The 55796-nt window shown below is 62.5% G+C and carries 64 protein-coding genes and 3 tRNA genes (1 of these 67 running past the window's edge); 39 read left to right on the top strand and 28 right to left on the bottom strand.

What is annotated here, in order from left to right; all coding sequences use genetic code 11:
* The first annotated feature begins 242 nt into the window (after window positions 1–242).
* The 13 genes from ACFVYI_RS34905 to ACFVYI_RS34965 all read left to right on the top strand — a co-directional run bounded on the left by ACFVYI_RS34905 (window position 243) and on the right by ACFVYI_RS34965 (window position 12025).
* Window positions 243–1172 carry a hypothetical protein gene (locus ACFVYI_RS34905; protein ID WP_387893026.1) on the top strand — a complete coding sequence of 310 codons (930 nt, stop codon included), beginning with the start codon at window positions 243–245 and terminating at the stop codon, window positions 1170–1172.
* Window positions 1173–1204: 32 nt separating this feature from the next.
* The gene (locus tag ACFVYI_RS34910; RefSeq protein WP_387893029.1) at window positions 1205–1906 is read left to right on the top strand and encodes a hypothetical protein; all 702 of its coding nucleotides are present in this window, start codon (window positions 1205–1207) and stop codon (window positions 1904–1906) included.
* A 157-nt stretch (window positions 1907–2063) separates the two neighbouring features.
* The gene (locus ACFVYI_RS34915; RefSeq protein WP_387893032.1) at window positions 2064–2540 is read left to right on the top strand and encodes a hypothetical protein; all 477 of its coding nucleotides are present in this window, start codon (window positions 2064–2066) and stop codon (window positions 2538–2540) included.
* A gap of 2639 nt (window positions 2541–5179) precedes the next feature.
* Window positions 5180–5935 (top strand): hypothetical protein, encoded by a 756-nt coding sequence (locus ACFVYI_RS34920; RefSeq protein ID WP_387893034.1) that lies wholly within the window; start codon window positions 5180–5182, stop codon window positions 5933–5935.
* A 318-nt stretch (window positions 5936–6253) separates the two neighbouring features.
* Entirely contained in the window at window positions 6254–6604 is a 351-nt protein-coding gene (locus ACFVYI_RS34925; protein ID WP_387893037.1) for a hypothetical protein, read from the top strand.
* Between the two features lie 22 nt (window positions 6605–6626).
* Complete coding sequence (locus tag ACFVYI_RS34930; protein WP_387893039.1) at window positions 6627–6884, top strand: hypothetical protein; 258 nt, start codon at window positions 6627–6629, stop codon at window positions 6882–6884.
* A gap of 290 nt (window positions 6885–7174) precedes the next feature.
* Window positions 7175–7969, top strand: coding sequence for a hypothetical protein (locus tag ACFVYI_RS34935; RefSeq protein ID WP_387893041.1), 795 nt, complete (start codon window positions 7175–7177; stop codon window positions 7967–7969).
* Between the two features lie 128 nt (window positions 7970–8097).
* Complete coding sequence (locus ACFVYI_RS34940) at window positions 8098–8622, top strand: histone-like nucleoid-structuring protein Lsr2 (protein ID WP_387893044.1); 525 nt, start codon at window positions 8098–8100, stop codon at window positions 8620–8622.
* Window positions 8619–8867, top strand: coding sequence for a hypothetical protein (locus ACFVYI_RS34945; RefSeq protein WP_387893047.1), 249 nt, complete (start codon window positions 8619–8621; stop codon window positions 8865–8867). The genes ACFVYI_RS34940 and ACFVYI_RS34945 overlap by 4 nt, the downstream gene beginning before the upstream one ends.
* The gene (locus ACFVYI_RS34950) at window positions 8867–9145 is read left to right on the top strand and encodes a hypothetical protein (RefSeq protein ID WP_387893050.1); all 279 of its coding nucleotides are present in this window, start codon (window positions 8867–8869) and stop codon (window positions 9143–9145) included. Before ACFVYI_RS34945 ends, ACFVYI_RS34950 begins: the two co-directional genes overlap by 1 nt.
* Window positions 9146–9227: 82 nt before the next feature.
* Window positions 9228–9419, top strand: coding sequence for a hypothetical protein (locus ACFVYI_RS34955; protein WP_387893052.1), 192 nt, complete (start codon window positions 9228–9230; stop codon window positions 9417–9419).
* 12 nt (window positions 9420–9431) lie between these two features.
* Window positions 9432–10883, top strand: a complete 1452-nt coding sequence (locus ACFVYI_RS34960) for a DUF3987 domain-containing protein (RefSeq protein ID WP_387893054.1) — start codon at window positions 9432–9434, stop codon at window positions 10881–10883.
* Between the two features lie 323 nt (window positions 10884–11206).
* The gene (locus tag ACFVYI_RS34965; protein WP_387893057.1) at window positions 11207–12025 is read left to right on the top strand and encodes a hypothetical protein; all 819 of its coding nucleotides are present in this window, start codon (window positions 11207–11209) and stop codon (window positions 12023–12025) included.
* A gap of 224 nt (window positions 12026–12249) precedes the next feature.
* On the opposite strand, the gene ACFVYI_RS34970 is transcribed toward ACFVYI_RS34965, so the two are convergent.
* A complete protein-coding gene (locus ACFVYI_RS34970) occupies window positions 12250–13284 on the bottom strand; it encodes a Scr1 family TA system antitoxin-like transcriptional regulator (protein WP_387893059.1) in 1035 nt (344 codons plus the stop codon).
* A gap of 400 nt (window positions 13285–13684) precedes the next feature.
* Between ACFVYI_RS34970 and ACFVYI_RS34975 the strand changes: the two genes are divergently transcribed.
* The 7 genes from ACFVYI_RS34975 (at window position 13685) to ACFVYI_RS35005 (ending at window position 18841) form a co-directional block, all read left to right on the top strand.
* On the top strand, window positions 13685–14146 hold the full coding sequence (locus tag ACFVYI_RS34975) for a hypothetical protein (RefSeq protein WP_387893062.1): 462 nt from the start codon (window positions 13685–13687) through the stop codon (window positions 14144–14146).
* Between the two features lie 381 nt (window positions 14147–14527).
* Window positions 14528–15007 carry an NUDIX domain-containing protein gene (locus tag ACFVYI_RS34980; protein WP_387893064.1) on the top strand — a complete coding sequence of 160 codons (480 nt, stop codon included), beginning with the start codon at window positions 14528–14530 and terminating at the stop codon, window positions 15005–15007.
* Window positions 15008–15164: 157 nt separating this feature from the next.
* A complete protein-coding gene (locus ACFVYI_RS34985) occupies window positions 15165–16154 on the top strand; it encodes a radical SAM protein (protein ID WP_387893066.1) in 990 nt (329 codons plus the stop codon).
* Window positions 16147–16923, top strand: coding sequence for a hypothetical protein (locus ACFVYI_RS34990; protein ID WP_387893067.1), 777 nt, complete (start codon window positions 16147–16149; stop codon window positions 16921–16923). Before ACFVYI_RS34985 ends, ACFVYI_RS34990 begins: the two co-directional genes overlap by 8 nt.
* A 119-nt stretch (window positions 16924–17042) precedes the next feature.
* The gene (locus ACFVYI_RS34995; RefSeq protein WP_387893069.1) at window positions 17043–17780 is read left to right on the top strand and encodes a hypothetical protein; all 738 of its coding nucleotides are present in this window, start codon (window positions 17043–17045) and stop codon (window positions 17778–17780) included.
* Window positions 17753–18364, top strand: a complete 612-nt coding sequence (locus ACFVYI_RS35000) for an AAA family ATPase (RefSeq protein ID WP_387893072.1) — start codon at window positions 17753–17755, stop codon at window positions 18362–18364. The genes ACFVYI_RS34995 and ACFVYI_RS35000 overlap by 28 nt, the downstream gene beginning before the upstream one ends.
* 72 nt (window positions 18365–18436) lie before the next feature.
* Window positions 18437–18841: an NUDIX domain-containing protein gene (locus tag ACFVYI_RS35005; RefSeq protein ID WP_387893075.1), complete on the top strand. Its 405-nt coding sequence runs from the start codon at window positions 18437–18439 to the stop codon at window positions 18839–18841.
* A gap of 61 nt (window positions 18842–18902) precedes the next feature.
* Here ACFVYI_RS35005 and ACFVYI_RS35010 read toward each other — a convergent pair whose 3' ends face one another.
* From ACFVYI_RS35010 to ACFVYI_RS35135, 26 genes are all read right to left on the bottom strand, one after another.
* Window positions 18903–19175, bottom strand: coding sequence for a hypothetical protein (locus ACFVYI_RS35010; RefSeq protein ID WP_387893077.1), 273 nt, complete (start codon window positions 19173–19175; stop codon window positions 18903–18905).
* Window positions 19176–19198: 23 nt separating this feature from the next.
* On the bottom strand, window positions 19199–20539 hold the full coding sequence (locus ACFVYI_RS35015; protein ID WP_387893079.1) for a peptidoglycan-binding protein: 1341 nt from the start codon (window positions 20537–20539) through the stop codon (window positions 19199–19201).
* A 66-nt stretch (window positions 20540–20605) separates the two neighbouring features.
* On the bottom strand, window positions 20606–20866 hold the full coding sequence (locus ACFVYI_RS35020; protein ID WP_387893081.1) for a hypothetical protein: 261 nt from the start codon (window positions 20864–20866) through the stop codon (window positions 20606–20608).
* A gap of 7 nt (window positions 20867–20873) precedes the next feature.
* Complete coding sequence (locus tag ACFVYI_RS35025) at window positions 20874–21452, bottom strand: hypothetical protein (RefSeq protein ID WP_387893083.1); 579 nt, start codon at window positions 21450–21452, stop codon at window positions 20874–20876.
* On the bottom strand, window positions 21453–22127 hold the full coding sequence (locus tag ACFVYI_RS35030; RefSeq protein WP_387893085.1) for a hypothetical protein: 675 nt from the start codon (window positions 22125–22127) through the stop codon (window positions 21453–21455).
* A 148-nt stretch (window positions 22128–22275) separates the two neighbouring features.
* Complete coding sequence (locus tag ACFVYI_RS35035; protein WP_387893086.1) at window positions 22276–23040, bottom strand: hypothetical protein; 765 nt, start codon at window positions 23038–23040, stop codon at window positions 22276–22278.
* A 12-nt stretch (window positions 23041–23052) separates the two neighbouring features.
* A complete protein-coding gene (locus ACFVYI_RS35040; RefSeq protein ID WP_387893088.1) occupies window positions 23053–24108 on the bottom strand; it encodes a hypothetical protein in 1056 nt (351 codons plus the stop codon).
* A 3-nt stretch (window positions 24109–24111) separates the two neighbouring features.
* Window positions 24112–25299 carry a siphovirus ReqiPepy6 Gp37-like family protein gene (locus tag ACFVYI_RS35045; RefSeq protein ID WP_387893089.1) on the bottom strand — a complete coding sequence of 396 codons (1188 nt, stop codon included), beginning with the start codon at window positions 25297–25299 and terminating at the stop codon, window positions 24112–24114.
* A gap of 47 nt (window positions 25300–25346) precedes the next feature.
* Entirely contained in the window at window positions 25347–26342 is a 996-nt protein-coding gene (locus tag ACFVYI_RS35050; protein ID WP_387893091.1) for a phage tail domain-containing protein, read from the bottom strand.
* An 18-nt stretch (window positions 26343–26360) separates the two neighbouring features.
* A complete protein-coding gene (locus ACFVYI_RS35055; RefSeq protein ID WP_387893093.1) occupies window positions 26361–31031 on the bottom strand; it encodes a hypothetical protein in 4671 nt (1556 codons plus the stop codon).
* Between the two features lie 15 nt (window positions 31032–31046).
* Window positions 31047–31442, bottom strand: a complete 396-nt coding sequence (locus ACFVYI_RS35060) for a hypothetical protein (protein ID WP_387893095.1) — start codon at window positions 31440–31442, stop codon at window positions 31047–31049.
* Window positions 31443–31456: 14 nt separating this feature from the next.
* The gene (locus tag ACFVYI_RS35065; protein WP_387893097.1) at window positions 31457–31738 is read right to left on the bottom strand and encodes a hypothetical protein; all 282 of its coding nucleotides are present in this window, start codon (window positions 31736–31738) and stop codon (window positions 31457–31459) included.
* Between the two features lie 75 nt (window positions 31739–31813).
* Entirely contained in the window at window positions 31814–32734 is a 921-nt protein-coding gene (locus ACFVYI_RS35070) for a hypothetical protein (RefSeq protein ID WP_387893099.1), read from the bottom strand.
* A 77-nt stretch (window positions 32735–32811) separates the two neighbouring features.
* A complete protein-coding gene (locus ACFVYI_RS35075; RefSeq protein ID WP_387893102.1) occupies window positions 32812–33195 on the bottom strand; it encodes a hypothetical protein in 384 nt (127 codons plus the stop codon).
* The gene (locus ACFVYI_RS35080) at window positions 33192–33539 is read right to left on the bottom strand and encodes a hypothetical protein (protein ID WP_387893104.1); all 348 of its coding nucleotides are present in this window, start codon (window positions 33537–33539) and stop codon (window positions 33192–33194) included. Before ACFVYI_RS35080 ends, ACFVYI_RS35075 begins: the two co-directional genes overlap by 4 nt.
* Window positions 33536–33817: a hypothetical protein gene (locus tag ACFVYI_RS35085; RefSeq protein ID WP_387893107.1), complete on the bottom strand. Its 282-nt coding sequence runs from the start codon at window positions 33815–33817 to the stop codon at window positions 33536–33538. Before ACFVYI_RS35085 ends, ACFVYI_RS35080 begins: the two co-directional genes overlap by 4 nt.
* Before the next feature lie 20 nt (window positions 33818–33837).
* A complete protein-coding gene (locus ACFVYI_RS35090; RefSeq protein ID WP_387893110.1) occupies window positions 33838–34218 on the bottom strand; it encodes a hypothetical protein in 381 nt (126 codons plus the stop codon).
* A complete protein-coding gene (locus ACFVYI_RS35095) occupies window positions 34218–35303 on the bottom strand; it encodes a hypothetical protein (protein ID WP_387893111.1) in 1086 nt (361 codons plus the stop codon). Before ACFVYI_RS35095 ends, ACFVYI_RS35090 begins: the two co-directional genes overlap by 1 nt.
* 73 nt (window positions 35304–35376) lie before the next feature.
* Entirely contained in the window at window positions 35377–35898 is a 522-nt protein-coding gene (locus ACFVYI_RS35100) for a hypothetical protein (protein WP_387893113.1), read from the bottom strand.
* 41 nt (window positions 35899–35939) lie between these two features.
* Window positions 35940–37277, bottom strand: coding sequence for a phage portal protein (locus tag ACFVYI_RS35105; protein ID WP_387893116.1), 1338 nt, complete (start codon window positions 37275–37277; stop codon window positions 35940–35942).
* Between the two features lie 111 nt (window positions 37278–37388).
* Window positions 37389–38966: a hypothetical protein gene (locus tag ACFVYI_RS35110; protein ID WP_387893119.1), complete on the bottom strand. Its 1578-nt coding sequence runs from the start codon at window positions 38964–38966 to the stop codon at window positions 37389–37391.
* Between the two features lie 12 nt (window positions 38967–38978).
* Window positions 38979–39404 (bottom strand): hypothetical protein, encoded by a 426-nt coding sequence (locus ACFVYI_RS35115; protein ID WP_387893122.1) that lies wholly within the window; start codon window positions 39402–39404, stop codon window positions 38979–38981.
* A 240-nt stretch (window positions 39405–39644) separates the two neighbouring features.
* Window positions 39645–39717: transfer RNA gene (locus ACFVYI_RS35120), tRNA-Ala, on the bottom strand.
* Between the two features lie 56 nt (window positions 39718–39773).
* Window positions 39774–39848 (bottom strand) — tRNA-Trp (locus ACFVYI_RS35125).
* A 29-nt stretch (window positions 39849–39877) separates the two neighbouring features.
* A tRNA-Pro gene (locus ACFVYI_RS35130) sits at window positions 39878–39950 on the bottom strand.
* Between the two features lie 31 nt (window positions 39951–39981).
* Window positions 39982–40308, bottom strand: a complete 327-nt coding sequence (locus ACFVYI_RS35135) for an HNH endonuclease (RefSeq protein ID WP_387893125.1) — start codon at window positions 40306–40308, stop codon at window positions 39982–39984.
* Window positions 40309–40699: 391 nt separating this feature from the next.
* Between ACFVYI_RS35135 and ACFVYI_RS35140 the strand changes: the two genes are divergently transcribed.
* The 19 genes from ACFVYI_RS35140 (at window position 40700) to ACFVYI_RS35230 (ending at window position 54700) form a co-directional block, all read left to right on the top strand.
* Window positions 40700–41206 (top strand): hypothetical protein, encoded by a 507-nt coding sequence (locus ACFVYI_RS35140; RefSeq protein WP_387893128.1) that lies wholly within the window; start codon window positions 40700–40702, stop codon window positions 41204–41206.
* 275 nt (window positions 41207–41481) lie between these two features.
* Window positions 41482–41841: a hypothetical protein gene (locus ACFVYI_RS35145; protein WP_387893131.1), complete on the top strand. Its 360-nt coding sequence runs from the start codon at window positions 41482–41484 to the stop codon at window positions 41839–41841.
* Window positions 41838–42617, top strand: a complete 780-nt coding sequence (locus tag ACFVYI_RS35150; RefSeq protein ID WP_387893134.1) for a RecB family exonuclease — start codon at window positions 41838–41840, stop codon at window positions 42615–42617. The genes ACFVYI_RS35145 and ACFVYI_RS35150 overlap by 4 nt, the downstream gene beginning before the upstream one ends.
* A gap of 132 nt (window positions 42618–42749) precedes the next feature.
* Window positions 42750–43571, top strand: coding sequence for an AAA family ATPase (locus ACFVYI_RS35155; protein WP_387893137.1), 822 nt, complete (start codon window positions 42750–42752; stop codon window positions 43569–43571).
* A 76-nt stretch (window positions 43572–43647) separates the two neighbouring features.
* Window positions 43648–43995 (top strand): hypothetical protein, encoded by a 348-nt coding sequence (locus ACFVYI_RS35160; RefSeq protein WP_387893140.1) that lies wholly within the window; start codon window positions 43648–43650, stop codon window positions 43993–43995.
* Window positions 43988–44410, top strand: coding sequence for an endonuclease VII domain-containing protein (locus tag ACFVYI_RS35165; RefSeq protein WP_387893143.1), 423 nt, complete (start codon window positions 43988–43990; stop codon window positions 44408–44410). Before ACFVYI_RS35160 ends, ACFVYI_RS35165 begins: the two co-directional genes overlap by 8 nt.
* A gap of 112 nt (window positions 44411–44522) precedes the next feature.
* Window positions 44523–44912 (top strand): CHC2 zinc finger domain-containing protein, encoded by a 390-nt coding sequence (locus ACFVYI_RS35170; RefSeq protein ID WP_387893147.1) that lies wholly within the window; start codon window positions 44523–44525, stop codon window positions 44910–44912.
* Complete coding sequence (locus ACFVYI_RS35175; RefSeq protein WP_387893150.1) at window positions 44836–45435, top strand: toprim domain-containing protein; 600 nt, start codon at window positions 44836–44838, stop codon at window positions 45433–45435. Before ACFVYI_RS35170 ends, ACFVYI_RS35175 begins: the two co-directional genes overlap by 77 nt.
* A 107-nt stretch (window positions 45436–45542) precedes the next feature.
* Window positions 45543–45899, top strand: coding sequence for a DUF3310 domain-containing protein (locus ACFVYI_RS35180; protein ID WP_387893153.1), 357 nt, complete (start codon window positions 45543–45545; stop codon window positions 45897–45899).
* 199 nt (window positions 45900–46098) lie between these two features.
* Window positions 46099–46908 (top strand): metallophosphoesterase, encoded by an 810-nt coding sequence (locus tag ACFVYI_RS35185; RefSeq protein WP_387893155.1) that lies wholly within the window; start codon window positions 46099–46101, stop codon window positions 46906–46908.
* Window positions 46908–47459, top strand: a complete 552-nt coding sequence (locus ACFVYI_RS35190; protein ID WP_387893158.1) for a hypothetical protein — start codon at window positions 46908–46910, stop codon at window positions 47457–47459. The genes ACFVYI_RS35185 and ACFVYI_RS35190 overlap by 1 nt, the downstream gene beginning before the upstream one ends.
* A gap of 83 nt (window positions 47460–47542) precedes the next feature.
* Window positions 47543–47671 (top strand): hypothetical protein, encoded by a 129-nt coding sequence (locus ACFVYI_RS35195; RefSeq protein ID WP_387893161.1) that lies wholly within the window; start codon window positions 47543–47545, stop codon window positions 47669–47671.
* Window positions 47672–47685: 14 nt separating this feature from the next.
* Entirely contained in the window at window positions 47686–49692 is a 2007-nt protein-coding gene (gene nrdJ, locus ACFVYI_RS35200) for a ribonucleoside-triphosphate reductase, adenosylcobalamin-dependent (RefSeq protein ID WP_387893164.1), read from the top strand.
* A 71-nt stretch (window positions 49693–49763) separates the two neighbouring features.
* Window positions 49764–50303, top strand: coding sequence for a hypothetical protein (locus ACFVYI_RS35205; RefSeq protein WP_387893167.1), 540 nt, complete (start codon window positions 49764–49766; stop codon window positions 50301–50303).
* 75 nt (window positions 50304–50378) lie between these two features.
* Window positions 50379–51080: an FAD-dependent thymidylate synthase gene (thyX, locus tag ACFVYI_RS35210; protein WP_387893170.1), complete on the top strand. Its 702-nt coding sequence runs from the start codon at window positions 50379–50381 to the stop codon at window positions 51078–51080.
* A 400-nt stretch (window positions 51081–51480) separates the two neighbouring features.
* Window positions 51481–51663, top strand: a complete 183-nt coding sequence (locus ACFVYI_RS35215; RefSeq protein ID WP_387893172.1) for a hypothetical protein — start codon at window positions 51481–51483, stop codon at window positions 51661–51663.
* A 94-nt stretch (window positions 51664–51757) separates the two neighbouring features.
* Window positions 51758–53554 (top strand): DNA polymerase, encoded by a 1797-nt coding sequence (locus ACFVYI_RS35220; protein ID WP_387893174.1) that lies wholly within the window; start codon window positions 51758–51760, stop codon window positions 53552–53554.
* A 126-nt stretch (window positions 53555–53680) separates the two neighbouring features.
* Window positions 53681–53926, top strand: a complete 246-nt coding sequence (locus ACFVYI_RS35225) for a hypothetical protein (RefSeq protein ID WP_387893175.1) — start codon at window positions 53681–53683, stop codon at window positions 53924–53926.
* A 327-nt stretch (window positions 53927–54253) separates the two neighbouring features.
* Complete coding sequence (locus tag ACFVYI_RS35230) at window positions 54254–54700, top strand: deoxycytidylate deaminase (protein WP_387893176.1); 447 nt, start codon at window positions 54254–54256, stop codon at window positions 54698–54700.
* Between the two features lie 49 nt (window positions 54701–54749).
* Here ACFVYI_RS35230 and ACFVYI_RS35235 read toward each other — a convergent pair whose 3' ends face one another.
* On the bottom strand, window positions 54750–55796 hold the 3' portion of the coding sequence (locus ACFVYI_RS35235; RefSeq protein WP_387893179.1) for a recombinase family protein. It continues 492 nt past the right edge of the window; only the last 1047 of its 1539 coding nucleotides appear in the window; the start codon falls outside the window, past its right edge — the gene reads right to left on this strand; it ends in the stop codon at window positions 54750–54752.

Raw genomic sequence — 55796 nt, forward strand, 5'->3', positions numbered from 1 at the left:
GGCCGGATGTGAGGCACTTGACAAAGAGTAGTCCTGTCCTGACCTGCAAGAACGGGAAGCCCCCGCCGATCCGGCGGGGGCTTCAGCTGTTTCCTGGGGGCCTAAGTGCCTTGACCGGAGCCCGGAAGATCGTGGTACGGTCCCCGCATTGAAAGATCCCCGCACTGCAAGCGCGGGGCTCGCACAGACGACCCCGGCGAGGTTGCAGCCTCCCGGGGTCCGACACCGAAGAGGTCACTTCGATGCAGATCGAGCGTACCCCGCATGAGCGGGGCTTCGTCATTATCCCCAACGGGATCGCCCAGTCCGATGAGCTGTCGCTGACGGAAATCGGTCTCCTGGTCCGCCTGCTCTCCCAGCCGAACGGCACCTCCGAGACTGTCCGCAGCCTCACGGAGAACGTGGCCGAGGGCCAGGCCCGAGTCACGAAGGCCATGAAGGGCGTCCAGGCCGCCGGCTACGTCGTGTGCACCAAGGTGCAGAACGACCAAGGCCACTGGTCCACTCACGTGGCCGTCTACGACCGTCCGCAGACCGGGGGACCGAAGGACGAGACTCCGCAGCCCGGCAAGCGGCGGTGCCGGATCTTCGGGACTAACCCAGAGGGAAAGAACCAGGAAAAGAACCCCACCCCTACCCCTGTCGCCGAAGAGGCCGTCTTGACGGCCGAGGTCGAGGAGGGGCGGGAGGGCATCCAGCAGAACAACGAGCACCAGGACCAGGCCACGGCTGACGCCGCGGCCGTCCTGGGCCGTGTTGGCCAGATTGAGCGCCGGCTTCGCCTTGGTGTCCCGGAGATGCTTCGCCTAGCCCCGCTTGCTGCGGAGTGGGTGGCCCGTGGCGCCACCGAGGCAGAGATCCGTGACGCCCTTGTTTCCGGCCTGCCTGCCAAGGTGGCCCGGCCGGCGGCAATCGTTGAGTGGCGTCTCACGAACAAGATGCCGGCCGTCCTCGTTCCGGCCGTGCCAGTTGTCCCGCTGGTCGAGTGTGGCCAGTGCAAGGCACCTCTGCCCCGTGGCCAGGAAGCCGGAATTTGTGGCCCGTGCGCCGGGGTGGCCCCGCGCGCCACTGCATCGATCGACAGCCTTGATTGGCGCGATACCCGGAATCGTCCCGGGCTTGTGTCCCCTGCCGCTGGCGTTGCTCGCGCCCGCGCCGCCCTGGGTCTCTGACCCTTCCGAACCTGGCCTGAGAGGGGACACTCATGTCCGCTGTTGTTTCTGTTGACCTGCCCTGGTTCGCCAAGGCGACCCGGAAGGTTGGCGCGCCGGCCGCCTTTGTCGCCGCCCTGGTCATGTCCGTCCCGGGCGAAATCCACCTCGCTGAGGTAGCCGGTTGGTCTCCGGGGTACGCCCGACTGATGCCGGTTTGTGTCTCGGTCTACGCGGCGAGCGCAGCCGTCATGGCTGATGTGGCCCGCCGGTTTGATCTGCCAGGACGGAAGAGTGCCCAAATCGGAGCCATCCTTGCCTTGATCCTGGCCATCTTCGCGCAGGACATATCCCACCTGCTCCAACTTGGCTACATGGGCACGTCGGCCACTCTCGTCAAGTGTGTGAGTGCAATTCCGGGGCTGGTCGTGGCTCACCTGCTGCACATGGGCCGTGGCCCCCGTGAGACCGCCATCGAGGTGGAGGCCCCCGATGCTCCCGAGACCGACGAGGGCCGGGAGGACGGGCAACTGTCCCTGATCGACATGGAGACAGGAGAGGCGAGGCCGCGGCGAGGAAAGCGGGGCAAGCCGAAGGTGGCTCCTGAGGTAGTCGAGGCTGCTGCCGAGAAGATCCGGGCCAAGGGCGAGAAGGTCACCGGGCCGGCCTTGGCTGATGAACTTGAGCTCTCCCGCCGGTCCGGGAGCAGGTACCTCAAGGAGCTGTCCCCGACCCTCGACATAGAAACGGGCTGACAGGCCGGAAATACGAAGAGGCCCCCGCACTCACGGTGCGGGGGCTTCCTGGCGCGACACTCCTGCGGTCACGCGACGGCAAGGGGTCGAAACCGAGCCTGGGTCGAGCTTACCGAACCACGTTCATCCGGTGAGACCAACGGGCTAGGGTGCCGACATGGCCACCCTGCTTGAGACTGTGCGCCGCCTTGAAGGTGACGCCCCCAACGCCCTGCTGACCTTCGCCCTGGCCACCAAAGGGGTAGCTGAGGCGGCCGGAGTCACTGAGGCAACCGCCAGACGGCGCCTGATCGACGCCATCAACCACGGCCTCTTGGTCAAGTTGGTCGAGGACACCCCGCCCCGTCACCTGGTTCGACTGCCCGATCCAGCCGAAGGTTGGACTAATGCCTACCTGACGCCTTCCCCCTTGAGGGTCACCCAGCCGGTTGAAGTTGCAGCCAGCGACCATGAGGCCGGCGCCGCAGCAAATGGCCAGCGCCGACAGTTCGTTGCCACTCCTGAACGGCTGGAAGAGGTTCGTAGGTGGGTAAGCAACCACCGCTTCGGCTCGATCCGGGCCGCGAATGATGCGCAGAGGCCAAGGATGCGGAAGAACAGGCGGGTGCCCGGCGCCGGAGTGATCCAGGCCTGAAAATGCAGCAGGCCCCGGGGATCCATGCCCGGGGCCTGCCTACCTGCATCTACGAGAGCCTGACTCCCGCAAACTGGGTGCACCTGTCCATCCTAGAGGGTGACAGGCGGGTCACTTGCCGGGGCATATAGAACCCCCGGCAATAAAGATGTATGTGTCAAACACTCGGCTGTTCGGATGTTGCCACCGAAAGAGTGGGGCAGGTCACAGGACTTGGCCGGCACTGTCCTGGAAATGACGAAGCCCCGTCTCAAGGACGGGGCCAGTCGACCCCCGCTGACGCGGGGAGAGGCGAGGATTGCTCCTCTTGTGCCTGTCGGAGTGCGACGGGCGACCCCCGCTCGCGCGGGGAAGACGGCACAACAGCCCTCCAACCTGCCGACCAGAGGCGGTTGACCCCCGCTTGCGCGGGGAAGGGCTGCATCTGCCTTGGAGCGCAAACTCCGCATGGCTGACCCCCGCATAAGCGGGGAGTTTTGGAGTGTGCGCGAGCACACCTATGTTGCGATCCTCGGCCGCCCCGAAGGCCGGCCGCCATCATCGTTCCGGGCTTCCCCGGTTCGACGGGAACGACTCTGCCACGGCCCAGTGACAGCGTGCAAGCGCCCTGGCCAAGACCCCTCGAACGGGTGATGCGAGGCCAGTTGAAGGCCTCAGGAGCCTTGGAACGCTGGTCTACCGCCTCCAGCGCGCCGGCGCCCTCCTTCTGCCGGCCGGGAGGGCTTCAGGCACCTCACCGCGGCCTCTAATTCATTCATTCAGCACCCGTTGAGCTCCGCGGGGAGCCTTCAGGGCCCCGAATCGACTTCAGAGAGTCACTGAGAGCCCCTTGAAGGGCTCAGGAAGGCCCCGGAGGGGCCCCAGGAGGCTCTGTGAGGGCTCCGAGCCAGCTTGACAAGTCCAGTGAGGCCGTAGGCCGGTACAGGACGTCTCCAGCCCCGAAAACTTTCATACCCGTACACGGTGGAAGGAAGGCACCCCCGGTGGGTCCTGTGTGAACGTATGCATGGATTACCCCCGGGTACACAGTGGGAGTGATCACGAATGAATCAATGGGTATGACCAGCCAATTCATTCATGCGCACAGATATGTGACGTCATGTCAGCTCACGAGCCACCCAAGAGGACTAGACCACGTGGACTGGACCATCGAGATTCACTGACACGGCATCAGATACACGAGTGACGAGTCATCAGATAAGCGCTTGCTTGCCCGATACGACACCTAATGTCTGATTCACTCTCGCTCGTGTCATGCTCATGAATGTGTGTGTTATGTGTAGCTCACGCAGTGATTGAGTGCATGCAACTGGGATATCTCGTGCAAGTGGTAACGCATACGTCTCGGAATGAGCGCGCTAGCGTAACAGAATATGACTACTCTATGTAGTGTTTCATATGCTGAAGTAATCGCCGGCGATTAAGTGTCCTACTTTGGGCTATTGACATTCACGATATCTGTGATAGCGCGCACATGCGCTCTCCCCTATATGCATAGAGCGGCCTCGCCAGTGACTTACAGTGCGGGAAGTGCTACATAGAGCATTGGGTGCGATCTCGACCCAATGGGCGGACCAGTTGCCTTTCAGTGCGGGGATCTCTAACGTTCTGGGTGTCGGAAAGAGCGCAACGCAGAAAGCCCCTCCGGGAAGTACCGCCCACCGCAACAGCGGGGGACGAGGGAAACCGAGAGAACGGGCAGCGAGGCTCACCGACGGGGCGTGAAGACACCGCCCCCAAATCCACTAAGTGAATAGCGAGAACCCGCACGGAGGGGCCGCATAGGCGCCGTACGAGGGGAAGCAACGGCCCGGCAGCGACCGGATAACCGCTAACACAAGACATGAGGCATGCCCACTGAAGCGAATAGGTGGGATGAACGCTGATCGCCCGACCATATGCCACCTAGCTAGGTGGCCGGTTACGGAGCACGGGAAAGCGAGACTGCCTGATAACCGGACCTGATCACCCGGCATGGATAGATCACCGCATACACAAGCCAACACCATTGCGTCTGGCAGCGCGAAGGATGGGCGACTGATACTCGCTCTCTGGGATGACTGACCTTAAGCGTGTGAGGCATAGCGCGACAGGGAGCGCCAAAACCACCCTGTAGGACCGTGCAGGGTCACACCGGCACGGTTCGCTATGCGCCCCTAGTAGAGGCGCAGAGCTCTCAATTGCCAACCTAGGAGGATTGATGTCGGACGCGGAGACTCATGTTAAGACGCCGTGCGGCTGCATAGTGCGCGGTAACCGTCACACCTGGGACTACCACCAGTACACCGTAGAAATTCGAGGCCACTACGGCCACGTGATTCGTACTGTCGACGTCCCTGCCAATGATGCGGAACACGCTGAATCGGTGGTCCGGAATCGCAGTTACGCGGGTGGAGTGCGCGTTCATCCGGCCAGTTGGACCTATCACAGCATTGGATACGCCGTTATGCGTGGTCAGTGCTGCACAGCTTATCGGCCGTGCACTGGATGCATGAACCGCGTGCTCGATGGGATAGCCATGTCCTAAAACTTACAATGCGGGGATTTGAACGAGCCTAGTCATCCCGGACGCGGTATGTCCGGGGTGGCTAAGTCCGGTCGAGTCGACTGGCAACACACCTGCTACCGAAGGAATCGGCATGAGCACTGCGACCGTTGAGATCACCCTCTCGGAAGCTATTCACAAGTACACCAGTCAGAACTACGTCTATGCCCCGTGGAACTTCGAGCACACCGCCGAAGAGAACGGGTGGGCGTCCATTGGCATGATCTGTGACGCCATGGGGTCGCCGGTCGGTAGCAGCACCAACAGTCGTGATTACCAATACGTCACTCACACGTATGCGCTGCACGCCAGCAATGCGGAGACGATCGAACAGATCCTTGGGGAGGAGTCGGCCGGCCTGGAGTGGGCCCATGGTCCCGGGGACTGCTATGTCTTCAATGCGGATCACGCGGCAACGGTTGAAGCGGTCGAGGGTATCGAATCCAGGCTCGCGAACTACGGGATCCTCAACGAGGATCGCATGTCCGAGCTGGAGTATGAGGAAAACCACTCGGATGAGTTCGAATGCAACTCGGGGGATCCGGATTGCGGCTGTGAGGCCAACACGCATTCCTGCCGAGAGGAGTGGTGGGGCGCCATTGACAGCGGCAGGGATGACGCCACGGCCGATATCTACTGGTGCCGGTACTGCAAGGACTGGGTGGCCGTGACGGACGCCGACCGGATGGACATTGACCGTCGGATCAACGGTCGTCGCATGTGGTGGCAGTTCACCCGGGCCGACTTCTCGCCCGCCGCTGCCAAGCGGCACGAGACCGCCCAGAAGCGCTACCGGGACGAAATGCAGGAGTGGGAATCCCTGGGACAACTGGACCTCTTTGCGGCCTAATCTCCTCCCCAACGTGTGACTGGAGAATCAAATGCGCAACTTCCTTGCCCGCGTCGCCCTCCTAGGGGCGCTGGTGGGCTCATTCTTTGTCGGGTACGCGGTTAACTCCCAGCGTCCCGCTCCCGATTCGTCGGTGATTACATTCAATGACGGATTCGCCGATTCAAAGGCGGACGACTGTCACCAGGGATTCCAACCTGCCTGTGACTGGATTTCCATGAACTGAGTGACCCGCTTTGGTTGGGTCGGGCTCCGCCCGGCCTTTCCATGGTCTGTCACTCGACAGAACTTCTCTTCCACCTCATGAAAGGCACTACCATGCGTACTCTCGTCCGTCGCATTCTCGCTCGATTCGGTTACGTCAAGACAACCCCGCTTACCCAGGATGAGGCCGATCACCTCATCGACGTTGCGCATGGATATTCCGCCGCTAATGCCTTTGTTGAGGCATGGACGACGTCCGGCCTGGCTTATGAGCTGGTCGGCTATTACGACTGCACCCTTACTTGCAGTGAGGCGGAATCCATGGCCGATCTCTTCCGTGCTTTTGGTTACGAGAACACGGCCGACGACATCATTGCCAGTCACTCTGAGTCTGACGAGTGCGGCGACTCGCACCACTCGTGCGATGACTGCACAAGTGACGACGAATACAACACGGCTGCCTGATCTACCTAAAGGGATCTGACCAATGAATCTGCGGGAAAAGGTCGAAGAGATCATTGCGGGCCACAATGAGGCCCAGGCCAATTGGGAGGCCACGCTCCGAAAGGAGTTGAAGACGTATGACCCCAACAACGAAGAGCAGCCTTGCGAGGACGCGGAGATGGGACTTTATGACGAACTGTGCGGACTGAGGCACGTGGATAAGTCGGCTGACCTCGATGTGTACATAGATGAGCTGGAGGATTGGCTCAGGCGAAACAAGGCCCCGGATGTTAATCGGTAATGGCAATCATCTGGCATGAAGGGATGTTCAAATGCCCGAACTGCGGCGACTGGTGCGATGGTGGAGAACCGAACGTCCCGTGCACCTGGTGCTGCGTGCACTCGATCTGTGACGTCCCGCACGAGGAATGCGATTGCTCGGACTGTGAGAGCAACCCGTGCGAGCTAGCCGGGTGCACCTACCCGAATTGTGAATCCGTGTGACCCGCTTTGCTCTAGGCCGTCCCTCGGGACGGCCTTTTGCATGGCCTGTCAGCCGACAGGACTTCCACCTAGCCGAAAGGCAATTCAGTGAGCAACTGGACCGACACCCGGGACGGTTTCGCCCGACTCGGGGCTGAGTACACCCCCGACTACAGCGGATACGTGATTAACGTCCGTGACGAAGGTGAGGACTGGTACGTCTACGCGTGGGATGAGCGGAACGGAGTCACGGCCTACCTGGCTCGTGCTGCTACGGAGAATGCGGCCCGGGAAATTCTGGAGATCCACGCGGGTCTTCGGCACTCCGGATTCCTGTGCGAGGTGTTCGTCAGTGACGAGGTCGGGCACTGCCCGGAGGGCGCCACTGGGGTCCGGTGGACGGACTCCAAGCGGACCAGTGGGCGGGTCCGTGTGCTGCTGTGCCCACATCACGGTGGGGTGTTCGACGACTGGGCGTGGTCGCCGATCTCCCAGTACCGGGCCGAGTGGGGCATTGCTTTGGAGGAGAGCGGCATCCCCGGCGGTCGACGGGGTCCCCTCCGCGACGGCGAGTCCACATGGGTGGTCGAGGTGGACCACACCTGCCAGGCCCCCTATGTGCGGAACACCCTGCGTCGGGCGTTGGCCAAGACCGCGCCCACCTGGTCCAGTTCGGACTACGTGAGCGCGGCCCGTGCGCTTGTGAAGTCCCTCCCGGATGAGGGCCCGTGGTACCTGACGCGGGTTGAGCTCCACACCATTCGGATTGCCCTGGAGCGACGTCGGGCCCGGTACGTGCAGTGCACGGCCCCCGGCAACTGCGACGCGCACACCGTCATCACGGAGCGGATCACCGAGGCGAGCGAGCACGCGATCCGGCGCCGTCAGCAGGACCTCAGCTAGTCGCTTGCGTGACCACCAGGACCCCGGCCTCGCGGCCGGCGCCCCCTTCCCAGGGAGAGGACTGCCCTGCGGCCGGCCTCGGGATTCTGGCGGTTGCGTTGGCCACTAGACAGAGAGGAAAGCGGTCAGTGCTTGAAGAAATGATCCGGCGTGCGCTGGACGAGAACGACGGGGAGATAGCACAGGTCCCCCTCCTCCGGTACATCGGGCCCGCTGTCAGATCGGCCGACATTCGGGCCGTCGTGGATTCCATGCCGGACGTGGTCTCGTACTTCGGAGATCCCCAGGAGGGTGGGAGGTGTCCGCTCATTCACCGGCTCCTGAGAAAGTCCGACGTTTTGGAGTTCATTGCATCCAAGGGATTTCGGTACTCCGAAGACGACGGGGTTCCGAACTCGACTGAGGTTCGGTATTACCTCGCTGAGAAACCGAGGGAAGACGCTCGCCAGGAAAGGGCGGCGGTCGAGCGGAAGCGTTGGGAAGAACAGTCGGCGAAAGCTGAGGAGTCCCGCCAGCGCGCGGAGCATTACGCCCGCCATATGAAGCTGTGCCGCGAGTGGGGTAACGCGAATGGCTTCACAGTGGGAACGCGAGGGGCCATCCCCAAGGCCGTGCGCAAGGCATACAAGGAAGCGACGGGAGTAGAGCTGTGAGCATGATCAAGCGGTATTCGCAGGACGCGGACGCGGTGGAGATTCGAGCGGTCGAGGTTGCTCGAATTCAGGACCCCCGGGCCTGCCTGGTGGAGCTGTCGGAACTCTTCCGGGAATGTGGAAGGCTTGCGGCCGACTACAACGACCCGGAACGGGTGGCGCGAATGCTGGTCGAGGACGTAACAGAGACTTGGCAGGCGGAGCGCTGGAATATCCGTCACCGGGCGGAACTGGTGGCAGCGTGATGAAGATGTTGACCCGGGGAACGCAGGTTACCCAAGCACTCGCGACGCTGAAGATATCCAACACCTACGCGGATGGCGTCGAGATTGAAACCGTCGTTGACACCCTAATACCTCTGCCACTGCCCGAAGAGGGCACCGGTGAGAGGGAGGATTGGGAATACGAATACATCTTCCTTCACACCGGGACGGGAAGGAGCGGAGATGCCTGGTACACGGTCGACGTAGCCACTGCCTCCGTTCCTGAACTGAGGGGGCTTGTGTTCGAGTTCGGCGGATAGGTGCGAACGCTTTTGGTGAGGCCGGATCCCCTTCGAGGGCTCCGGCCTTTGCCATGGACGCTTGCAACTACGGAGGAAAAGCATGGCCAGGAAGGTAATCGAAAAGTTGGACTGCGACGGCTGCCTGAAGAAGGAGGGGAAGGAGGTCGACGCGGTCATGAAACTGATCATTGGCCCCGACGAATATCACTTGTGCGGACCGCACGGGGAGAAGTTCCGGGCCCTTCTCGCCGAAGCCCTCGGCACCACCACTGACACCGCGCTCAGCGCGTAAGGAGAGAACACCATGAGTCCGTTTGAGCAGATGAAGTTTGGCCCCCTCGGTGACGCGGTTGCGGCTGCCATGCCCACCAGCGAGGCCGACCCGGTGGGGGTGTGGGCGGCCTGCCTGTCCCTGTACTCAGCCGCGATCAGCCGGAACGTCCGGCTCGACAACGGCAGGCCGGTGGTCGTGTGGACGGTCCTGGCCGGCCGATCCGCCATCGGTCGCAAGGGGTACGCGCTTGGCACGGCCAAGCACGTCCTGACGCCCGTTATCGGGGGATTCCTCGGGGCCCGCACCCGAGACGGTGTCTCGTCGGGCCCGTCCCTGGTGGACATGCTCAACAAATTCGAGCTGGAGACGACCGGTCACGAGGACGGGATAGACGGTCGGGCAATGTTGGTCGAGGAGGAATGGGCGGCCGTTCTGAAGACACAGAAAAGGTGCTCCAAGTTCTCGACGCTCTTCCGAACAGCGTGGGACGGAAAGACCATTAGCAACCGTACAAAAAAGGAAGGTCTACAGGCGGTCGCTCGTCCCTTGCTGGGCTTTCACGCACATATCACGCCGGGGGAGTGGGCCAAGTACGTGAGCGCCAGCGAGGCCCTGGGCGGCTCATACAACAGGTTGCTGCCGGTCCTGGTCGAGCGGTCCAAGATGCTGCCCTACGACCACAAGGCCGGCCCCGTGGACGTCAAGGGGTTGAGGGCCGCCTTCAACTGGGCAACCCATGACGGCCGGATCATGACCTTCGACCGGGCGGCCGGCCAGAGGTACGACGAGATCCGGGCCCAGGTCGAGGACCGCATGGCCGAGCTGCCCGAGCTGCTGTCCAGCTACATGGAGCGGGCGGCCGAACAAGTCCACCGGATCGCGGCTGTCCTCACCGCGACGACGCGGAAGACGAAGATCAGCCGCAAGGCGGTAGAGGCCGCGTGGGCCTTCGTGAGCTACAGCATGGCGTCCGTCGAAAAGCTGGTACGGGAGGCTGCCGACCAGGCCGTGAAGCCCGTCAAGGGCACCGATGAGTTGGTCCGGGAAGTTCTTCAGCGGTACGAGGGGGAGGCGAACAGCACGCTCCTTCTGCGGGCCCTGGGCACGCGGGTCACTGCCGCCAGCCTCCGGGCCACGGTCGAGAAGATGGACGACGTCACGGTAGAGACGGTCAGAACGGGTGGCCGCGGGGCGCCCAGCATCGTGTACCGGCTGACCCCTCCGGAGACCTCGGCCGAGGTCCAGGAGCCGGAGGCTCCCGCCGCACCGACGGCGGTTGAGGCGGGCCCCATCTCGCGGCCGGCCAGGCGCCCGAAGAAGGCGGTCGGCTCGGTTGAACGGCCGTCCGGTAAGCCGGCGCTCCGCGTGGTCGGGTCGGCGGGCCCGGCCCCGAAGAGGGTCAAGGCCAAGACGAAGGCGGAGAAGCCAGCGGCTTCGGTGACTGCTGAGTCCAGCCCGAACCCGTTCCTCGCCCTGCTGTGAAGCACTCGCTTCGAGGGCGCCCGCAAGGGCACCTGCAATGCACTGAATGCCGGGCCGGATTCCTGAGTAAGGAGTCGGCCCGGCTTTCTTCTACCCGGTGCCTTGGGTTCAGGCTCCCGCACGGGCTGACCCGAGACCACGTCGTCTACCCAACTTGGTACGACCAGGGAAGCGGCTACGGCCCAGACCGTTTGTGCGACGAACCCAATTGCTTCTGCCAGAAGCACGAATGTGACTGCGATGTATGCGAGGGACGCCTCCGCGTCCCCTCGCTGAATGTCCTTCTCGACAGTCGAGAAGGCGAATCCCGAGAGGAATCTGAAATGACCGGCTCCGAAATGCACCTTCCCGCTACCCTCCGGAAGCACATCGTCCGAAAGTTCGAGCCCGAGACGCAGGCCGGATACGACCTGGTGACGGCCTGCAAGGCCCTGGACATGGGTAACTCGATGCACTCGACCACGGTCAAGGTGTCGAACGCCTCGCTCGGTGTCGCGCTCGACATCTGCCGGGAGTGGAAGGCCAACAGCACGAACGGGAACGAGGTTCAGACCGCAAAGACCGTGCTGACCCGTCACGAGCTGGACCACGAGCCGGAAGACCCGCGTGAGCGTCGACACGAGATCAAGTTCCCGGCCTCGCTGGCTCACTACCTGAGCGTGGAGAAGGCGCGAGGCGAGGACCCCGAGATTCTGGCCGACCTTGAGCGGTGCACCTGGGCCAAGACCAACACGCAGGGCCGAGTTCGGTACGCGACGCTGACATGGATGCTGAAGACGGCGGAGGCGTGCAGCATCCACCTGAGCGGGCCCGAGCAGCGGGCGGGGAAGAAGTTCCTCGCGGCCTACCTGCCCGCCTGGGAGGAGACCGGCCGTCTGGTCGCCAAGCACGAGAAGGCGGCTACCGTGACCGACCCGACGCCGGCTGAGGTCGACGTCATCGAGGACCAGGACCAGGACACTGGCCCGGAGTTCCCGGCCGCCGTCGAGCACGAGCACCAGGAGCAGGAGAAGGACCAGGCGGAACCGCCGGCCATTCCGCGGGGACCGGTCCCGGAGAACTTCGTCTTCATGGCCGAGCACGCCGACACCGAGACCGCTCGCGCCTGGTGGGCCCGGAAGGTTGAGCAGTGGAGCCGGTGACCCCTAGCTCGATGCCGCTGAAGCGCCCCCGGTTCATCCGGGGGCGCTTCGCGCCTTTGGTGGCACGGTGGAGAAGCGGCCTGGTATGGCACGAAGAATCGTGGGCGTCGGAGAGCACCAGCCGGCCGGTGGGCAGCCAGCTGGCGGCCGAGGGCGTCACCCTGCCGACTGCCTAACGACAAGAGGCCCCCGCCCTTGATGGGGGCGGGGGCCTCTGCTGGCTGTCAGACCTCGCCGAACTCGCCAGCCTTGACGCTAGCGACGAACGCGGCGAAGGCGTCGGCCGGAAAGACAAGTGCGGGGCCCTCCGGGTCCTTCGAGTCGCGGACGGGCATGATGCCGGCGTACCCGTCGGCCACCTCGATGCACTGGCCTCCGTTGCCGCTGTAGCTGCTCTTGCGCCACGGAGCGCCGGTCAGGTCAACCTTCATGTCGAACAGTCCCCTTCGTGCATTGCGGATCACTGTAAGTGACGCTGCCTGTGACAGCGCCTCAACCTGGAGCAAATCGTATTCCCTTGCCCACCTGGACGCGGTCGCTCGGTCGCTCTCCAGGTAGCCGCGGTGGTGTGTCTCGGTGTACCCGAGCAGAGCACCGTCAGCGAGTTCCAGGAGTGACACGGACCGCATGAAGGGGCGAAGGGCGCCCAGACTGTAAGGCGCGATCTGGACGACGTAGTTGGGGCGGGAAGCCAGCTCCTCTATGCGATCGAGCTGACCGGACAGAACCTTCGCGCCGCCAACCTGAGTGTAGAGGCAACTCTCGTCCAGGATCACGTGGATGAGAGGCGCCGGCTGGCGGTCGATCCTCGCCTGCCTGTCGAGTAGGAGCCTGAGGCGTTCGGCGGCCTGCTCGACAGTCGCGCTGCCACGTGCAACTGAGGCGTCCTCCAGAGCCTTTGCGTACTCGGGAGTCTGAAGCAGGCCAGGCACGATGCCCAGTTCAAACAGCTTGATGACCCGGGCCAGCCTCTCCTTGGCTACGTACTCCTCGTAGCCCGGAATCAGAGCGGTCCCCTTGAGGCTCCAGAACGTGATTTCGAGCGCATCGCCCGAATCTAATGCGCTGTCAGATGCACGCACCCAGTCAAGTGTGGGATGCCGGGTACCTCTTTCGAGGTTGGAGATCTGACTGTCACTCAGGCCCGTGATCTTCCCGAGGTCGATCTGTGTGAGGCCGGCCGCCTTGCGTAGCCTGCGCACTTGGGCACCGAACGCTTTGAGGGGGGAAGCCGAGGGGTCGAGCTCAGTCTCAGGCATCGTCAGACCTCCACTGGGTTGGCCATTCCACTGCGGAAACTGTCAAGTGGAAAACCCTTCCGATGGTAGGGGCCCCGGGCCACCATGGCTACACCAGGTGAGACGCCGAGAGCACAGCGCTACCTACGGAGACCCCCATGCCCAGACGTCCGAGCAAGCCCGTTTACAAGCCCCAGGTGGGTGAGGTCGTTCGCGATCTCGCCCGGCGAGGGCCCGACGGGAAGCCGGCTGAGGGCATCTACATGGACACGCTTGGACGCCTGGTCTTCCTGCGGCCGGAGAGCGGAGGCTGTGAGTGGACGACCAACCCGGACAGGGTTCAGCCGCTCGACGTGCCGCGCTTCTTGGATGTGCAGCACCCGAGTCGGCCGCGTGGGACTGACGCCGTAAGCAGCGTGGCATGAGGCCCCAACTCGGCCTTCTGGGGCCGCTGTTGTACAGCGCTACCGTCATCGGAAGCGGGCTCGCCGCCTTGGCGGTCGGGTACCCGTTGCGGCACGGCCCGCTCCTCCCCTGGCTCCTGGTGGTCGGCCTCGTCTTCGGCGCTGGCTCGATCGGAGTCCTCCCGGCCTCGGCCGGCTGGCTCCGTCGTACGGATCTGGCGGCCAGCGAGAAGGCCGGCCAGGGCGCGGACACTCTTCCTGAGAGCTCCCTCCCGGCGGGGCATCTGTGGAAGCTCGGACGGTGCGTGTCCTGCTTTGGGAAGCTCACCCTGGTTGCACCGGGGTTGTACTACCTGCGTGAGGACGGGGAGTACGTGAACATCCTGTCCTGTGCTGAGCACCATCGGCGCTTCATTCGCACGGTGCACCAGGCTGCCATGAAGGCGACCTTGGCCCCGTATGGGGAGGGCGTTGAGTGATGCGGCCCGACATCAGCCAGGAGCTAGCGGAGCTGTACAACCGCTACGGATCTCCGGACGAAGGCGGATCGCGCGGTCGACGCTTAAAGATTCGGGCCCTGCTTGATCGGCCCACTCAGGGAGAGGCCTGCTGGCTTCTCCTCGACGGCTCGGCGGCCGAGGTAACCAACGATGGCCTTGTTGAGCGCGAGATCCCGCTCAAGCGGCCAGCCTGACACAGACTCCCGCCCTTCTGCCCGTTTTGAACACGGGCGGGCAGAAGGGCGGGTTCCAGCTCCCGCCGTTGGCAATCGGGCGGGAACCCTGCCCGCTCGCTCCCCGTAGAGCGAGCGGGCAGCGGAGACACTTCCAACCCTGAAATGAGGCAGTGTGCTGAATGCCTTGCCCGAGATCCTGACTTCCCCGCCCCCTCGCCGGTTGGGGCATCAGGTCCTCGTTCAGAACTCCGACGGCGCCATTCTGCTGGAAGAGGTCACGTACAAGCCTGACGGGCTGATTCTCCCCGGAGGCAGCGCCGAGGCGAGAGAGCTGCCTCATCTTGCCGCGCGCCGGCACCTGGAGACGGAGACGGGCCTTTCATTGCCCCTCAACCGGGTTCTGGCCGTTGACTACGTGGACAGCCAGCTCCTCCCGGAGGGCATGAACTTCGTCTACTGGGGTGGGCGTGTCACCAAGGTTCAGGTGGAGCTCGTTGCCCAGCACCGACCCCCGCAGGAGATCGTAGGTCTCCACTGGATTCACGACTCCCAGCTTCCCGAGCTGATGGAGGCGGACCAGTACCGGCGGGTGAAGCAGGCCCTCGCTGCCCTCGCCCGCGGTGCTTCCCTGCCCATGCTGCTGCGGGGAGTGCCGGCCGAGTAAGTAGGGCCACCAAAGTCTCCGCCCGCAGCGGTCCAGGCACACCGGCCGGGCGGACTGGTGTCGGCCAGCCTCATCCCCCCGAGGGGCTGGCCGGCGCTCTGATCTTCATGACCATCCATCAGGCAGGCGTGACTCACGCAACGTACATGGAGGAAGCATGACTGACCTCGGTCTTCCGATCATCCCGCCGCGTCGAAGCCTCGACCTGGGGAGCGGCCTCAGCTTCGGGGCCGGACACCACTTCACGGTTGAGCCGGGTATCGACCTCTGGGACCTCGCCCGCAACGCCACCGCCCCGATCTCCGTGATCAAGCAGGTCACCAAGAGGTGTGACTTCGACTGCTCGTTCTGCTCCGAGATCTTTCAACTGCCGGATCCCTCGCTGGAGCAGTTGGAGATCATGCGGAACAACCTGAAGGGCACCCGACGGATCTTTCTGTCCGGCGGCGAACCCCTCATGCGCAAGGACTTCGGCGACATCGTCGACATGTACGCGGACGAGGGGTTCATCCTCGCTGTCCCGACGAACGCGACCCACGGGCTTCAGCACGCCAAACGGATCGCCGGCAAGATCGCCTTCGCGAACATCGGCCTGGAGGGCCCGCGCGGGATCACGAACCGGGTGCGCGGGGACTACGACAAGGTGATGCCGGGTGTCCGCGCGCTACAGGACGCGGGGATTCCCATCTCCCTGTCCGCGGTTGTCTACCGCTCCACCCTGGGAGCCCTGCCCTTCACGGTCCAGATCGCCGACGTCCTCAACGCCGGCAAGGTGAAGCTGATCATGCCGCTTCGCAAGGGCAACGCACTCAAGTTGGACGAGAACGAGTTCATCACCGACGGCGAGGCCGCTGACGCGTTCAGTCGACTCACTGAGCTGCGTACGACCTACCAGTGGAACCCCGCGATCCGGCTCACCACGTGGACGGAGGAGAACGAGGGTCACATGATCGTGGTGGAGCCGACCGGCAAGACGAACGCCTGGCCGGTGTACAACGCGAAGGACCTGTTCGAACCGATCGGCAACCTGCTGGAAGAACCGATCCAAGAGATCTGGAAGAGGTACCGCTTCAAGGAGAACCACTTCCGCAAGTACCTCGGGGCATCGATCCGTACCGCGGCGCACGCCGGGGGCGGCAGTGCGTGAATTCACCAACCTCGGTTGGCCCCAGACGCCCTATGCGGCTGGCATGCGTCCCTTCGCGAAGAAGGTGCGACTCCTCACCGGGATGAGCATCCAATGGGCCGACGAGGGCACTGGGGCCGTTCCGATCGGTGCCGCCGCCGTCTTCATCCCCGTGCACCGCACGGCCAGCCGCGACATCACTGCCGAGACCTTCCACTTTGGCTACCGAACCGTGGCCATGGACCCGGACAGTCATCGGACAGACATTCCGGCCTTCGTGGACGGCATCCTTGTACAGGGCCGCCGCGAAGCCGAGATCATCGGATGGCACTCCTTCCCCGATGACCTTCACGCCCTTCACTCCCTGCTGTCGACGCCGCATGCCGGTATCGACGCCGTAGGCGCGGCATGGGCCAACCGGGCTGAGCGGGAGCGAAGTACCGCCCTGCTGGTCGACACGGCCCGCGACACCATGCGGCTCGACAGCGCCATCAAGGCGGGCGGCCTGGACTTCGGACCCGTCCTCTGGCAGTACCGGGCGCCGGACGTTCTGCAACACGTCTACGAGGACCTGACCGCCCCGGGAGTTTTGGCCGAAGACCTGGTCTGGCACACCCAGCACATCGGGGCTGCGGCCCTGATGTCCGCCCTTGCCGTGGCACTCCTGGCCGGCCAAGAAGCCGAGCGCCTTTCCTGGGCTGAGCCGTTCGACGTTGCCCAGGCGCTCCGCCTGGCCGCGTGGGACACCATGCCCCTGGCATTCGACACAACGCCCCTCCGGGGCAACTGAGTCACGCATACGGTGGGCCCGGTAGAAGTGCCGGGCCCACCCTCGCGAGGAGCACAGTGATCACCGTCAGCAACTTGGCCAACCCTCGCCAGATGCCCCGTAAGAGGGGCCGGACGCGGGTGGCATCTCTCGACGTCGAATGGACCAAGAACTACAGGATCAAGAACGGCAACAGGCCGTTCTGCTTCTCGCTCGCAGTCCTTGACCTGCCGTCTACCGGCTCCGCAGTCGACCTTTCCCAACTTCCCTTTGCGTACACGAGCATGTACGTCGAGGACGCTGGCGAGACCGGGGAGCTCGTGACCGCCGCAGCTGGCACTGTTTCCCAGGCCTTCGAGGACGCGGACCTCATCACCGGCCACCAACTCTGTTCCGACCTAGCCGTGTTGGTCGCCAACCGGAACGAAGCCGCTCCGGCGTTGGACAGTGCCCGGACTGCATGGGCCGCACGGCGGGAACCTACCGACGGTGCCCCGAGGGTCATCGACACCCGATACGACGCCGGTCACCTGCTGAACGGCACCTCGCGTCGCCTGGTCGATGTCTGCACCGAACTCAACCTGGATGTCACCCAGCCGGAACTTCGCAGCACATCTATGACCAACCTGCACCGCCGATGGCTGGAGAAGGACGACATCGAGGCTCGTGAACGGGTCAGCGTCCTGAACCTGCGGCACTCCCTGTCCACGGCGCTTGTTGCTTCAGCAGCCGCAGGCCTCGGCAGCTGGGATGACCACGGCCTCAACGTGAACCGAATGATCGCCGCCCACGCCGACGGCGCGTGGGGCTGGCTCCAATCCCGCACCTTTCGAGACCTGTTGGGGGAATCGTGCCCATCCGAGACTGTACGGTCGTAGCCGTCGAGGGAACGGCGGCAGCCGGAAAGACGACCCTGGTCCACGCCCTCACTGCCTACTACCGCGAGCAGGGCGTCAACGTCACTGCCACGGGTGAACCCGCACGGGTGAGCCCCTTCATGGAGGAGATCGTCCTCCACGACAAGGGCGGCTTCGACCTCACTGCCGAACTCGACGCCTTCGCGGCCCAGCTCACCACCACCATGCGTGCCACACGCAATCACAGCCTGCTCATCACCGACAAGACGCCGGCCAACGTCCTCGCCTACGCCCGGCTCGTACTTGATCAAGAGGACCCGCAGGTCCGGGCCGTCCTCCGATCGGTTGAATCCCTCTGCAACACCTGGATGCCCATCGCCTACAGTGCGGTGATTCACTGCCGTGACCACTACGACCAGGAGGCCGGCGGAGACCGCTTCCGCGGCAAGGTTCTCGACCTTCAGAGCGCCACCGAGACGGCCGTCTATGAGGCGATCCAGGCCACCAAGGTGCCGATCCTCGACCTACCGCAGGGCCTCACTACACAGGCCCGAGTTGAGTGGATTGCCAAGCAGCTCCACATCAACGGCATCAACGTCCACTGAGGTGGCCTATCGTCCTCCTAAGACACACCTTCGGAGGACCTGGTGCAGCCCCAACGCCCGATCAATGACGCCATGCTCATTCTCGAACGCAACGGCCTGGTGTTGCTCGCGGAGCGGGCCGGCACTGGGTACAGCGACGGCCTGTTGAACCTGCCGAGCGGGAAGGTGGACGAAGGCGAGGACGTGATCTCGGCCGCCATCCGGGAGGCGTGGGAGGAGGTCGGCGTCCGAGTCGAGCGCGAGGCCGTTCGAATCGTTCACGTGATGCACTACCGCAACCCTGAGGGTGAGGTTCGCGTTGGCTGGTTCCTCGCGGCGTCCGAGTGGGCGGGGGAGCCGTACAACGCCGAGCCGCACAAGTGCGCTGGCATCTCCTGGCAACCGATCAACGACCTGCCTGAGAACGCACAGCCGTACAACGCGGCTGGAATCACCCGGTACCTGAAGGGCGAGCCCTTCTCCGTGGTGGGCTGGTAGGCCTGGAAATGCGAAAAGGCCCCCTCCCCGAATGGGGAGGGGGCTTCTTTGCGTTCTGGGATTAGTCAGCCTGGCCGGCGTTCTGCTCGGCCTCCATGTTCACCAGGTCGGCCTGACGGGCCGCAGCTCGATCCCACGGAGAGGTCTCGTGGAGTGCGTCCAGGGTCTTTCGGTTCTCGGTTCGCTGAGCCAGTTCACCGGCACCCAGCAGGGCCGCAGCGGCGGCCACCAGGGCCTCCCATGGAACCTGGGGGTACCAGGTCATCAGCAGCGGAACCAGGGCCGCGACGGCGGCCACGACACGCACAGCGTGCTTCGAAACGAACGAATTCATTCATCCTCCAGAGGAGTTGGGGGTTAGCGAGAGGGAGCGGTCCAGGCGTACCGCCAGGTGACCGGACCGACGATCCCGTCTGCCGGTCGGAGACCCTGCCGGGCCTGGAACTGCTTGGCGATGGAGGCCGAGGCCGGGCCGTAGTAGCCGTCCACGGCAATGCGCCATCCGCGGGCCTTCATGCGGGACTGCCAGACCTTCACGTAGGGGTCGTAGGTCGGAGCCTTGCCCGTGTACTTCAGCGGCCGGCCCGGGTAGGCCGGCACGTTGGTGCTCGCCTTCGAAGCGGTTGCAGCGGGGATGCTCCGGCCCTTGCCGTTCATCAGGTAGTCCCAAGTGGTCGGGCCCGGAATCCCGTCAGCGTTGCTCCCAGTCCAGCCCTGGGCGAGCTGGAAGGCGCGGGTGGCCTCCCGGTCTGCCTCAGTCCAACGAGGGCCGGGGCCCTCCTTGTAGAAGCGGCCACCGCCGCGCTTCACCAGGGCCTCGCCGAGCTTCGTCACATAGGAGTTGTTCGTGCCTGGGCCGAACTTGCCGGTACCCGGGAAGGTGTTGCCTGGGACAGGGGTAGGAACCGGCACGGGATCCGGATTCGGGGCCGGAGGCTCCGAGTTGGGCTGTGGCTCCTGGGCGCCGCCGGGGACGGCCGGCACGGTGATGGAGTCGCCTGGGTGGATCTGGTCGGGGTGGTCCTTCACGCTCGGGTTGAGCGCCAGGAGAGAGGCCAGGCTGATGCCGGCCGCCGCAGCGATGGCGGTAAGGGTCTGGCCGGCTCGAACAGTCACGGTCTTGGTCGGCTTGACCGAGCCCGGGAAGGCCGGGTTCACGGCTGGACCGGACGCGGTAGCGGCGTAGGTGAAGCCCTCCCGGCCCTTCAGCCCCGGGTCTGCGGTGGTGACCCCCTCCGAGTAGGCCGGCAGGCCGTACCCGTAGACGGTGGAGCTCCGGCGCTCCCGCTTGCGGAGATAGACGCCGTTCCCCTCCGGGGATCCCGAGTCGTTCGTATTTCCTTCGACCGAGTAAATGAAGTCGGCATCGTACGAATGGATGAGACCGGTGTGAGTTCCACCGCCAGAGCCGAAAAACACCTGGGCACCGATGGCGGGATACTCGGAGAAACGGCCTCGGGACTTGAACCAGGCAACCGCGGTGAGGCAGGAAGCGGTGCGGGGAAAGAGGCTGGCTACGTTGGCCTTCATGGCCACCCAGGCACAGAAGGTGCAGCACCAGGCCTGATTCTGAGACCACTCAAGGCCCGGAACCTCCGGGCTGTACTTCTGGTAGTTGTTGTAGTGGCCGCCGCTGTATCCCTCGCGGTAGCCAACCTGACTCTTGGCGATGCTGAGAACTATCTCAACCTGACTCAAGATGCCTCCAGGGCATGCAAAAAGGGGCCGGCCACATGGCCAGCCCCTCGGGGATGAATGAAAGAATTAGAGCCCGGCGCGAAGCCGGGAGGGGTCGAGCGTCGTAATCAGCTCGACAAGTCGGCGGTTCTCCGACTCGATGCGGGTGAGCCTGTCCTTAATTTCGTTCAGGTCGTCCTGAAGTCGATCAGCCCGTGTCTTCTGGGCTTCCGCCTCGCCTCGCCAGACCTGGGCAGAATTCATCTGCCAGGACGCTCGGACCATGACGAGAGCGGCAGTAACCGAGGCCGCGGTGCCCGCGAATCCGAAGATGTCAGTGGGGGTCATTGGCCTCCTATCCGGAAATCTTCTCGACGGTCAGATTCCATGCGTTTCGCTCGTCGCTGGGACCGCCGTCAGACTGGAATCCGTTCCACCAGGCCACCAGATAAGCCGTGAAGTCGTGTCCAGCACTGAGGGTTGCCGCAAAAGAGAAGGACGTCGTTGCTGAATCGCCGTTGTTAGGTGGGTACAGGAACGCTCCCGAGGTCGCTCCCGTGGCGGTGGCAATCCATGCATGTGCCTTGGTTGGGGATGCGGCAGTGGTCCACCCGCCATAGTTCATGGTGAAGCGGTAAGTCCCGGCCTCAGGCACCTTGATGGTGCCGCCGTCAGTAGTGGCCCAGGTGCCAACGCGAGCAAGGGGGTTCGAGGTGTTCCAGTAGACGACAGTGGAACCATTCGCACCGAGGACAATCGAGTTCTGAAGGGTCACCGAGAGAACCGGATTCGCCTTGATCTTGTTGATCTGATTCTCGTGGTCAGCGGCCACCGTATACAGCGCGTTGTGAACGTCGTAAACCTGGCCGTTCATGTCTGCCGGAGAGATGACCTGTCGGGAAGTCCAGCCCTTCAGAGTGGGAAGAGTGATCAATTAAAGCTCCAGGATGGTAGTGGTGCCGAGTTCGGAACCGACGGAGTCACCCAGAATCCAGGTTGCCTTTCCGTCGGACCGTCCTGGAACTGAAATGAGAACAACTGCGGCGGAGGCAACAGTGGTGTCGAGCTGTACGGAGCCGGGCGAACCGCCGGCGCCGGGAGTGTCGGCAACCATCAGGCTGACCTGATTCACACCGAAAGTTCCGAGCTGCTGATCCCGAGCGGCAACGCCAGAAGGCCAAGCCAGGCCCGTAAGCGAGCTGGACACCGTGACGGCGGCGTACAAGTTGCGGTAGCCCGTAGAGGGCATCAGGGCCAGGGAGTTGGTGTTGGAGTACTCCCGGATGCCGACCACGGGCGTAAGTCCCACATTGGAGATGTCACCGTTGCGATAGACCAGATTCATGACGGCGGCATTGCGGGCTGGGCCCACATCCCAGATAACGGAGCTTCCTCGGGATGGCTCCCAGGGCCACACAGCGACAGCCATCAACAGACCGCTGGCGAGGGTGTATTGGGTCGGAATCGCACCCGCAGGAGTGACTAAACGGGGCGCCGGCGCGGCACCAGAGCTGACACAAATGCTGACGATGAAATCATTCGTCCTCACCGCCGGAAGCGCCAGCTCGGCGAGGGCCTGGTCCACGACCAGAGCCCGGGTGCTGGCCACGTAGGCCGGAAACTCCTTGGACGCTGGGGCGGCGCTCATCCACGCAGCCCCGTCCCAGTACAGAGGCGGCGCGGCTACCCAGGTGCTCCCGTTCCAGGCCTTCGGGGTTTGGTCGACCCAAGCACTTCCAGACCAGACCTTGAGCTGATTAGGCATACTGCACCCACACATCCCCGGGCTTCGGGCTGGACGGCGCGTTGGGGCCACTGAAGACGCGGGCGGTTCCAACGTTCGAGGCCGTCACCGATCCGGCCGAGATGACCGAGCCGTCTCCCTGAACTCGGAACACCGAAGCGGTGGTTGTCGTGGTTGCCTTCGAGTTGGTCACGTTGATGACTGCCTGGCCGCTGCCGTAGGCCGGCGCCCCGATGCAGAGTGCGGCGCGGACGCCGATGGTGTCGATCAGGAGGGCACCGCTGTTCCGCACTCGGGTGTAGTCGGTTCCGTCCGAGGTCTTCAGCTTCCAGGCACAGCCTGTGGTGTCAGGCGTGGTCGGGACGATCCAGCGAGCCCAGTCCGTACCGGCGGGGACCTGGAGGTCAGCACCCGCCAGGGGCAGGAAGTTGAGCAAGCGTTCGTTGGTGTATGCCCTGTCGGCGTGGGGGTCCGCGGCGGCCTGGTGCTGGACCAGGCGCTCGCCGGCCGTCGTCGAAACGAGTCCGACCCGTCCGGCCCCGAAGTCGACCCACAGGCGCTCAGCACCGGAGGCGGGGCCGTAGAACGAGGGAACCATGCCTCGGTTGTCGGCAACGAGCTGGAGGATCGGGGCCCCGCCGGTGTCGGTCAGATCGGTAATCTGAGCGGCGCCGGCCGACGGGCCGTCCCAGACGGTTCCGACCGCGCCAGGGATCCGGGCACCGGACACCGACTCGGCTACGTCGGCAGCAGTGCCGCCGAAGAGATTTCGTGCCAAGGGTTTTCCTCCTTACTCGCTAAAAACGTCGGACTCGTAAGTCCCGGAAAGATGAAGAGTTGAATGGGCTGGGATCCCTTGAAGAACAACCAGGGAGTCACCGGCAGGAGTGAAAAGGTTCACGGTCGTGGTCGCGTTTCCTTCCCACGTGATCCCCTTGACCTGAGACAACCATGGCTTCCCGCCGCCACCCTGGGGGTTGTCGATATAGCCGTCGAAGATCTGGGCGGTCTTGCCGTTGGCAGGCTGAGGAAGAGATGCCTGCATGTACCAGGCATTGGTGACGATGTCCGCAGGACTGGAGTTCTTCAGCTTCATGTTGAAGTGGACGGTGTTGGGTGCAATCCAGCGCCAGCGGCACACACGGTCGATGTCGGCCGGCTGGTTGTTCACGCCCCAGAGGCTCGGGGTAAAGGGCCGCGCCTTTCCCAGGTGGCGGGTCACCATGTACCCGTCGCGCCCGTTGAAAGCCTCGTACTGGGAATCACCGCCGTCAACGTCGAGGTCATACAGGAAGGAACCTCGCGGGACGAAGTCTGCGGTACTGCGAGTGTTCCAAGGAGTTGTCACAGCCCGCGGAAGGTCAAAGGAAGCTCGCGAGTAAACCGACAGGGCACCGTTGGCAGCCGGCACATCCACTTCGAGCAGGACCATTTCCCACTTCTGCCCTGGCGCCCGCTGAGGCTGTGGGGCGATGGGGGAGATGGAAGGCTGACCCTTGACGGCCACGATGTTGACGGAGCCCTTTACGACGTCGGCTCGGATTACCACGGTGTCCTTGCGGGCCTTGTCTGTCGGGTTGGGGTCGATATCGACACTGAGCGTCGCCGTGAGCTGGTAGTAGAATCCACCGACCCAGGCGTTACCGGGGTCAATGGTGATGGTGCGGCCGTTGATCACCTTCCATGCAAACGGCAGGGCCGCGGCGTCGTAGCTGCCGCTGGTGAGCTGGAAATCAACGCGATCTCCGCCCCACAGGTGGGCCATCTGCTGCCATTGAATCTGTGACACCATCTCGGTTCCACCAGAGGCATTTGCCTGGGAAAACGGGTAACTGACTTCTGCCATGGGTTACATCCTCGCTTCGAGCTTCCGGAGCTTTTCGCGAAGCTCGGATACGGTCTTGTAGAGATTCAGGGGGTCGCCGGTGCCCTGCTCGCCAATCTTCGGACGAATGGTCAGAGACTTTCCGGCGTCCTCAATCGAGATGTTGACCTCGCGAACGATGTCTACATATTCGACGCCATCAATTGCCACGGTCACCAGGTCCCCAACAAAGTAATCGCGCCCAAAGCGGATCTGCTCTGTGTCGATGGGGTAGAGCTGGAAGTTTCCGTTCTTCTCGCCCTGCTGGAGGGCGGACGCGGCAGCGTCCAGGACGGCCTTCTTGGCATTTTCGAACTCGGCATCGGTTGTGTCCGGTTTCGCCTTCATCGGCTGCCCGGTAGCCGGATCCGTCTTGAGCGGAAGGTCTCGCCGGTCAACAAACGTCTCTACCTGAAGGCCCCATTCGGCCTCGGCGTCCGTATCGATCTGCTGATAAAGGTACCGCTCGTCCCCTTCACCCTGGCACCCCACAATGGCCCGGGTAACCCGTGGTGCGGTGAGCGTCCAGACGTATTCACGGAGGTTTCCCAGATCCGGGCTGAAGCGCACGTCTCGGGAGCGGTCCCGAGGCTTGAAGATGCGAAGCTCGATCTTCTTCACGTCGGGGTTGTAGATGAAGCGGTAACCGAAATCCTTGCCCTCGGTCCACTTTTCGAATGTGGTCCCGAGAACATCGAATCGGAAGCTGTCGTTGACCTGTGCGCCGAGGTCCGCCGGCGCTGGCATCGACAGGCCGGGAATCCTGCGGTCGGGAAGTGCGGAGGATCCTAGGGAGTGCTCCAGCTCCCACCAGAGGGCCGTACTGGCCGCGCCGGCGGCCTGGCGGGTCGGTCGAGCGGTGTACTGCTGAGCAATGCTTACCGCGGGCTCGGGGAAGGCCAGGCGGCTGTAAGCCAGCTTGTTGTCACACTTCCCGCCCACGTAGAGGCTGCCGGGCCCCGTGTGCTGTTCGACGGTCCAATACTCCTGGAAGAACTCAATCTGACCGGTAAGAACCGGCTCTGAGACACCATCCTGATAGATGGCGATCCCGCCACCCTTCTGAAGAAGTTCGGCCTGGTCGGTACCACTCTTTACGAGAAGCTGCCATGTGCCCTGTTGGCAGAATCGAACGATGAAATCGAGCTTGATCCAAGTGTCAATGACGCCCACACGATTGAGGTTTCGGTCCCGGACCTCGATTCGGTAACCCATGGGCATCAGTAGCTTTCGTAGCGAGGGCGAAGGGTGAGCTTGAGCGTGGCGGCGGAACTGCCGGCCACCAGGTCGACTGAGACGGACGACTTCCCGGCCGGCACTGGCCAGAGCGCTGGGGAAGGGTCGAGCCTGGGCCAGTAGTTGGTGCCCTGGTCGTCCTTGAGGGTCTTGTATCCGGGCCGGGTGTCCACGGTGAGCGTGCGCCCGGCTGGTACGGCGTCAGGACTGCCGGAGGCGCCCGCGGCGATCCCGAAGGACTGGTTGCCGGCCGTCATCTTGAAGCCCCGGACAGGGCCCTTCAGTTCCCAGACCGGCCAGGCCTCGACGTCCCCGGAATTCACGATGGGAATTGCGTTGCTGGACAAGACGCCCTTGGTGAGCTTCAGCGGAAAGAACGCGGTGCTCGTCTTGAGGAAAGGTGACCCTCCACCGAACTGCCACTCCGCTACCTGCATATCCGGGCCGTAGAAGTACGGGTCGAAGGCCGTAAGCTGGAGTCCGTACTTCATGAACCGGAAGCCAGCGTTGTCGGTCCCTTCGTCGCCCTCCATGCCGCCCTTGTAGTAGGCGTAGAGGGTGCGGGTAAGGGAATCGCCCTCGGCGAACTTGAGGACGCAAAACCCGTTCTTCGGGTTGAGAGCAGATATCAGCCGACGCTTGAGATCCTTCAGCGTGCGCCGGTCGATGCCGTGGAGATAGACGGGAATCATGACCTGTCGAGCCGCCACACGGGAACCCCGATAGATCGAGCCGTCAAGGTTTGGGCTGTCGTCGGCGTGGAGTTCCACCGGCGGCATATCCAGCCCCGTGGCGCCGGCCTGAATGAGGATGACCGGCCATTCCCGGGTAGCAAAGGAGGTCAGGGAGATTTCCTCTCCCTGACCGTTTGAGCCTGTAATCGTCACATGGGTATGGCCCCATGCCATTGGCTGAGGGGGCAGCGGCAGCGGCGCTGGCTGCTGATCCTTGACCAGTGGCGTAATCGCCGGAATTGGCATGGGGCCTCCAAATGATTCCTACATGGCTGACATAACCTCCGCGTACTGCATTGCCCTCAGGACTGCCTGAGTGGTGTCCTCAGACCTGGCCTCGTGCACGTGAATCTCGTAGTGCTTCCCCTTGAACAGGTTCCGGGTGTCGCGGTCGTTGTAGACCCGCTCACCCCCACGGAAATTCACCAGCTCTGGACCGTGCTCGCCAACGAGCTTGAGGCCGGGGGACGCGGAGAACGTCCCGGACCAATAGCCCTGATTGCCAGCGAGGGCCTGTGGCCAGCTCGCCCCATACCGGTGGGTGGCATAATTCAGACCGGCATAGATGGACGCGAGCCCGTTTAGACGGCCCAGGCTCAGGTACGGCCCGGCATACGCGGCGAAGGTCGCCGGGATCGTCTGCATCAGGCCGGCGCTCGCGCCGATGTTGGGATTCAGTGCATTCGAGTCCCAGTTGTTCACGGCATTTGGATCACCACCGGACTCCACCTTGATTCGGTGAAGGACCAGATCCATGTAGTCCTGGGAAAGTCCCAACTCCGTAAGAACTCGCTGCACAGTCGGCCGCCAACGAGTCACCTGATCCCCAGTGGGGTCGAGCTGCCCGCCAAGCATGTCCGTGAAGTTCAGCGCTTCCTTCGGGATCCCGCCCGCGTTCACCTGGGCGTCCTTGGAGAAGTCGAAGAGACCGTCGAGATTCGGCATGGCTTCCTTGGCCGTGCTCAGCACGTCCGAGAGAACCGAACCGGCGTAGTCGCCGGGTGCATCCCAGATGTCCTTGACAGCCTTTACCATGTCGACAATCTGATTAACCTCGCCGTCGGCGACATCCCAGATTGCGTTGAAGGCGTCCTTGACGCTTCCAACCGGGTCGGTGATCAGATCCTTCGCACCACCGACTACGGCCTTCACGGACTCCCAGGCGCCACCGAGGAGGTTCTTTCCGGCCTCCTTCAGGGTGTTTACCGAGAAGGTGTCACCGAGGAACTTCCCGCCTCGCTCAACGATGTTTCCGTTGCCCTTCCAGACGTCATCCCAGAAGTAATCCCCGAGAATCGGCGCCAGGGTTCCACCGGCAATACCGGCGACCTGGCCGAGGACAGTCGGAACCCGACGGAGGAGCTTCCAGGAGTCATCCGTCACAAAGTCGAACATGCCCTTGAAACGGTCTGCGACACCGGAACCGATCCACCGGGAGGTGTTGGTCCCGACTCCCAACATTCCTGTCTGAGCATCGCCGCCAACGTCGTCCGAAGACTTGGCGAAGCTCATGACGTTGAGAGCACCAGAAGCAAAGGGCCACACGTTTTGCATTCGGATTGCGTCCCGAATGGCATCGAAGCCCAGACGGCCGGCGATGCCTCCACCCGCGTAACGGGAGAGCTGGCCCTTACGGGCCGCAGCGTTCCATCCGTGGATAAGTGAAGGCCCAAGAGTCGCGGTGACTTCCGGGCGAAGGATTGCCTCACCAGGAGAGAGAATCGCGGGAATCGAGTCAACCCCGGGCGCATAGCCCGGCAAAACACCGCCAGTCGCATACTTCTTCTTGTTGTCGGGCTTCGACGGGCCCCCAGAGCTGTTCCCTCCGGGCGCCTTCTTGGTGATGTTGTCGATCGAGTTATCGAGGTTGTTCGCGTGGGTATGGGCGGTACTCAGCGCAGAGCTGAGCTTTTCCACCTGCTCCTTGATGTCCTTCAGGCTGCGGTTATTCAGCAGACCGAGACGGCCGGCCAAACTGCCCTCGCCGGTACCCTGACCGATCTTGCCGAAGACGCTGTCAGACACGTTGTATACGGCATCGAATTCATTCTTCAGGCTCGACAGGGAGCGCTGGTTCAGGAGACCGATCCGGCCAGCAAGGGACGTCGCGCCAGTGCCCTGGCCAACCTTCTCGTGCACACGGTCAGCAGCTCCGTGGAGCTGATCGAACTCACCACGCAGGCCGGAAAGGGACCGCTGGTTGAGCAGGCCTACCCGACCGGCAATCGAGTTGGCCCCGGTGCCCTGGCCGATCTTCTCGTGGACCTGATCGGCTGCACTGTGAACCTGGGTGAACTCGGCCTTGAGGCTGTTGAGGTTCTTCCCGTCGAGCTGGCCCACAGCAAGGCTGGTGTTCTGGATCTTGTCCTTCAGGTTGTCCACCACGCCGTGTGCGGTGTCGACCTGGATTTTGAGGCCCACCAGTTTCTTGCTGTCGAGGTCACCGACCTCGCGCTGAGCGTCCTTGAGGGCGGAGACCAGGCGCTCGACGTCCTGACGGGTGTCGGTGAGCTCGGCCTGAAGCCCGGACAGGTTCACCCGATTCAGGGGCTCAAGGCCCTGCGTACGAACCTGGGTTACCTCGGTGTGGGCCGCCTGTGCGGCCCCTTCCACACTGCGAGTACCACCGGACAACTCGCTTATGATCGAGCGCAGTTGGGTGCCGTTGATGCCCTGGAGCGAGCGCCGAAGCTCGGCGGCCTGGCCGTCAGCCTCGCGAATCTGGGCCTCCAGGTCGCGGATCTCGCCCCGTACCCGTCGCTGATCCCCGGAGGTACCTCCGGACAGGTCGACACGGCGCTGACGGTAGCCAGACATGAAGCCGTCGCCAGCACTGCGAGAGGCTAGGCCGGCACGGGTCTGCCGTGCCACGCGGGTTGCTGCGCGGACTCCACGACCGGCAGCCACCACAGGGGTAGTGACCAGGGATGCGGCGGCACCAGTCAGTTTGCCAACCTTGCCCAGCAGCTTGGCGAGGGCGCCCGCGGCAATGAGTACGGGGCCCAGGACGGCAGCCAACTGGGCGGCCTTGAGTACCATGTCCCGCAGGCCCGGGTGTTCGTCTAGGAATTCGGCAGCCTTCTTAATCCAGGACGTGAACCGGGTCAGAGTGTCGATGAACTTCTCAACGGTGACCTTGAGTGTTGGGAACACGGACTTTCCGATGTCCTGGACGTCATTGAGAAGGCCACCCTCAAAATGTGTTCCGCTGTCGTCCTGGACCTTCTTGCCCATGATCTTCTGGCCAAGGCTTGAGTACTCGTACGCGCCGTCCTCGCCCTTAGAGTAGAAGAGCTGGCCGAGCTTGAACTGCGCGGCCTCCTTCATATTCTCTACTCGGCCGCTGATCGTTGCGCCACCCATGCGAGCCGCTGCACCGTTAATCTGAAGCTTCGGGTCCTGCCAGTGTGCGAGAAGCTTCTCAATAAGCTGCTCGCCCGTTACGCCGCCAGTGTGCTTCGCATCAGCCATGAACGCATAGAGCTGAGCGGAGGCCTCATTCGTCGTCGGGATCTCGCGGTCAATCCCGTTTTCCTTGTCCATCTTCTTGAAGTTTGCGATCTCGTCCTTGGTGAGGGCTCGATCACGGAAACCAAGAAGTTTGGCGATCTGTTGTCCGGGAATGCCGGTCGCACGCTCAAGCTGCTTGAGGTTCCTCAATGGGGTACGTCCCATGTCCTGGATGACTTCCAGGGCGTACATGCCGTCACTGACCATCTTCGGGTCGAGAACACCACCGTATGCGGCCGAGTCGCCGATCATCTTGACCATGTCGACGGATCGCTGAGCAACCTCCCGGGAGCCCTTCGCGTGCTCAACCGGATCGTCAGAAGAGAAGTCCTTGTTGTGAGCCGCGTTGGCCCGTGCATATCGGGTACCGTACTTGAGCATGTCGTTGACGCTGTACGGCGTCTGAATACCGTACGCGGTCATCTGCTCAAGGAGGTCGGTCACGTCCTTCAGCTCAATGCCCATGCCACGAAGGCCGGTCTGAGCCGAAATCATGGCGTCGGCGGACTTGATTCCGAAAGTCGTGGCAGCGCCGGCTGCCAGGCCGAGGGGAGCAACCAAATTGTTGGTCAGGAGATGCCCAGTCTCGCTGAGGTTGGTACCTATTCGCTCGGTACCCTCAAAAGTCTTCTTCCAACCGCTACGAATTCGGGACATGGCCGTGGTGTGCACGGTCGTCATCTCGGACATCGTGGTCCGGGCCTCGGCAAGCTGTCGCCGGAGGCCGTCCCGCATGGCGGTGGTCTGGGCAAGCTCCTCCTGAAGGGCCTGGCGCTGGGCCTGCTGCCGGATCCGGGCAGTCTCCCGGATGGCGGCCTGAGTCTCCCGCTCCAGACGGAGGCGGGTGGCCTCGATCTCCCGGTCTACCCGGGCCTCGTTCTCAAGGGCCTGCTGGCGAAGGGCGCGCTCCTCGCGCGCGGCACGAGCGGCCTCGTCCGCCATGCGGCGAACACTCGCCACCCGCTCCCGCTCGGTCTGTTGGGTCTGCCGGCTACGAGCCGTCGCAGCCTCGGTCTCCTGTTGCACGGTGGTACGGAGAGCTGCACGGGTAACAGCACTCGTCTCCTCAGCAAGGGCCTGCTTCTGCTCTTCGAGCTGGCGGGCCTCCCGGAACCGCCGCGCCGCCTCGGTGCCGTACTGCCGAGTGAGGTCGCGTTCAATCCGGGCCAGCGTCTCCGCGCTGTCCTTACCTTCAGCCTCGACAGCCGCCTTGGCCTTTCGGGCCGCCGTGGCTGCGGCCTTGGGGAGGTTCTCGAAGCCCTTCGTAGCGGCAGCCGACATCGCCTTGCCGGCCTCGGTGCCGGCCTTCTCCATCTGCCGAGTCATCTCCGCACGGAGCTTCGCCACGGACTCGTTATTGAGGCTGGTGGTGATGTCGATGTAACCGGATCCGACCTTGATCGGGCCGCGAGTAGACGGTGCCATGCGGCCTCCTGTGGGTCAGAGATTGCTCATGCGAGAGAAGAAGTCGGACAGCTCCGAGCCGTCGGCGAAGTCGGGCTCTGAAGACGCGAGTTCGGGCGAATCGTTGCCGGGACGGGGAACCGGCGCGGGAAGGGGCAGGTCGCCCGCATCCTCTGAATTGGCCTTGATGAAGAGGAAGTTGCTCAGTTCAAGCGCGTCCGAGACGCGCGCAAGCAGGTGTTCCGCGGTACCCCACTGGGTCGTCTCGTCCATGGCCGCCAGGAGGGCGGACCGGCCGGGCTTGTGCATCAGCGAGTTGATCAACACGTGCACCCGACGGAGGGAGAGCCGTCCACGCCACAGGTCCAGGAGATCGATCCCGAAGTGCTCAAGGAGGTCGGCTTCAAGCTCGTCGGGGAACTCCTGGACCACCCCGACGACTTGGATCAGTTTCCCGAGCCGGCCTGAGCCTGGTTGACGAGATCGGCGAGAACCTGGAAGTCACGGATGGTTGGCCGAGTCTTCCGGTACTCCGCCCAGGTCTCCTCACCGACGATCAGCCGGACGGCCTCCAGCTCGTCAGTGGCCTCCAGAAGATCAAGCGGCATGTCCAGCGGAGCAGGCACGACGAAAGTCACGCCCGCATGCTCGAAGGTGGTCGGCGTCTCGGCAGCCTCCGCCTTCGCAGCAGCGGTCTTCGGGGAAGCAGTCTTCTTGGCAGTAGCCATGGGAATCTCCAGCATCAAAAGGGGAAGAATGGGGGCCGGGGACTATTGCCCTCCCCGGCAGGGGCCTTCAGCTGATTAGCCGGAAACGACGGTGCAGGTCTTCGAGCTGCCCGTCTGGGTCTTGTCGGTCACGGTGTAACAGTAATCCACACCGGCGTGAGTGACCTTGATCTCCGCAGTCGTCTGAGGCTTCGGAATGGTCACATCGTAGGTGCCATCCGAATTCAGGGTGGTCTGAAGCTGGAAGGCAGTACCGGCGCCGTTCAGGAGCTTGATCGTGGCCGGGCTGGTTATGCCGGTCGCAGCCACGCGGGCATTCCACGCCGCGTTAACGCCGTCATTCGTGGCGAAGCCCGGAACGGTGACGGTCGAAGCGAATGGAGCCGGCGGGGTAACGCCGCCGCCAGTCGACTTGATGTTGTCGTTGGTGAGGACGTAGCCAAGGGAACCATTGGCGTCCAGCGCCGAAATGGTGAGCTCATACTTCTGTGCCTCGGTGCGCTGAAGGGTAATCGCGCCACGGTCGCTAATCATTGCCCGCGGAATCACACAGCGGTACAGAACGCCCTTCTGGGACCAGTCCACAACCAGGGTGATTTCCTGAAGCTCAGGGGTCGAGGAGAGGTCCAGGCGATAGGTGCCAGTCTCCTGGCCCTGGGCGTCCTTGACCGGAATCCAGGCAGCACCCCAGAAAAGCTCACTGGTGAGCTGATTGGTCTCCAGAAGGGTCGCCTTGATCTGCATACTCGCGGACTTGACGTTGTACAAAACTGGCGTGGCGGACTGCCACGCATTAACTGGGTCGGTCTCGATGGACGGCGTAATAGTGACGCCGCCCTCGTCAACATAGCCGAGAGCCTTGTAGCCGGACGGGACGGCCTTGCCGTCGCCGACATCCACGGGGAGCTGAGTGCCCCCAGGAAGGCCATTAGGGGCAGGGGCGACAAAGACGCCACCGTTGGGAGCAAATCGAATCTTCTGGGCATCGTTTGCCATAGGCACTCCTGAAGCGGGAAACAGAAAAGGCCCCGCTCAGGGGGCCTTGAGGAAATTGGGGAGGGGACTCGGAGGAATCAGTCCTCGACGAGGAAAATGGCGACTTCGCCGCCGTACATGTGCTCTCGGCTGGCCTGGTCCGGGTAGTACCGGGGACTGGAGATCTCCGCGACGTCGAGCACCAGGGCGCCGCCGGCCACCAGGCCAGGCAGCTGCTCAAGGAGGTGCTGACGGACCAGGCCTGCAATGCGCGCGGCCTCGGCTCGCTCCTGGTGGTAGACGTCGTACTCGACGTCCGCTCGATCGAGCCGATCGCGGACCAGACGGTGACCGCCGGACTTGGCGAGGAAGATGGTGGTCTCGCCGACTTCCCGGCCCACCAGGTCCCCGGTTACGGAGCCATGCGGCAGGTCGGGAAGCGAACTCAGGTACTCCCAAAGGACGTTGACGGGATCGGTCACTCGATCCTCGCCTTCGCCAAGGCTTCCTTCAAGAAGAATCGGCCCGGATGCCGGCGGCCTCGGAGGTCCCTCCACCCACGCTCCTGAAGCATGGTGTGGCGGACTTCTCGGTCAGCCTCAACAACCACCTGGCCGTACCAACCGCCCTGGTAGAGCGTGACGAGAGCGGAGATGTTCCGCTTCGAGGAGTTCCAGTTGTTCCGGGTGGCCGAGGCCCTGGGGGCCTCCTTGATCGCCAGCGCAGTGACGTCGGCCGTGTGGAGCTCCACGATCTCCTTGGCCTGGGGGAGAGACAGGATCTCGCGCTCCCAGTTCCGATCCATACGAAGGGTGAATCGAGTCATCGTCGTGCCCTCCATGCTGTGAGTCGGATGTGAGAGAGGGCGCCGGCCTGCCAGACGGCAGGCTCGCCCTGGACGTCGTAGACCTGGCCCTGCAGGACGATGCGGTCCGCGGAGTCGACAACGGCGCCGACCGGCAGGAAGACGGTCAGGGTCTCTGTGGTGGTCTCCCGCTCGGGTTCGGCCGGGTTCGTGGAGCGGTACGGCTGGACAGAGGCCCGGCCGGTCCAGACGGTGACGGCCTGGCCCCAGTTACGACGCCGGGTGTAGGCGTCGGCCACCAGCTCGGCCCGGCGGACTTCTACGGGCTCGGTGTACCGGATGGTGGCTCCTCCCAGGTCGTCAGGCGGATGGAGGAGAGGCCTCGCCGGTATCGGCGAAGGCCCGACTTCGCGGCCTCGGACAGGCCGGACGTTGCGGCGCCGGCCTGGAACTGGATCTCCAGTTCGCCAGTGCGCTCCATCACGACTCCCGGCGTCACCGCGAGCCAGCGGATCACCTCGGCACAGGCCACCGCCTTGAACGAGGCCGGAGGAGCTGACCTGTCCCAACTACCGTTGCAGTGCTCGGAAATGAGCGCCGAGACGTCCTCCAGGAGGGCCGAGACGCGAGGCTTCTCGTCGTCCGGGACGGGCCGCCCGAGACGGGCGGCCACATCCTCAACGGAGGCGTATACGGTCATTAGGGGGTCGCCTGCTCAGTGACGCTGATCTTGAGACCACGCACGAACTTCTCGCCAATCACGGTTCCCCGAACGCTGTAATCCGGGTCCTCCTTGACGGTGGCAAGACCGTACATGGTGTCCAGGCCGATGGTGTCTGCCTTGCGGTTGAAGTCGTAGTCCACCAGCATTCGGGTAGCGATGCCGTTTACATTCTGGATGGAACCGTTGACGGCACCCATCGGAATGGCCGGGCAAGCCGAAACCAGGAACAGCGCCGAGCGGTGGAAAAGGAACATTTCCAGGCCGAAGCTGTTGTGGATCACGATATCGAAACCGTAGATCCGGCCAATGGTCGCCCGACGAAGGGCATTGGTGTCACCGCTGTAATCGACCGCAACGAATTCCGGATCCTTGAGCAGAATCGCCTCAATTTCCGGGCCTGCGATCAGGTATCGTTCGGAGGCCGGGACATTCGCCAGGTTAAGCGCGAGGCGCGCGTCCACCAGCGCGGTTCGGAGATTCAGCGCGCGCTTTGAAAGGGTCGCCGCGGTGCCATCCGCTACCGGAATCGTAACGGCGACGTCGCCGCCAATCGCGTTCTTCTGACCGGCGGTCAGGCCGGACCGGGTGATGTTCGCCTTGATGAAAGCGGCGGTGGTGTCGTCGAAATACTCGGCGAAACCGCGGGTGAGCTTCGAAAGGACCTGAGAACCGAACTGGCGCAGATCAAAGGCGACCTGCTCCATGCTCAGAACGGTGGAGTTCTGGGCCAGCGTGGTGAGCTGAACCGGAAAACGGGACTCGGAGATGAAGCCAGTCGGCGCCTTGCGGTCGGCCGACGGAAGCGGCCGGTCAGACGCAGCCGCGAAAACGTTCTTGTCACCGGTAATCGGGTTGGTGATCGGCGCGGTAATGCCGCCGGCCTGAACCGGGATACCTCGGGACTCGCGGTTGACGTTGATGACGTCACCGACGCCACCAGTGAAGTTCAGCTCCGAATACCGGGCCGGCAGAGAGCCCAGGGTGAGCTGACGATCAAGCAGACCGAGAGCCGCAATGGTGACCTGCTTGGGGTCAAGATTGAAGTGGTGAGTGGTTGCCATAGGCGCTCCAAGAGGGCATGAAAAAAGCCCTCCAGCAGAAACGCTGAAGGGCTATCTCAGAAGAAGAAGGGGACTAGATGAACCGCCCGCCTGCAATCAGGTCGGCGAGTTCGTTGGGGTCCATGCTCGTGACAGTCGAACCGTTGCCCCGGTGGTAGCCGCCGCCCTGAAGGTCAGGGAACTTCGGCTCCGTGAAGGGCTTAGGCATCGACTCGATCAGGCCCTTGACCTTGTCGGCGTCGGCCTTACCGTCGTCGGCCAGGAAGCGACCGAGGTCCAGATACTCGGTCGGCACAGTCACGCCGGCCGCAGCGGCCTGGGCACGGATCTCGGCCTGAACAAGAGAAGTGCCAACCTCGGAAAGGGCGGACTGGCGGCCCTCAGCGCGAGCATCAGCTAGCGCCTTCTCCTGGTCGGTCATGTTCGCCGCCTTGAGGTCGTCCAGCTCCTTGGAAGCCGTCTTCCAACGCTGTTCGTTCTGCCGACTCAGCGCCTTCCACTTCTCGGCCTCCGCGGCCGGGTCGGCCGGCGGAGTTACCGGGGGAGTGGCCGGGTTCGGGGTCTCAGAAGCAGGAGTGATCTCAGTCTCGGGCATGGGGTATCTCCATTTCGGAACTCGCCATTTCGGCAGGTTGGTTACTTGGCTTCATGGATCTTCCGGTTCGCGTTACCGGCGTTGCCCTGTGGCGGCTTACTGGCCGCCTTCTTGGCAGCGAGGGCAGCAGGGTCCTGCTGAGGCTGTGGGCCGAGCTTCTGAACTTCGGCAGCCGCCTTGGCGTCCTCCCTCCGCATTTCGCGGAAGGATTCGATCTGGGCGGAGGAGTATCCGGCGTCGGACCACAGCTGTTCCTCGGGAACGTTGAGCTGCTTAAGCTTCAGAAGGGCGTCAATGTGCTGTGCCTCGGTCCTGTATTCCGGGTCCTTCCAGACCGTTTCCAGGGAAAAGGCATCCTTGCGCTTGTCATTCCTGATGGCGAAGCACAGGCGGATTACCCGCTCCCAGGCCTCGCCGAAGTGAAGCATTCTCTCTCGGACCTTTGCGACCAAGCCGGCCTCCGCCGAGATGATGCTCTCACCGGAAGGCGTCGAGCCGCCGTTCACCAGGAAATAGTGATGTGGGAGCCTGGATACGGAACTGAGGTGCTGGACCAGCATGCTGACCAAAGTCACGTAGTTTCCGAGATCGGCAGCAGGGAATGCCCCGAATTTGGCAGCTGGGTCCTCTGCCTGAAGGATCTTGTCCACGGCAACCCGGAACGGCTCGATCGGGTTGCCGTTAGCGTCCTCCTGGATCTCCAGACCAGTGACAAACCTCTGGGGGAAGGCAGCCATCTCGGATGCAGTCAGGGCATCCATGATCGTTTTGTTGATTGCGTCCTGAATGGGAACGCAGTTGGCAAGGTCGGAGAAGGGATCGCCGAGGATCCTGGCTCGATTGTTGAAGGCAACAACCGGAACCGTCCGGAGGGGGTTTGCGGCTAGCTTGCCCTTCTCCCAATCGGTCTCACCGAACGGCACCTCGTAGACGTATTCCTCAGTCCAGAGCGTTGCCCCCACGCGGCCCCACGAGTCCATATTGAACTCGGCCGCGGCCTCGATCTCGACCAAGGAGCCGGCCTTAAACTGGACGGCCATCCGCTCCACGGAGGCCGGGGAGATGATGGGCTCGCCAGCCTTACTGGGCCAGACCTTGGCGTAGGAAGTCCCCTGAATCATGGCGTCCAGGTGGACCGCCGTACTCAGGGCGTCCATGCTCGACCGCTGCCAAAACTCCCGGGCATCCCGGTTGGTTCCGGAATCACCAGGGAGCGAGAAGGCGTCGACATGCATTCGCTCGTTGGCCGAGTCGATGATCATGCCGCAGAAGTTGTCTCGCCACTCTGAAAAAACCTCACGAAACGCATCCTTGTAGCGCATCTGACTGAAGGCGAGCTTCTGCTGATTTCCTTCGTAGTACTCGGCGAATCGCTTCATTGGCGAGCCGGGGCCTGGCAGCTTCGAGTGAAGATATGCGAGCCACTGAACGGGGCTGGTCGGAGGACCAATCGCGGAATAACCAGTTGGGGGGACGATCATAGGGCCTCGCTAAAAGCCGACTACGCGCCTCCGCCGCAACTTGAGACGGCCGTCGGCAATAGCGTCAGCTCTGGCTTCAAATGCGAGGATGGCGCACACGGCCAGGTCGATTTTCTTCTTGGAACGGGGGCTGTCCTTGGTAATGAGGAATCCCTGTGGAACTTCGCGGGTCACGGCATTGAGAACGTGACGAGAGAGGTTTTCATCTCCGTCGTGGCGAAGGTCCTTGACCATCACAGCGGTACGAAACCGCTCAATCGCCTGGGTCATCCTCGTCGGCTTATTGGTCCAGAACTCGAAGACGTAGTCAGTTCCCCGACCATCGTTGTGTTCCAGAGCCCACCGACCGATGTTCTCTTGCCAATACGGAGGGTCGGCGTACATCCACTCAACCCGGTAAGTCGAGAAGGCCCGGGAAACGGCGGCTTCCACCGCCAGGACGTCAACTTCCCAATCCGGCTGCCGGGGATCACGAGGGTTTTCCCAGAGCCCCAGGACGAAAAGCTTCCCGTCCCGGAGGCGAACGCCGACAAGCCCTGTAGCGTCACCTCGGATACTCCCGTCAAAGCCGATTGCGATCTGATCGCCGGGCTTTATGGGATCCTCGTCGTCCTGGCAGGATTCCCATTCCGCCTTACTCATCCAGCCGTCGCTACTCTCAGCGATGGTGTTGAAGAAGAATCGGAGGTAGGTGGAATCCGGGGTCGTCCGGTCGAAGAGAATGGTTCGGGTCAGACCGGGGATGTCAGCCCAGGTGGCATCTCCGTAGGCCTCGACCAGGGCGGCCTTGACTTTCTCCTCGTCGCGAAGCTCGCCAGCCTCGATGTCGCCTTCAAGGCAGTCGTACAGCCAGAAGCCCTGACGGACCATGTCGCTCTCGTGGATCTGCTGAGCAACCGAATCTTCGTTAGGGTTGTAGGCATTGGTGGTGGAGACCCACCGAGAGCCCGCGGAAGTGGTCTTCTCGATATTCCGCTTGAGGGTCTGATAGAAGTCAGGACCCCCATTGGAGCCCACCCAGTGATGGCATTCGTCCATCAGGCAAAAGGTGGGCCGGTTACCTTCGCTGGTACGGCCGGCGGTCGCCTTCGGCCGGATCGTTCCCGGCTTCCCAGACTTGAACTGGATGACGGCCTTGCCGATGTCCAGGCCGAATTCCTTCTCGGCCGGGGACTCCGAGAGCATGCCTCGGATCATTTCCATGGTTTGATCGGTCTGGTCGAGCGCCGTAGCACCGATCTGCACCGTAGGCAGGGGCACCCGCTTAGCTACCGGGAGCCCGAAGACATCCCAGTGCGAAAATCGGCATGGCCCAATAAATTCAACAATCGCCAGGGCCGCCAGGAGCGGGGTCTTACCCCAGCCCTTGGCCCTTCGGAGGGTGCCGGCGCTGTAGCGCCAGGTCCCATCGGGGTTGATGGCGTAGAACCAGAGGACAAACCTCAGCTGCTCGGGAGTGAACTCCCAAGGCTCACCAGCCCGCTCGCCGTCCGGCTGGACGATGTACTTCTGACACCAGCGAATGACCTGATAGCCGAGAGTTTCGTTCGGAGCCGGGACCCCCGCAGGCAAATTGCCAGTCTGCAAGGGTCCACCTCTTTACGAATTCAGCAGTCGATACAGCTCCTCATCGAGGTCTGTGGGGGTCATCTCGGCCGGCGCCTGGTCGGCGTCCTGGTCCTGGTGCTCGGGCTCGATAGAGATGCGGAGGCGAGCACGGTCCTCCGTGGTCGCGCCCCACTTGGCGACGCGTTGGCGGATCTCTCCGGCAAGCTTCAAATCGCCCTGGTAGAGGCCGTCTACGAGCTTCGTAGTGATCTCCAGCTCGGCCCAGTCCGTCTCAGCCCAGCGAGCCGACTGCGGCGAGGTTGCCCACGTCTTCCAGAAGCGACGGGCACCGCTGGTAGTGATGCCGAGGCCGCGGGGGAGTTCCCGGCCGGGCTGGGCATCCGGCGTTAGCTCCTGGGCGTGAGGATGAACGTTTCTGCGGATGGCGTTGGACTTGGGCTTCGGCCCTCTGGTCATCGGAGACTCACCCGGCTCGGGTCGAGGTCGTACAGGTCGGCCAGGTCGTCAAGCTCAGCGCGCGCATCCTGGCGCCAGTCCCGCCGGCTGGCCGCTCGCGGGGGCCGCGCCGGCACTGGGCTGCACCAGGTATAGGGGCAGTCATCACAGCGACCAGTGCAGTCGGCGGACATGGCGGGCCTCCGGGGGATGAATGAAAGAAGCCCGCCCCCAGGGAGGGGACAGGCGGATTGATTCGTGTGTGCTGGACCGGATTCGAACCGGCGTTGCCTCCCTGCACGGGAGGAGTCCTAGGCCGCTGGACGACCAGCACCGTTCCCCTCCGCACCTGATCAGGGCGACGGCGGGAACCTGCGGGAGCGACCCGCATGGCAGGAGTGAGAGGGCTCGAACCTCTGCTCGCGGTGTTGGAGACCGCTGCTCTACCAGCTGAGCTACACCCCTATATCCCGTGATCCGGCACGGGCACCTCGTCTGATCGGCAGGGTTCGAACCTGCGACATCCCGGCCCCAAACCGGGCGCGCTACCAACTGCGCTACGACCAGAAGGCCGGCCGGACTTCCCGGCCGGTGCAAATCAGCGATCCTCGTTGTACGTCTTCACCTGGTGACACGGCCGACACAGGGTCCAGAGGTTGTCTGGCTCCCACGAGCCGCCTCGGGCAACCGGCACGAAGTGATCGACCTCCAGGCGCTCGCGGGCTCCGCAGCGCTGGCAACGAAAGCGGTCCCTCGCCAGAACCTTGCTCCGCCTGCTGGCCCAGTCACTCGGACGGGTCGCGTTCCGCGGGGAGACCCGATCCCATGATCGGCGGAGCTGGTGGTCCCCGCATCGCCCGTCCCGCACGGTCAGGGAGGTGCAGCCGTCTCGCAGACACACTGACTTGGCTCTGGGCACGGGCACCTCCCTGACTGGTCGTATGAGGGCCCCGGCCGGATGCTGGTCTGGCAGCCGGGGCCGTCCTCCTAGAAATCCTTGGAGTCAGATTGAAGTCTCAACAAGGAGGAGGAGTCTTTAGGTAGATGAAGTAACTCACTTACCGAGTAGTTCTAGTTTGAACTCAGAAGTGAATTCTTCCTGCTCGTTCGCTCGTTTCACTCGCTCTCTCACTAATGATGTATGTGTCAAAGGACAAGCTCATCGGGCACCTTTGACGGAAGTGAGACACAGGTCACATTGAGAGGCGGTTCGAACGCACGTTCGAGGGCTTGACACGCTTGCAGTGCGGGGTCTGGACCTGTAGCATCCGACGCGAAGGCCCCCAATTACATATGTTCAGTAAGGGACCAATGACATGGCGCAACTGCCATCCGACGCCGAAATGTCGAAGCTGTTTGCACTCGGCGTGTCGGATCGGGACATTGCTGACAAGTACGGTGTAACTACTCAGGCGGTGAGCTGGCGATGGAAGAAGCTTGGACTTCAACGTAACGCCATCATCGACGAGGTCAGTGAGCTGGTGGGCTCGGTGTGGTCGGTGGTGTCCCATCCAGGGGCGGGCAGTCATCACAAGACGAGTAAGGCCCAGTCGCTGAGGTACTACCTAAGGGTCCGCCTTGGGGACAAGGAATTGAGCGATCGAAACCTTGCGACCGCGGCCTCATTTGAGAAGACAATGCGTAGAAGAGGGCATGTCCTCGACTACAGCCGGGAAGACGGCTTCTTCTTTGTTCCGCGCACTCCGGATGATGAGGACTTCATCATCCGATGGCCAAGGGACAAGGTTCGTCCCGTAGGTGAAGAGTCGGACATCTGGCGCCTGCCTGGCGGTCTGGGCCCCAGGTCAGGGGAGCCGAGGTGAGCCAAGGAAGCCCCCGCCGAGGGGGGCGGCACCCGCGGGCGCCGGCTGCCCAACCTTGCACGTCGTAACAGGTCTCACCAGGTGTGAGACCTGTTTTGTTATGCCCCAGACATAGCTTCGTGACCTGGGCCTTCGGGTATTTCTGACCCTCCATCAGAAATAACACCTACTGCCGAGTATGTGACTAGCGTCACACTTGCAGTGCGGGGATTGTCGGTGGCGCGTGAGATAAGTTGATCCATGCCACAAGTAGTGTGGCCAATTTAGGAGGCGGCATGACCCTCACCGTTCGCCCATCTCTGCCGGCAGTTTTGCCGCGCCGGGAACTGGTTGCGGCGGAGATTGAGGCGAGCAAGACCGTTTCTACACGGGTAGTTCGTTCGGACTCGCTGCTGATTATCCATCATGAGGCTTGCCCCGTTGGGGAGTACTGGGACATCTGCTATGGAAACGACCTTACGGACGCTGAGATTCTGGAGTTCATCGACCTGGAGAACGAGGTCCTGGCGCGCATCAGTGCTCGCCTTCGGGACATCGAGGTCGAACGCCAGGAAAATGACTGGCCGCACCCTTACTTCCCCGACAGCCCCCGTCATACATACGTTCGACTTTGCCCGAAGGTGGTGGTCGCTTGACCAACGTAGAAAGCATGCCCCGAAGCGTCAGCCAGACTGAGCAGTATGAGAAGTGTGGCTGGCGCTTTTGGTTGCAGCGGGTAGAACGTGTGACCCCCCTGCCGGCGGCCTGGAGTCACCACGGAACGGCCTTCCATGCCGCCGCTGAGGCCGTCGAGCGATCAGGCCGGCAGATGGGGGCAGAGGAGGCTGTCCAGCTTTTCAGCGACGAGTACAGCACTCTCATCAACAAGGGTCTGGATCAAGAGCCGAACATGGACCGCTGGCTCGCGGCCGGTATCTCTGGCGGTGACGACATTGAGCGTCGATACGTGCTGGGTCAAGAACAGACGGCTCGGTACGTCGAGTGGGCCCAGGAGCACCAGCCGGACATCTGGAGGACGGCCGAGGACAAGGAGGCTCTGGAGCTGTACTTCAAGGTTGAGCTGGGTGGGGTCCTGGTCCGCGGGTACATAGACCAGCTCGTCACTGAGGCCAGCTCGGTACGAGTCCGGGACCTCAAGACCGGCAGCATGAAGAGCAAGTTCCAGCTGGAGACCTACAAGGTTGCCGTCGAGCTGGCACACGGCGTGACCGTGAACCGGGGTGACTGGTATCTGGCGAAGAACGGGGGCCTGTCCAGGGCGGTCAACCTGACTGCCGTGACGGCCGACCAGGTGGGCGAGCGGTACGCCGCGATGGACGCCGGCGTCAAGGCAGGTCGCTTCGAGCCCAGGCCTGGTTTCTTGTGTCGGTTCTGTGACATGAAGCATGCGTGCTCTTTTTCATCCGCATGAACTTGATGTGCGGGGATTTTTGACCTAGTCTGAGAAGAGGGAAGGCGCCCGCCAAGTGCGGGCTTATTTTCCGCTCATGAACTTACAGTGCGGGGATTTGGGGAACCGGATCCCCGCACCTTATCCGGGGAGGTGTTGTTGTATTCACTCACTCAGTCGGTCACCGTGAAAGGTGCGGCCGGCGAGCCCTTGCCATCGCCCTTTCGTGGACTGGCTAAGCATGAAGTCGACTTTCGACGAGGGGAGTTCAGCCTCGTAGCGGCTGGCCCGGGAACCGGAAAGTCCCTCTTTGCCGCCAACCTGGCCATGTACGGCAATCTCCCCTGCCTCTACTTCTCGGCCGACTCGAATGCAGCCACACAGCTCTCCAGGGCAACCGCCATCATCACTGGCAACGATGTGAGGGTCATCAAGCGCAAGCTTGTTGAGGGTGACTTCGAGGAGTACACCCCCGCCCTCGGGAAGCGGTGGTGGGTGCGCTTCAACTACGAGGCACGACCGTCGCAGCGGGACATTGAAACCGACCTGGCATGCTATTTCGAGGTGTTCGGTTGCTTCCCCCACCTGATCGTGGTTGACAACGTGACCAATGTCGATGCTGGCGTTGTGGGCGATGCTGAGAGTTTCACCTTCAGCCTCGAAGGCCTATGTGAGTACCTGTCAGAGATGGCCCGGGAAACACATGCTCACGTTCTTGGCCTGCATCACGTTGTTGGCGAGTACTCCGACGGCCTGAAGCCCATCCCTCTCTCTGGCGTGAAGGGGAAGATCGGGCGGGTTCCCTCTCTGATCCTGACCATCTTCAAGGAGATCGACGGCATGGACGGAAGGGTGCTCCATGTGTCTCCCGTGAAGAATCGTGAAGGATTTGAGGACTCTTCCGGAGAGACCTTCTCGTCGTACGACTTTGACCGCGCCAATATGCGGCTGTCGGATGTCCTCGCCGAGTTCTAGTCCGCATCGTGACAGAAACAACAGACTTGCAGTGCGGGGATTGCTGATCTATGGTTGAGCTCAGGAGGAAGACGCAATGGCAAAGTTCTTCGGAAACGGCTACACCATAGAGCCGGAAATCGTTTCCACTCTCCTTCGGGAGAATCCTTCGATCCCTGAAAGTGAGATCGAGGAGAACGGCGGCGGCCTGGTTGCCATCGTCCTTAAGATCCATGACAAGCGCCGCATCAACCTTTGGCGACTTGCCCGTGACCTAGTACGAGTGTCCGGCACTGGTATCGAGTTGGCCGTGATCTCAGCCCCGCTCAAGGGCGAACAGGCATGGCAGGTGGTGAAGCTCGGCCACCTTCGGGAGCTGGCCCAGGGCCTTTACGACATGAAGGTTCAGCTGCGGTTGGAACAGACACTGAGGGTGCATGCCTGAGCCGCGGGCCGGCTACCGGACCTGCAAGAAGTGCCATAAGAACCGGGCACTGAAGTTCTTCACCCCCCAGGGCAAGACCTGCTCCACCTGCCGTAAGACCACTCGAAGCACGGCCTCGCGGAACGCCAGAATCCAGGCAACCTACGGGCTCACCGCCGAGGACTACCAGGCTCTTTTTGAGGCCCAGGACGGCGCGTGCGCCATCTGCCGAGAGACCCGACGCGGGAACCTTGCTGTGGATCACTGCCATAAGACCGAGGCCATTCGGGGCCTGCTGTGTCAGAGGTGCAACGGGCAATTGTTGGCCCGTGGGGCGCGGGACCGCCCTGAGGTTTTGCGGCGAGCCGCTAACTACCTCGAAAACTATCCGGCCTGGGAAGTGCTCGGGCCAAGGTACACATTCGACAAGGACTGAACCATGTCTAAGGGCATTCAGTTTGATTTCCGGAAGTGGCGCGGGGAACACGAGACCGCAAACGGCTCGTACCGCCGGTACGACTTCCCCGTGACGATTCGGAAGGTCGGGGATGACCCTAAGCCCGAAGCCGCCGATCAGTGAGGTTCTGAGGCACTACTACGGGATTCAACTTCGTGAGCGTGGAGGGTGGCAGAAGATCCTCTGCCCCCTCCACCCTGAGGAGAACCCGAGTGCATCGGCAAATACCGAAAAACAGCGTTGGTCGTGCTTCGTTTGTGATGTGACAGAGGACAGCTACGACGTAATCCAGAGAGAGAAGGGCTGTGGCTTCCGAGAGGCCCAAGAGTTCGCACGTGAGCGGTTCGGTGGAGGCGGCGAGGAGCTACTTTGGCCAGTACGCCGGCAGCCCGGCCGAGGCCTACATGGCCGCCCGCGGTTTGGGGCCGGCGGCGACGAAGTACGGGATCGGCTACGTCGGTTCGGCTCTCATTGGTCATGAGCGCATGACCGGCATGCTTGCGATCCCTTACCGGCGGCCGGCGGGAGGAGAACACGGCGTTGCAACCGTTCGCTACCGCTGCATACGCGACGAGTGTGTGAAGGATGAGCAGGGGGAGTACCTGGCGCCGACTCGCAGGGAGAAGCACGAGGGGCATGGCAAGTACCAGTCCCTTCCGGGTGATCACCCCCGGCTCTACAACACGCCGGCGCTGATCGTTCCAAGCCCGCACATCGCCCTCTCGGAGGGCGAGTTCGACACCCAGGCGTCCGAGTTGGCCGGTGTTCCATGTGTTGCGACACAGGGAACCTCCGCCTGGCGCCCGCACTTCGATCCAGCGTTCGCCGGCTATGAAGTCGTTTTCATCATTGCGGACGACGACGAAGCTGGGATGAAGGCAGCCGACAAGCGGGCTGCGGAGATGCCGAACGGCAAGGTGATCAACCTCGGCGGCGGACACGATATTAATTCATTCACCTACACCCACGGGGCTGACGAGTACCGAAAGAGGTTGGGACTGTGAAACTGCGTTTCAGGGTGGGGGATCGGGTTATCGTGGCGAGCCCGATTGACGGAGAGCTCAGTCCAGCGGCCCGGCTATACGCCAATCGACTCGGTTTCATCACAGGTGTGAACGGAACCTACGTCCCCTACCCCTACAAGGTCCAGTTTCCCGACGGTGGAGAACTTGCCTTTTCCCAAGACGAGTTGACGCGCGAAAGCGAGGCCCTGTTGGCAAATGCCGATCTTTCTTTTGCCCCAAAACTTACAATGCGGGGATCAGATGCGGTGAACCACCCGGGTCACTACACCTGGCTCCCCAACGGCCTGGAGGTCATCGACATCACTGCACACTTCAACTTCGTGCGCGGGAATGCTCTCAAGTACCTCATGCGGGCTGACTTCAAGGGCCGAACCGTTGAGGACCTAAAGAAGGCCCGCTGGTACATCGACTACGAGATCGGTCAGTTGGAGGCCCAGCAGTGAGGCGAATTCAGTTTGGGGACATTGACTTTGCCAAGCCGTTCTACTTCGAGGTCCAGACTTTCGGCGGCCGGTTCATCGGCATCGACCTGGTTTATGAGGGCCCGAGTCCGAACCGAGTCTCCGTGAACATTTCTGCCCGGGAAGCCCGGTGCATCCGTCGTGCGCTGAAGCGCGTCGCACACCAGATAGAGGAGACGGCTTGAAGCGGATCGTCGTCATCAGTGACACCCAGCTTCCGTACGAGGACAAGCGGGCCCTGCGAAACGTCATCGCGTTCATCGGCGAGTACCAGCCGGACGAGGTGATCCAGATCGGTGACCTGGTGGACTACCCGGCCCCGTCCCGTTGGTCCGTCGGCTCGAAAGCCGAGTTTGAGGGCAACGTGATTCGGGACAGCGAGTACGCGAAGAAGGCGTTCCTCTCGCCGCTCCGCGACGTCTACGCGGGCCGCGTGAAGGTACTCGAAGGCAACCACGACGAACGACCGCGGAAGTACCTCGCCAGCCGGGCGCCGGCGCTCGCTGCGGAGGATCAGTTCTACAAGTTCGAGAACCTGTTGGACTTTCGGGCCTACGAGGTTGAGAAGGCAGAGCCCTACTACGGCTTTGCCCCGGGCTGGGTCGCCATCCACGGGCACGAGTCCCCGGGCCTCAACCAGGTGCCGGGTGCCACCGCCCGCATGAAGGCCGTCAAGGCCGGCGTGAGCGTGGTCATGGGTCACACTCACCGGCTCGCCATCTCGCCTCACACCACAGGTCACAACGGCAAGCTGCGGACGATCTATGGCTTTGAAGTCGGTCACCTCATGGACGTTCGTCAGGCTGGTTACCTCAAGAACGGTCCAGCCAACTGGCAGAAGGGTTTCGGCCTCTTCTACGCAGGCAAGTACGGCGCAACACCCCATGCAATCCCAGTCGAGGATGACGGCTCATTCGTGGTCGAGGGGAAGCGGTTCGGAGAAATCAAGCGCGTGAGCGGCAAGTTCGCTCCCAAGAAGGAGGCCGCATAGTGGATGAGCTGGACTGGAAGCGAATCGATGAGATCGCGCTGAAGGTTGCCAAGGAGATGGCCCTCAAGTGGCCCATCGTTGAGGCCGATGACGTGCGACAGGAAATTATGCTGCATGTTGTCGAGCAGGCGGCCCTTGTAGCCAAGAAGGCCGACGACGAGGAATTCATTCGACGCCTAGCTTGGCGAGTTGCGAAGGCCCACGCGTCTAAGGAGCAGAACTACCGGGACCTGGTCGATGACCAGTACTACTACACCCCCGACGAGGTACGAAACACCCTCCGCTCCTTTATTTACACGGATGACGAGGTCTCCAGCATGCTGGGAAAGAAGGATGACCTCTCGAAGTGCCGAATCTCGGACAACATCACCTCAGCTCGACTTGACGCGAGCGCCGGCCTCAAGAAGCTCACGGACCAGTACCGCGAGGTTCTAATGCGGCTCTACATCTACGGGCTGCCTGCCCGAAGCGATGGTGAACTCCGAACCGGATATCGAGCCGTTGATGCCCTCGCAATTGCTATGAACTCGCACATCCGAACGGGGCGGTGATTGTGATCGAGACTCGGAAGCTATACAAGCGGCGAGTCAGTGAAACTCGCGAAGTCGAGATCGAAGTTACCTACGACGACTCGGTGAACAGCAACACCTATGTCAGCATCAGCAACGGCGCGGGAGCGGCTGAATTCGTCCTTGCCCTTCCTGACCTTCGAGCCCTGAGCGAGATGCTTACCGATGCTCAGGGCGTCTTTCCACCCTTCTGACAGAGAGACACTGCATGACCTTCAAGACTGAGACCGCTCGGACCGTCTATGAACGCACTTACCGTCGTGAGAAGCCGAACGGTGAACTGGAGACCTGGCCCGAGACCGTAGAGCGGGCGGTGACCGGAAACCTCAACCTGGTCGATGACCGGTACATTGAACCAGGCGAGCGTGAGAGCCTGACCGCCCTCATCCAGGGGTTTCGGGTGATGCCTGCCGGCCGGCACCTGAAGTCCTCTGGGGTGAACGACTTCGCACTCAACAACTGCTGGGCCGCGGGTTGGAGTCCGGAGAAGCCGGAGGAGCATTTCACCTTCACCCTCCTTCGCCTGGCCGAGGGAGGCGGCGTAGGAGCGAACTACTCAAATCGCTACCTCCACGACTTCCCGACCGTCGAGAACGCACTCAAGGTGCACGTCGTTTGCGATCCGGCCCACCCGGATTACCTGGACATGGTTGAGGCCGGGCTGATCTCCACTGAGTACGCCCACACCTGGGCCGGCGCCTACAGCGTCGAGGACTCCCGGGAGGGTTGGGCCGAGGCCCTGGGCGATTTGATCCGCACCGCCCACCGTGATGACGTAGTGCACCAGGACCGCGTGTACGACGTGACCCGAGTCCGCCACAAGGGCGCCGCGCTCCGCTCCTTCGGCGGCACGGCCTCTGGCCCTGCACCGTTCGCCGAGATGTTGGCTGAGGTCGGCAGGATCCTGGCGGACGCTGCCGGCTGGCCGCTCTCCGGCATGGACGCGATGAGCATCGACCACGAGATTGCTCGGTGCATCGTCTCGGGTGGTGTCCGTCGCTCTGCTCGGATGGCGATCATGCATTGGGAGGATTCTCAGATCGAGATGTTCCTCTCCTGCAAGGCCGACATGACTCGGCACTGGACCACGAACATCTCCGTTGAGGTGGACGAACGCTTCATCGAGCAGGCGGAGGCCGGAAACTCCAAGGCGGCCCTGGTCCTCGACCAGCTTGCCGCGGGCGCTCGCGGCAACGGGGAACCGGGCTTCTGGAACTCGGACTTGACCGCCGTCGGCGAGGTGGACGGCACCTACACCACCAATCCATGCGGTGAGGCCACGCTTACCGCATGGGAGCCCTGCAACCTGGGCTCGATCAACCTCGCCGAGTTCGTGGACCGGTACGGCTTCATCGACTTCGATGGACTCCACCAGGCGCACAGGCTTCTTACGCGCTACCTGATCCGGGCAACGTGCGCCCCGGTCGCCGACCCGAAGTCAGCTGAGGCCATCGCGCGGTACCGCCGGATCGGAGTGGGCCACCTAGGATTCGCTGATTTCCTCGCAAAGCAGGGCATTCTTTACACAGAGGCCGAAGACGACGCGACCGTGCGAAGTGCGCTCGCCCTTATGGCCGACTGGGTGGACGATGCTGCCGCCGAGTACGCGAACGCCATGCGAATTCCGCGGCCGATCAAGTCCCGAGTCATCGCCCCGACCGGAAGCATCTCCAAGGTGGCCGGCGCCTCCGGCGAGGGCATTCACCTCCCCTTCGCCCTGTACTTCAACCGCCGTATCCGGTTCTCGCTCCTGGAGCCGGAGGAGGTCCGGAAGGTCGAGGAGTACCGCCAGGCCGGCTACCACGTTGAGCCGTGCATCTACGCGGCGAACACCGCCGTGGTCGTCATCCCCACCCGGGATGCCCTGATCAGTGAGGTGCTGGACCCGTCCAGCGTTCAGCACGCCGGCCAGGTGAGTCTTGAGGAGATGCTGAGCGTCCAGCGGCTCTACCAGGAACTGTGGGCCGACCAGGCGGTGAGCTACACAGCCTCGGTGGACCCTGAGCGGTACACCGTCGAAGACGTGAGGCGGGTTCTACTCGACTTCATGCCGGACCTCAAGGGCAGCACCATCTTCCCGGAGCTGTCGCGGGCCCAGGCCCCGTACGAACGCATCACCCGCGAGGAGTATGAGAAGGAGGCAACACGTCTAGGTATTTCGAGTTCTGACACCTCGTATGACGAGGCCTGCGCAAACGGGGCCTGCCCAGTGTAGGCAAGTCACCCAAAAGAACTTGCAGTGCGGGGATTTCTCCGCCATGATGAAAACAGAGGAAGAGAACGCCAATGTCCTCCTACCCGGACCCCTTTGACGAGACCTCCCCGTGGGATGAGCCGCAGCCGGCACCCACCAACGACATGAACCCAACCGCCCCGGAGGCGCCTGTGACCACTCCTGCCAGCACCACCCCAACTTCCGCCCCGTTCAAGATCGGCTTCACTCTCAAGGCGGCTGCCGGCTATGACGCTGAGTGGCTTACTCCTGCGGTTTGGGGTCACTCGGCCGAAGAGACCGCAAAGCGCGGCGCCGAGCTTCTAACTGCAATGAAGAATGAGGGCCTGATCGACCTCACGGCGAAGGCCGCGGACTACGCCCGAGGGCAGTACAAGGGTGGTGGTGGCGGCAATACGGCCCCAAAGCGGTTCGAGAATGGGCGGGTGACTGCCAAGGCGGCGCCGTCCGGTCTGGGTGACGACGACTGCCCGCACGGTCGGAAGCTGGTTGATAAGGGCTCGTGGTCCGCGATGTTCTGCCAGGCCCAGAACAAGGGCGACCAGTGTGAACCGCTGTGGAAGCAGAAGGACGGAACTTTCAAGGCCAAGTAAGGGTATTTATTTTGCCCTCAAACTTACAATGCGGGGGTCGGGCTCCGGCCCGACCCCCTATCAGCCAGGAGAGTTATGGAACTTCGTTCCGATATGCAGGCCAGCCTGATCAAGCATGCTGCCGAAGACGGTGACGTGACTTGCGCAGCCAGAGTCTCCACCCTTGGTGGAGAGGCACGCTACGAGACATCTGATGATGGCGCCGGCCTAATCAACTACCTCATGCGGGATCGACACGGCAGCCCTTTTGAGCACACCAGCTTCACGTTCTACGTTGAGGCCCCAATCTTCGTGGCGCGTGAATTCATGCGTCATAGGGCCGGATGGTCGTACAACGAGGAGAGCGGGCGCTACAAGGAGCTTCAGCCCGTCTTTTACGTGCCGGATGACCATCGCAAGCTCGTTCAGGTGGGTAAGCCTGGTCGCTACGAATTTGAGGACGGTACCGAGCTTCAGCGCACTGCGCTGAGTCGCGACCTCTACTCGGCCTACTCCTGGGCCTCTGAGCACTACCGGTCGCTCCTGAGTCGCGGTATTGCGCGAGAAGTCGCCCGAATAGTGCTTCCAGTGGGCCTCTACACCTCGTTCTATGCAACTTGCAACGCACGAAGCCTGATGCACTTCCTGAGCCTTCGGACGAAGAACTCTTCGGCCAAGGTCCCCTCTTTTCCACAGCGAGAAATTGAGATGGTCGCTGAGTCGATGGAAGAGCAATTTAAGAAGCTCATGCCGGTGACCTACGCCGCATTCAACACACACGGAAGGATCGCCCCGTGAAACTCCTTGGCCCCTTCGTGGCCCTGGTCGCCGTCCTCGGGATCCTCGTTGGATCCCTCTGGATCTGGGCATCGGCCCCTTGCGAGCTGTGGTCCTGGTCCCGGACAGGCGACATGCCGGCCCGATGCCTTAATGAGCTTCGATGAGTCGGCTCATGCACTTTTACGTTGAGGGCTGGGAAAACGGGGGCGTGGAACTAACTCACGGCCCTTGCAAGGAGCCGGTGGCCTCCGGTGGGTGTACTTGCTGCGACGGTCAGATGGTGACTCTCTTTGACCTCGTGCAAGCTTCCAAAGACCATCTCTGCGAGGAGAAGGTGGCTTGCTAGAAGTTCTTTATCACGTACCCGGCATTTTGCTGGGGTACATCATTGGTCGTCTTCTCCTGGAGTGGGTAAAGCGTGGCTGACAAGATTCGAGTGACCGTCGTTTACGAGTACGAGCCGGACATGAAGGACTACCCGGGGTGTGAGGACGTGCACGCCGCTGCACGGCTCGATGCCGGTGAGAACGACATTCGGCACTACCCCGAAGCGTACGACGGCGACATTGTCTCTGTCGTCTACGAGGGAATCCACGGCTGATGGCCGCAACCATCGTTACGTGGAGTGCTATTGGGTTTGCCGTGATTTACCTGATCGCCCACATCTATCTTGAATCCCGTAAGTAAGGAGTCCCGTGCAGGTCATCACCTACAACATTCGGCGACAGCCTGTACGAATCAACGTCGTAGAAACGGTGATGGACCTCTGGGGCTTCATCGACTTCGTAGAGACCAATCCCGTAATGGGATTCGACACGGAGACGACCGGGCTTAACTGGTGGGATGCTGACCGCGGGTTTCGAATCCGACTCGCCCAGTTCGGGAATGCTCACGAGAGCTGGGTTCTGCCGGTAGAACTCGACCAGGAGTTTCGTGAGGCCGCCTCGTGGGCTCTCCGACGAGCTCGGAGGCTCATTGCGCACAATGCCAACTTTGACCAGCATGTTTCGGAAGAGACCCTAGGCGTCTCTCTGGAAGAGCTGGCACCGAAAACGTTGTGTACCAAGATTACAGCCCACCTCGTTGACCCTCGCCAGGTCAAGGAACAGGGACCAGGTCTAAAGCTGGAAGAGCTCACGAAGTTTTACATCGACGCCACTCTTGCCGAAGAGGTAAAGGGAAGCATGACCCGAATAGCCAAGCGCTATAAGGTCAAGAAGGCCGACGTATGGCCTGTCGTGGAGACTTTCGATTCGGAATATTTGCTCTACGCAGGTATGGATCCCGTACTTGCCTTCCGGCTGTTTCACATCCTGTATCCGCTCGTCCCATTGCGGAGCAAACGTAAGGGTCTGTTCGGGTGGGAACACCGCCTTGCTCATGTCGTGGCCAAGATGGAACGGCTCGGATACCTCTTGGATGTGGGATACGCCGAAGCCAGGGTAGAGGAGCTAAAGACCGAGCAGGATCGATGGGAAGCCCACGCTGCCCGGTTTGGTGTCGAAAACGTCAACTCGGACAAGCAGCTCATTGAGGCCTTCACCGGGTTCGGGGTCAAGTTGACGAAGAAAACGCCCAAGGGCAACTGGTCAATGGATGCGGAAGTCCTGGACAGCATCGAACACCCACTTGCTGAGGCCGTGAAGAAGTCAACCAAGGCCGGAAAGTGGCGAACCACCTGGTTTGAGAATGCGCTCAATGGACGGGACTCCCGTAATCGCGTGCATGCATCGGTGAATTCTCTCCAAACCAGGACAGCCAGGATGAGTATTACGGGCAGTGTGCCGGCCCAGACGTTCCCTGCCGGGGATGGGTATGTCCGACACATGTTTCTGGCCGAAGAGGGTCATGTGAGTGTGAGCATCGACTTCGGAAACATGGAGCTTCGGTTCCTGGCTGCCGAAAGCCGTGACCCGGTCATGATAGATGCATTCCTTCATGACAAGGACCTTCACCAGATCACGGCTGACGCTGCTGAGGTCACGCGAAAGACTGGGAAAATGGCCAACTTTCTCACGGTGTTTGGGGGCGGCCCAAAGGCGCTGGTTGAACAGGGTGGCGTGAGCCTGGAAGTCGCCCGTAGGACAATTGACGCCTTTAATGACACCTACAAGTACGTTGGCAAGCTCGCTGAGCGACTAATGGTAGAGGCTCGAAAGACGGGCTTCATCTTCACCGTCACAGGCCGACGCCTTCCGGTCGACCGCGGGAAAGCATACGCCGCCCTCAACTACTACATCCAAAGTGGAAGCCGCGACATCACTGCCCGAGCCGTTATTAACCTCGATGCAGCCGGATACACCCCTTGGATGCGCCTCATTGTGCATGACGAAATCGTCTTTAGCTTCCCCAAGGAGCGAGCGGCCGAACTTGCCAAGAAGGCGGCCCAAATCATGGAGTTCACGGTAAAGGGGGTTCTGGTTCCGGCTGACGCTGAGATCGGGGAACAATCCTGGGGGTCGGTGCTGGAGCTGGAAGAGAGCAAGCACTGATAGAAGACATTGAAGACTGCGAGAACTGTCAGAACGCCGATGCAATCGGCCTATTCCTTATAGACCACGTAGATGCCGGCCTCTGTGCCGAATGCGCTGAAGACAATGATGCCGAGGAGTGGACCTATGAGTGAGAATCCGCAGGATCCCTTTGCCGAGATTCTGGGTGGGATTGAAGAGCAGTTCGGTCAGGCTCTCTTTGAGAAGCGGGCTGTAGCCGCTGTGCTTGCTGCAAGGGCCACCGGCGTTGTCTACGTCGAAGCCGTCTCAAACGGCGTCCCTCACGAGCTGGCCCAGGCGATGGCTGCGGAGTTCTGGGATGCCGAGACCGGTCGGGCCGGCATCGAGGAGCCCGAGAGCGACGAAGAGTGAGACGACCGCTCCTGATCGGGGCCGCTGTAGCGCTCGCTGCGGTGGCCCTGGTGGGCTGCGACGACCGGAAGTGTCTCGAAGCCCACACCACCCTAATGACGACCGTCGTAGCAGGCCCGAAAGGCCAGACGCACGTGCAACTCACCCCAGTGACCTTCTGCGACAGGTACGAGGAGAGACCTTGATCGTGATCCGGTACGACGGATCCGTAGTGATCTGCATCCACGACGGGGCCCCCTGTCCCCGCTGTCAGACCCCAGAGAAGGACTGGCCGGCGATCTGGCGAACCAGATGGACCCTGGTACAGGAGCCCGCTGAGGAGGGCCCGTGAGCTGTCACCACAGGGGCTATGGACGGCCTTGGGCCCGTCCGTGTTGGGACTGCTACTTCCTGGGCCTGGCGGAGGCCGTGAAGGCCCGCGGAGACTGCGTGAGGAAGCTGGTCGGTGCCGTCCTCGTTGGCGAGGACCGCCGAGTCCTCAGCACGGGCTACAACGGCTCCGCACCGGGACAGCCGAGCTGCAAGGCCGGCGGATGCGATCGATGCCTCTCAGGGGCCCCACACGGCTCCAGTTACGAGGGCTGCATCGAGTACCACGCTGAGTGGAACGCGATCCTTTGGTCTCGCCCGGAGGAGCGGGCCGGCGCCACGCTCTACGTCACGTGGGAGCCCTGCGGCGACTGCCTGAAGCTCATTGCAGGGGTGGGCGTGGTACGAGTCGTCTGGACCGACCCTGCCGGCTCGCAACACGAGCTGATACCTGGTACCAAGTAACACGACGGACCCCCCGCACTTCGATTGCGGGGGGTCCGTTTCGTGTCTGTCAGGCTTCAGCCGGCTCCAACTCGTTGCTCCCGGTGAGCGGTACCTTCACCAGCCAAGCTGTCTTGCTTCCGACCATCATCCGGAAGCCGGAGTCAATGAGCTGCTTTCGCTGGCCTTCAAGATCCAGGGTTCGCCACAGCGCCAGATACGTCATGCCCTGGCCCTGTTCGACCCAGGCCGACGGGATGCGAGGCATGGCCTCAAGCGCCACCCTTCGGGCCTTGTAGCCGTCCATCCGGCTGCGGTAGCCGGATGGGTCATGGTCCCAGTCGCCTTCCTCATCCTGGCGGCGAAGGCGGTCCATGCGCTTCAGGACCTCAGCAAGCTCCTGGCTGGAGTCGCTACCCGGCACCCACACGCGCTTCGTCACCTCCGTGTGGCCGTACTCCTGAAGGAAGTGGATCTCAACCATCTCTTCCACCACCTCAGCCCGGCAGCTGACACCTGTGCATCGGTTCTCCTTGGGCCATGCACCACATTGGTAGTACCGATATACAACCTCAATGCCTTCGTCGTTCACGACGCGCGAGACCTTGTGAACGGCCTTGGCGGAGCATTCTCCGCAGTGAGCCACCCCATACATGGGCGAGGTGTCGTTGACCCTCCGTTCGCCAGTCCGGCGCCGGCGGTCAACTGCCGCTTGCAGAGTCGACCACTCCTCTGACGTGAACACCGGAGGAGCAAGCAGGATGGGCAAGCCATTTTCGTCGTGTATGACCTCCTTGCGATGCTTCTTGTGGCCCAGGCAGGCTTCGTCCGTAAGCACGTTCCTTACAGAGGTCTCAGACCAACGTTCTGGTGTGCCTTCCGCCCCGCGGCGAGCCCTCACCGGCTTGCCCTTGGCTACCCGGCCTCGGTCCCGGGCGGTCAGGACGCCCTCAGCGTTCAACCGTTGGGCAATCTTCGTGAACGTGACGTCACGATCGTTGATCATCTCCCCGCGCATTCGGTGGAGCTCGGTCACCGCCTCCTCTTCCAGCTCAAGGTAGGCGGCCGTCTTCCCGTTCTCGTACCTGTGGACGATCTTGTAGCCGTATGGGGCGAT

This window comes from Kitasatospora sp. NPDC058218, from assembly GCF_042882445.1.
GTDB lineage: Bacteria > Actinomycetota > Actinomycetes > Streptomycetales > Streptomycetaceae > Kitasatospora.

What these genes read in the sequence shown, in the direction of transcription:
- ACFVYI_RS34905 (WP_387893026.1), top strand. Translation starts at nt 243, where the DNA reads ATGCAGATCGAGCGTACCCCGCATGAGCGGGGCTTCGTCATTATCCCC.
- ACFVYI_RS34910 (WP_387893029.1), top strand. Translation starts at nt 1,205, where the DNA reads ATGTCCGCTGTTGTTTCTGTTGACCTGCCCTGGTTCGCCAAGGCGACC.
- ACFVYI_RS34915 (WP_387893032.1), top strand. Translation starts at nt 2,064, where the DNA reads ATGGCCACCCTGCTTGAGACTGTGCGCCGCCTTGAAGGTGACGCCCCC.
- ACFVYI_RS34920 (WP_387893034.1), top strand. Translation starts at nt 5,180, where the DNA reads ATGAGCACTGCGACCGTTGAGATCACCCTCTCGGAAGCTATTCACAAG.
- ACFVYI_RS34925 (WP_387893037.1), top strand. Translation starts at nt 6,254, where the DNA reads ATGCGTACTCTCGTCCGTCGCATTCTCGCTCGATTCGGTTACGTCAAG.
- ACFVYI_RS34930 (WP_387893039.1), top strand. Translation starts at nt 6,627, where the DNA reads ATGAATCTGCGGGAAAAGGTCGAAGAGATCATTGCGGGCCACAATGAG.
- ACFVYI_RS34950 (WP_387893050.1), top strand. Translation starts at nt 8,867, where the DNA reads ATGAAGATGTTGACCCGGGGAACGCAGGTTACCCAAGCACTCGCGACG.
- ACFVYI_RS34955 (WP_387893052.1), top strand. Translation starts at nt 9,228, where the DNA reads ATGGCCAGGAAGGTAATCGAAAAGTTGGACTGCGACGGCTGCCTGAAG.
- ACFVYI_RS34960 (WP_387893054.1), top strand. Translation starts at nt 9,432, where the DNA reads ATGAGTCCGTTTGAGCAGATGAAGTTTGGCCCCCTCGGTGACGCGGTT.
- ACFVYI_RS34965 (WP_387893057.1), top strand. Translation starts at nt 11,207, where the DNA reads ATGACCGGCTCCGAAATGCACCTTCCCGCTACCCTCCGGAAGCACATC.
- ACFVYI_RS34970 (WP_387893059.1), bottom strand. Translation starts at nt 13,284, where the DNA reads ATGCCTGAGACTGAGCTCGACCCCTCGGCTTCCCCCCTCAAAGCGTTC.
- ACFVYI_RS34975 (WP_387893062.1), top strand. Translation starts at nt 13,685, where the DNA reads ATGAGGCCCCAACTCGGCCTTCTGGGGCCGCTGTTGTACAGCGCTACC.
- ACFVYI_RS34985 (WP_387893066.1), top strand. Translation starts at nt 15,165, where the DNA reads ATGACTGACCTCGGTCTTCCGATCATCCCGCCGCGTCGAAGCCTCGAC.
- ACFVYI_RS35005 (WP_387893075.1), top strand. Translation starts at nt 18,437, where the DNA reads ATGCTCATTCTCGAACGCAACGGCCTGGTGTTGCTCGCGGAGCGGGCC.
- ACFVYI_RS35010 (WP_387893077.1), bottom strand. Translation starts at nt 19,175, where the DNA reads ATGAATTCGTTCGTTTCGAAGCACGCTGTGCGTGTCGTGGCCGCCGTC.
- ACFVYI_RS35020 (WP_387893081.1), bottom strand. Translation starts at nt 20,866, where the DNA reads ATGACCCCCACTGACATCTTCGGATTCGCGGGCACCGCGGCCTCGGTT.
- ACFVYI_RS35040 (WP_387893088.1), bottom strand. Translation starts at nt 24,108, where the DNA reads ATGGCAGAAGTCAGTTACCCGTTTTCCCAGGCAAATGCCTCTGGTGGA.
- ACFVYI_RS35050 (WP_387893091.1), bottom strand. Translation starts at nt 26,342, where the DNA reads ATGCCAATTCCGGCGATTACGCCACTGGTCAAGGATCAGCAGCCAGCG.
- ACFVYI_RS35055 (WP_387893093.1), bottom strand. Translation starts at nt 31,031, where the DNA reads ATGGCACCGTCTACTCGCGGCCCGATCAAGGTCGGATCCGGTTACATC.
- ACFVYI_RS35065 (WP_387893097.1), bottom strand. Translation starts at nt 31,738, where the DNA reads ATGGCTACTGCCAAGAAGACTGCTTCCCCGAAGACCGCTGCTGCGAAG.
- ACFVYI_RS35070 (WP_387893099.1), bottom strand. Translation starts at nt 32,734, where the DNA reads ATGGCAAACGATGCCCAGAAGATTCGATTTGCTCCCAACGGTGGCGTC.
- ACFVYI_RS35080 (WP_387893104.1), bottom strand. Translation starts at nt 33,539, where the DNA reads ATGACTCGATTCACCCTTCGTATGGATCGGAACTGGGAGCGCGAGATC.
- ACFVYI_RS35090 (WP_387893110.1), bottom strand. Translation starts at nt 34,218, where the DNA reads ATGACCGTATACGCCTCCGTTGAGGATGTGGCCGCCCGTCTCGGGCGG.
- ACFVYI_RS35095 (WP_387893111.1), bottom strand. Translation starts at nt 35,303, where the DNA reads ATGGCAACCACTCACCACTTCAATCTTGACCCCAAGCAGGTCACCATT.
- ACFVYI_RS35100 (WP_387893113.1), bottom strand. Translation starts at nt 35,898, where the DNA reads ATGCCCGAGACTGAGATCACTCCTGCTTCTGAGACCCCGAACCCGGCC.
- ACFVYI_RS35105 (WP_387893116.1), bottom strand. Translation starts at nt 37,277, where the DNA reads ATGAAGCGATTCGCCGAGTACTACGAAGGAAATCAGCAGAAGCTCGCC.
- ACFVYI_RS35115 (WP_387893122.1), bottom strand. Translation starts at nt 39,404, where the DNA reads ATGACCAGAGGGCCGAAGCCCAAGTCCAACGCCATCCGCAGAAACGTT.
- ACFVYI_RS35140 (WP_387893128.1), top strand. Translation starts at nt 40,700, where the DNA reads ATGGCGCAACTGCCATCCGACGCCGAAATGTCGAAGCTGTTTGCACTC.
- ACFVYI_RS35145 (WP_387893131.1), top strand. Translation starts at nt 41,482, where the DNA reads ATGACCCTCACCGTTCGCCCATCTCTGCCGGCAGTTTTGCCGCGCCGG.
- ACFVYI_RS35160 (WP_387893140.1), top strand. Translation starts at nt 43,648, where the DNA reads ATGGCAAAGTTCTTCGGAAACGGCTACACCATAGAGCCGGAAATCGTT.
- ACFVYI_RS35165 (WP_387893143.1), top strand. Translation starts at nt 43,988, where the DNA reads ATGCCTGAGCCGCGGGCCGGCTACCGGACCTGCAAGAAGTGCCATAAG.
- ACFVYI_RS35170 (WP_387893147.1), top strand. Translation starts at nt 44,523, where the DNA reads ATGACCCTAAGCCCGAAGCCGCCGATCAGTGAGGTTCTGAGGCACTAC.
- ACFVYI_RS35175 (WP_387893150.1), top strand. Translation starts at nt 44,836, where the DNA reads ATGGCCGCCCGCGGTTTGGGGCCGGCGGCGACGAAGTACGGGATCGGC.
- nrdJ (WP_387893164.1), top strand. Translation starts at nt 47,686, where the DNA reads ATGACCTTCAAGACTGAGACCGCTCGGACCGTCTATGAACGCACTTAC.
- ACFVYI_RS35205 (WP_387893167.1), top strand. Translation starts at nt 49,764, where the DNA reads ATGTCCTCCTACCCGGACCCCTTTGACGAGACCTCCCCGTGGGATGAG.
- thyX (WP_387893170.1), top strand. Translation starts at nt 50,379, where the DNA reads ATGGAACTTCGTTCCGATATGCAGGCCAGCCTGATCAAGCATGCTGCC.
- ACFVYI_RS35225 (WP_387893175.1), top strand. Translation starts at nt 53,681, where the DNA reads ATGAGTGAGAATCCGCAGGATCCCTTTGCCGAGATTCTGGGTGGGATT.